This is a genomic window from Wenzhouxiangella sp. XN79A, assembly GCF_012272825.1.
Taxonomy (GTDB): Bacteria; Pseudomonadota; Gammaproteobacteria; order Xanthomonadales; family Wenzhouxiangellaceae.
Genome location: NZ_JAAWWS010000145.1, coordinates 56900 through 111259 on the forward strand (window position 1 = coordinate 56900; position 54360 = coordinate 111259).

Genomic DNA, 54360 nt, shown 5'->3' on the forward strand with positions numbered 1-54360 from the left:
CCGAAGCCCATGACCAGGATCGGCCGCGCTCGCCGTCCGTGCCGCCACTCAGGAAACTCAATCGGGAGCAACAACAATGAAAACCACGATCCTCTCCGCCATCGGGCTGCTCGCGCTGGCCGGGTCGGTGTCCGCCCAGACCGCGTTCCTGGCAACAGGCACCGGAATTTCGAACGGCACGCCCAGCGAGCCGCCGCCGCAGACGTTCTACGCGCTCGACGTTGCCACCTGCTCGGTCTCGACGGTGGGTACGATGGGCGACTCGATCACGGCGATGGACTTCGACAATGCCGGCAACCTGGTCGGCATCCGGGCCACCGATTTCACGCCGCCCTATACCCTGTATTCGATCGACACGGGCAGTGGCGCGCTGACCTCGATCATCGACCTCACCGACGGAGGGGGTGACCCGAACGTCGGCAACTTCCCCGACATGGCGTTCGACCCGACCACCGGCAACTGGTACGCGTGGACCGAGAGCGGCGATGACCTGACCCAGGTCGATCCGGGCACCGGCGTCGTGACCGTGCTGGGTGATGCCTATCCGGGGAACAATCCGTCGGCGGGCTCGGGCACGTCGGTCGACAGCAGCGGCACGATCTGGACCATTCCCTGCTCGGGCTGCGGTGACGGCGCTCGCGCCGGCAATGGGAACGGCGAGGAGCGCGGCGGGGTCATCGCCGACGCCCTGTACACCGTCGATCCGACCACCGGCCTGGCCAGCTTCGTCGTCCAGCTCACGGGGGAAGACACCAATTTCACGATCAACGGCATGGATTTCGCCAGCGACGGTACGCTCTACGCCATCGAAGGCGGTTTCTGCAACGATACCAACTGCGCGACCCGCCTGGTGTCCATCGACACCACCTCCGGCGCGATCACCGAAGTCTGCCCGCAGGCGGCGCTGCCGACCGGCGTGGATGCCGTGGCGATCGCCGGCCTGCCGGCCTCGGTGGCCGTCCCGCTGATGAACCACTGGATGTTCCTGGCCATCGCGCTGCTGCTGGGCAGCGTCGCCGCCGTCCAGGTGTGGCGACGCCAGGGCTGATCGATCGCGGGGCCGCTCCGACGGCCCTTCGTTCGGCTCGATGCATGGACAGCGACGGCCGCTCCGACCCGGGGCGGCCGTTTTTTCGTTCAGGGTGAAACCAACGGGTTGCGTACGCGATGCGCGGAATGAGCTGGATCGAGCGGTTGTTGCTGGGCGGAGCGGTCGGCCTTGGGCTGGTACTGCTCGTCGTCGGCCTGCGCGAGAACGCCGAGGAGATGCAGGCGGCGCCGACGACCGTGCCGAGGATCCCGATCGGCGCGGGAACGCCCTGGGACCCGGACCAGGCCGTCCGCTCGCCGCAGCATTGCACCACGGCGGAGCAGCGCTCCGGTGTGACCTGGGTGAGCGCGTCGGGGGAAACGGCCTGGGTCGGCTGGTCGTCGAGTCCGGAGCAACACGCCGTGCCTTCGGCCGTTCCGTTCGACGAACCCTGGTCGGTGCTGCGCGTTCACTTCTGCCGGAAGGCACCGATCGAACTCACGCGGTCCGAGGCAGAACCGCTGGTCATCGGGACGCGACTCGCGGCGTCCGGCCGGCGGATTCGCGCCGGCCTGTACGAGGCCGGAGAGCGAAGTCTCGGAACGCCCTACCGCATCGAACTGCTGACCGAACGATCGCCTGAATCCAATGGCCTGTCCGAAGAGGAACGACCCGAATGAAGTCCTTGATGCCCATCGTTGCCGTGGTTCTGTTGCTGGGCGCCGTGGCGGCCTTCGTCCAGGCCGTGCGGATCAGCGACGCACCGTCGCTTCCGGGTGAGCCCTGGACCCCGCCGGAACGCCCCGAAGTCGTCAACCGCTGCGCCGCCGAAGGGTTCGCGCAGATCCGATGGATAGGTGCCGATCCGGAATCGCGGCCGACCCGGGACCTGATCGAGCAATACAGCCAGGGCGTGGTGCCGGACGGCCGGCACGGGGGTGAGGCCGGCATCCAGCTCGGTGAGCTCCTGCCGGAGGCCGCCGCGGTGGAGCTCGTGCCCTGCGTCGGTGAACCGATACGATTCTCGCAGTCCGATCTTCGGACCGGGCAGGGCATCTGGCTGGTCCCGAACCAGCGGGGTGCGATGAAGGCGATCGATTTCCGGGTCGAACCGCGAGGGCAGTTGATCACCCGCGCGGTCCATTCGCTCGAGCCGATCGCCGACTGATCCGGCGGGTGCGGACGACGCCCGCGGCGGCGTCCGTTCCGGAGTCAGTCCGCGCGAATCACGCTGCCGCCGGTCCCGCCTTCCAGCGCGTCGAGCACGGCGCCGTCCTTCAGCCCGTTGATGAACCGGATCTCGCGGACCTGGGCGGCGCGCTGCATGTACTCCAGCACCACCCGCTCGACGATCAGTTCGTCCTGGCCCGAGGCCAGCAACTCGCCGGCGGTGATCTCCGGGACGAACTCCGCGTCGGGGTTCTTCTTCGGGTCGTCGGTGTACAGCCCGTCTTCGTCCTTGATGAACAGCACGCCGCGGGCGCCGAGGAACTCGCCCAGCAGGTAGACGCCGGCGTCGGTGCGGTGGGGCGGGATGCGACCGGTTTCCGGCGACTTCTCCCAGTATTCGAAGGTCGGCATGCCGGGCACGATCGGGATGCTGCCGGCGTTGAGGAACATCGGCAGCAGTTCGAAGTGATCGACGTAGCACATGATGCCGCCGTGTTCGGCCAGCAGCATGTGCAGCATCCGGGCATTCTGCACCGGGACGGCGGCGCCCAGCCGCGCCAGCACGGCCGTCGGCAGGTCGAGATCCAGGCCCAGCGAGTAGACGTGACGCGCACGCGTGCCGCCGCCGACGCCCAGGATGAAATTGATGCCGCGTCGGCGCGCCTCGATCAGCTGCTCGAGGATCGGCTGGACCGCGTCCCGGCCGCGGTCCATGATGCTCTGGCCACCGATCTTCAACACCCAGGTGTTCGGCAGCATCCGGACCGGCGGGAATTTCCGGCGAAGCGCCAGCGGATCGTCGATGGCCCCGGGGCCGGTCGGGGCCGGGGTCTCGGCCTGGCTCTTGAGCCACTGTACTCGCTCGGTCATGCCGCGCTCTCCTGGGTGTAGCGGTCGTTGTGAATCAGCGTGCCGACATCCTCGCCGGCCAGCGCGGCCCGCAGCTGGCCGGGCACCAGTCCGTTGATCACGCGCACGGCGTTGACGCTGCGCGCGCGATCCAGCGTGCGCAACAGTTCCCGTTCCACGGGCAGGCCGGGCAGCCCCCGCTCGAGCAGCTCGCGGGCGGAGATGCGCGGAATGGTCTCCAGCTCGGCGCCCGATGACACGTCGCCGTCGAGCACGCCATCGACATCGCGCACGTAGGTGACGCTGCGCGCGCCGAACACTTCGGCCATCAGGAACAGGCCGACGTCCGGGCCGTTCTCGGGCAGGACGCCCTCGCTCGGCGGCGGCTCCCAGCAATGGTACGGGGGCTGTCCGATCGTGACCGGGATCATGCCGTCATTGAGCTGCAGCTGGAGATTCTGGATTTCATCCTTGATGAACACGATGCCGCCGTTGGGCGCGAGCAGGAACTGCAGGATGTCCCGGTTCTGTTCCTCGGAGCCGCCGACGATCCGGGCCAGGCCCCCGTTGGGCAGCCCGAGGTCCAGGCCGATCTGCTGGGTGTGCCGTGCGCGGGTTCCGCCGCCGACGCCGACGATCATTCGGTGGTCGGCCTTGCACTCGACGATTTCATCGACCAGCGGAAGGATGGCCGCCGCCCCGCGGTCCATGATGCTGCGCCCGCCGACGGCGATCATGTTGACGTCGGGCACCATCCGGCGGACCTGGTCGGAGTGCGTTCTCCGGCCCAGTTTCTCGCTGACCAGGGATTCGCGCATCAGGCCGGTGTCGAGATGCAGCCGGCCGTCGTCGTGCGGGGACTGGCTCATTTGGGGGTTCCTCGGTGCGTGTCGATGGAAGGGTGTTCGATCCTCGACCAGCGACCGCTCAACCAGGGGGTAAGGCTGGCGCCGAGCGTCGCGAACACGGTCTGGGAGATCAGGAACGGCAAGTATATCGCGAATAGTCCGGGATGCCCCCCGGCCAGAAGGATCATCAGCAACCCGGCCGAGAACCGGAGAATTCCCAGCACCATTCCCGCCAGCGCAAAGACAGGCCAGCGCAGTCCGCCGCGCACCCGCCGAAGCAACGGCGCCATCAGGTCCGCCGCCACTCCCGGCAGCAGCCACTGGACGACCTCGAACACTCCGAATCGCCCCTGGCCGAAGAGAAAACTGAGCAGCCCGATGGCCAGGCCGCACTGCGTGGCACCGAATCGGGACCGCGTGGTGACCGCCACGAACAGGTACAGCGGCACGATCAGCAGGTTCTTGTGGCCCGGTGCGATCGGCAGACCGGGAAGCACCTGGAGAAACCGCACGCTCATGATGGCAAGCGCCGTCATCAGGATCAGCGATGCGTCGCGCACGGCCGGTGCGGGGAGATCGGGAGCGCGATCGGCGATCCATTGCTGGGCCCGTTCGAGGCTGTGGCGCAGAATCCCGACCACCGCGTCCAGCCGGCGCTGTCGAAAATCCGACCAGGTCAGGGACGCCGGACCGTCGGACGTCGCCGACGGTCCTTGCCCACCGCCGCCACTTTTGCCGGTTCCTTTCCCGCCCCCTTTTCCGCCTCCTTTCCCGCCCCCGGAGCCGGAGCCGGGCCCACCTTCGCTGCCGAGCAGATCGAACACGCCGTCCACGGCAAGTGCCGCCATCCGCGGCAGGCCGAACGATCGAATCGCCTCGGCAAAGGCGCCCGGCGGCGCCGAGAGCCGGACCAGCGTGCTGGCCACCACCACGATCAGGACCCGCAGTGACAGTGCAAGCGCCATCCAGAGGCCGTCGTGGTCGATCCATTCGCTCGGCGGCCCGTCGAACAGCGCCGACCATTCGGTCGCGTTGACCAGGAAGATGAACAGGAAGAACAAGCCCAGCCGGCGGATGATGCGGCCGAGCGGCCGCGCGTCGAGCTTCATTACCGCGTAGAGCAGGAGATGGGCGAGCGCGATGGCCGCGAGCAGATCCAGCCGTTCGAAGCGGAACATCGCGATCGACAGCACCAGCAGGTAGACCAACGCCAAACGGACCGCCGATGGCCGCAGCCGGAATGCGCTGGGTATACTCCCTCCCTGTTTCATCGGACGAAGAATGCTCATGTTGCGAGTGCCTGCGAGTATAGTCCTGGCCGCCGTCGGCCTGTTCGTCGTCGGTTGCAGTGGCGACCAGGAGGAGGCCGGGTCACCGCTGCGGCTCGCAGTGGCTTCGAACTTCGCCGAGCCCGCGCGTCGATTGGCCGAGGCGTTCGAGGCGCAGACCGGCACGACCGTCGAAATCAGCAACGGCTCGACGGGCAAGCTGTACCACCAGATCCGCTCCGGCGCGCCGTTTCACGTCTTTCTCGCCGCAGACCGTGAACGGCCGACCTTGCTGGCCGAGGCCGGGCTCGGTCGGGCCGACACCCTGTTCGAATACGCCGCCGGCATTCTGATGCTGTGGATTCCCGGCCTGGCGGCGGGTGAGGACTGCCTGGCGGCGCTTCCGGACCTGGAGGGCAGGATCAGCATGGCCAATGCCGAGATCGCGCCCTACGGACTGGCGGCCGAGCAGGCGTTGATGTCGCTCGGTCTGTGGTCCCGGATCGAGCCGCGCCGCGTGATCGGCGAGAACATCGGCCAGACCTTCCTGTTCGTTTCGACCGGCAACGCCGCTGCGGGTCTGATCGCCGGATCGCAGGCCGTTTCCGTCGATCGGGGCTGCCTGCAGGAGATCGATGCGGATCTGCACGAGCCGATTTCGCAGTACGCGGTGCAGGTCGCCGAACACCCCCAGGCGCCGGTATTCGTCGAGTTTCTGGCCTCGGAGTCATCACGGGATCTGATTCGCGGCTTCCGCTACCGGACCGGCCCTGCGCGCTGATGGACTTTCCCGGCCTGACGCCGCTCCTGGTCACCGCGCAGCTGTCGGCCGTGACCACGCTGGTGCTGATCCTGATCGGCACGCCGCTGGCGTGGTGGCTGTCGTTTTCCCGCAACCGCTTCCGGCCGGCCGTGGAAGCCGTGGTGGCCATGCCGCTGGTGCTTCCGCCGACCGTGCTGGGGTTCTACCTGTTGTTGGCCATGGCACCCGATACGGTGCTGGGCCGCGGCTGGTTCGCGCTGACCGGCACGACGCTGGCCTTCAGCTTCTCCGGGCTGGTCGTGGCTTCGGCGATCTATTCGCTTCCGTTCTACGTGCAGCCGCTGACCGCGGCGTTTTCCCGACTGGGTCGGGAGACGCTGGAAACCGCAGCCAACCTCGGCGCCTCGCCGACCGCGACCTTCCTGCGCGTCGTCCTGCCGCAGTGTCGACAGGGCTTCGTGGTCGCGAGCATTCTCGCGTTCGCGCACACCGTCGGCGAGTTCGGGGTGGTGCTGATGGTTGGCGGGAACATTCCGGGCGTGACCCGGGTGGCCTCGATCGCCGTGTACGATCACGTCGAGGCGCTGCAGTTGACCGAGGCGCACGTGCTGTCGGCCATCCTGCTGGTGTTCTCGTTCATCGTGCTGTTGATCGTCTACGTCTACCTGGGGCGCCGCCGGGCGATGCTTGCGTGATCGACTGGACCGTCGAAGTGGACTTTCCCGGGCTGGCCCTGCGTGCCGAAGGCATCGTGGGCGCCGGCGAGGTGCTCGGCATCCACGGCCCCTCGGGCAGCGGCAAGTCGACGCTGCTGCGGATCCTGGCCGGACTCGAGCCCGGCGCACGCGGCGAGATCCGGGTGCACGGCACGCCCTGGATGGGCCGCGACGGGCAGACCGTGCCGGCCTATCGCCGGCGATGCGCGCTGGTTGCCCAGCGGCCGATCTTCTTCGATCACCTCGATGTCCGGGACAACCTCGCCTTCGGACGGCGCCGGCGCGGCCTCCCCGACGATGCCCGGCTGTTCGACCTGCTGCTCGACGTGCTGCACCTCGATGATCTGCTGAGGACCGACGTGACGCGGCTGTCCGGCGGCGAGATGCAGCGGCTGGCCATTGCCAGGGCCTTGTACAGCGCGCCCGACATCCTGCTGCTCGACGAGCCGCTGACCGGGCTGGATGACGATCGCAAGCAGCGCATCGTCGACTGCCTGCTGCGTCTTCGCGGTGAACTGCGCACGCCGACCCTGTTCGTCAGCCATCACGTCCAGGAACACGCCTGGATGTCGGATCGGATGGTGTTCGTGGACCGGGGACGCTTTTCCGAGTCGTTCGACGTCGGCGCCGCCCTGCGCGAGCGTGGTTTGAACGTGCTCGACGGCCTGCTGGTCGACGACGACTCGGTGCGGCTGGATGTCGACGAGCGGATCCTGCGCGTGCGCGAGCGGCCGCCGGGCCTCGTACCGGGTGACCGGGTGCGGATCCTGTTGCCCGCCGAGCAGATTCTGCTTGCCGACCATTCGGTGACCGGACTGGCCGACCAGGCGCTCGAACTGACCTCGTCGCCGACCCGGTTGGGCGACCACCTCGAAGCGTCCGTCGGTCGGCTGACCCTGGTCCTTCCCGCCGGTTCGCGCGGCAGGACCGCGCACTTCAATCTACATCCGCACAACCTGCGCCGGCTCTGATCCCGGCGCGCTCAGCCTGCAACGCGATCGAGCAGCGCGGCCAGCCAGACCGCGCCGGTGAGCATCATCATCGTCATGACCATCGCCGAACCGGCATCCTTGGCCTTGGCCGACAGATCGTGTTCTTCCTCGCCGATCCGGTCGACCGCGGCCTCGATGGCCGAGTTGCCCAGCTCGGCGGCCAGTACCAGCACCCAGGCGCCGACGAGCAGCATGAACTCCAACGCGCTGTCGGCCAGCAGCCCGGCCAGCGGAACCAGCAGCACCAGCACGACGAGCTGGAACCGGAACGCGGCCTCGTCGCGGAATACCCGCCGATAACCCTTCAGCGAGTTCTGCGTGGCGTAGACCAGACGCTTGAACTCGTTGTTCGGCGTGTGCCGTTTCACGCCGCGATCCCGTAGGCGTCGAGCAGCGGCTCGAGCATTGCAGCGCGGCCGCGGAACGCCTGCCACGACTCGGCCATCGGCCGACTGCCGCCCACGGCCAGGATTTCCTCGCGCAGTCGCCGGCCGACCTCGACGTCGAGCAGGCCGCGTTCGCGGAACAGCTCGAAGGCGTCGCGGGCGAGCTGCTCGGCCCACAGATAGCTGTAGTAGCCGGCCGCGTAGCCGCCGTCGAACAGGTGGCTGAAGCTCATCAGGTAGCGGTTGAACTCGGGCAGCGGCGTCACGGCCACCTCGTCGTGGATCCGCCGCATGACCTCGACGGGCGCTTCGTCGGTATCTCGGTGCAGCGCCATGTCGGTCAGGGCGAACTCCAGCTGCCGGGTCAGTGCGATCGCACCGAGGAACTTGCGGTCGTCGTTCAGGGCCTCGACCCACGCGGCCGGCAGGGCCTCGCCGGTCTCGTGGTGACGGGCGAAGGTGTTCAGGAAGGCCGGCTCCCAGGTCCAGCCCTCGAGCAGCTGGCTCGGCAGCTCGACGGCGTCCCATTCCACGCCGGAGATGCCGGCCACCGGTGGCCAGTCGACCCTGGTCAGCAGGTGGTGCAGGCAGTGGCCGAACTCGTGGAACAGCGTCACGACGTCGTCGTGGCGCAGCAGGCTCGGATGGCCGCTTCGCGGCGCGGCGAAGTTGCAGGTGAGAAACGCGACCGGCGCGCGCGGTGTGCCCGACAGCGCGCTGCGCTGCCGGCAGACGTCCATCCACGCGCCCCCCTGCTTGCCGGAGCGGGCGTAGAGGTCGAGATACAGCCCGGCGTCGGGTTGGGCCCGATCGCCGTCCTGCCCGAGCCGCACGCGGTAGTAGCGGACATCGGCGTGCCAGGTCGGCACGTCGTCGTCGCGCTCGAAGCGGATGCCGAACAGCCGCTCGGCCAGCCCGAACAGGCCCGTCAGCGTGCGTTCGAGTTCGAAGTAGGGCTTGAGCTTTTCCTGGTTCAGGCCCAGCGTGGCCTCGCGCATCTTCTCCGAGTAGTACGCGATGTCCCAGGGCTCGAGCCGGTCGGGCCCGCCCTGCTCGACGGCGAACGCGGTCAGCTCTTCGAGCTGCTCGGCGGCCGTGGCGCGGGCGCGTTTCGCCAGCCCGCGCAGGAAGTTCTCGACGGTCTCGGCGTTCGGTGCCATGCGACGCTCCAGCTTTGCCGCCGCCGGGTCCGGGTAGCCGAGCAGCGCGGCCTGTTCGCGCCTGAGTGCCAGCATCTCGTCAACGATCGGTTCGTTGTCGTGCTGCCCGGCCTGCGGACCCTGGCTGGAGGCGCGGGTGGCGTGCGCGGTATAGAAGCGCTCGCGCAGCTTTCGATCGTCGGCGTAGGTGACGATGGCGTGGTAGCAGGGGTAGGACAGGTCGGCCAGCCAGCCGTCGCGATCGGCGGCCTCGGCGCGCGCGGCCAGCGTGTGCAGCGCCGAGTCGGGCAGGCCGGCCAGCGCGTCGGTGGTCTCGAAATGTTCGGTGTAGCCCTCGGTGGCATCGAGCACGTGGTTGCCGAAGGTGTTGCCGAGCGTCGAGAGCCTGAGGCTGATTTCGGTGAAGCGTTCGCGCGCGTCGTCGTCGAGATCGACGCCCGACTGGCGGAAATCGATCAGCTCCTCGGCCACCATGCGTCGGAACGCTTCGGGCCGGTCGTTGAAGTCATCGCTCGAGGCCACGGTGTTCCAGCACCCATACAGTGCGCGATTCTGCCCGCGCGCGGTATAGAACGCGGTGATCTTCTCGAGACAGGCCGTGAACGCCTCACGCCACTCCGGCGTATTGGTCACGGCGTGCAGGTGGCCGACCGTCGACCAGGCCAGCGCCAGCGCGTCGTCGGCGCGGACCTCGTCGGCCAGCGTCTCCGGCGTGGCATCGCGTTCGCCGCGTTCGATGGCGTCGAGCAGCGCCTGGTACTCGGCCAGCCGGCGCTCGACGGCCGGCAGCGCGTGCTCCGGGCGAACCGCGTCGAAGCGCGGCAGGCCCGGTTCGAGCAGGGGATTGGTCTCGGTCATAGCAGTTCGTCGAGCTGTGTGTCGATGGCCTCGATCGCCCGGGTCAGGCGATGCGGCTCGGGCAGCAGGGTGATCCGGAAATGGCGCGGGTCGGCGATGTTGAAGCTGGTGCCGGGCACGACCAGCACGTGGTGATGTTCGAGCAGTTCGGCGGCGAACGCGTGGTCGTCGAAGTCGCGGCCGGTCTTCACCGACGGAAACGCATACATCGCGCCTCGGGGGGGCACGAGTTCGAGATGGCGCGAGGCGGCCACCGCGTCGATGACGGCGCGCCGGGCCTCGTACAGCCGGCCGCCTTCGCCGGTCAGTTCGTGGATCGACTGGTAGCCGCCCAGCGCGGTCTGGACGGCCCACTGGGTCGGCACGTTCGAGGACAGCCGCAGTGCGGCCAGCTTCTCGACCGCCAGCCGGTAGGCCTCGGCGCGTTCGATGTCGCCGGTGAACACCATCCAGCCGACTCGCCAGCCGCAGGCGCGATAGACCTTCGACAGGCCGCCGAAGCTGACGCACAGCGTGTCGTCGACCAGCGTGGCCATCGGCGTGAATTCCGCGCCGTCGTAGGTGATCGCATCGTAGATCTCGTCGGCGAACAGCACCAGGTCGTGGCGTTCTGCAATGGCCGCCAGTTCGTTCAGCAGCGATTCCGGATAGACCGCGCCGGTCGGGTTGTTCGGGTTGATCACGACCAGCGCACGCGTGCGCTCGGTGATCTGCGCCTCGATCGCGGCCGGATCGGGCAGGAAGCCGTTGCCGGCGGTGCACTCGTAGTGCACGGCCCTGCCGCCGTTGAGTACCACCGCGGCCGTCCACAGCGGATAGTCCGGCGCCGGCACCAGCACCTCGTCGCCGGGCTCGAGCAAGGCACGCAGGGTCAGGTCGACCAGCTCGGAGACGCCGTTGCCGATGAAGACCTGGTGGAAGCGCGTATCGACCAGCCCGCGTTCCTGGAACTGGATCGCCACGGCCTCGCGGGCCGGGAAGATGCCGGTCTGCGGGCCGTAGGCGTCGCTGGACTTCAGGTTGCGCACGATCGCCTCGCGCATCGTCTCCGGTGCATGCAGCCCGAACGCGCCGGGGTTGCCGACGTTGAGGTGCAGGATCTCGTGACCCTGGGCCTCGAGCTCGTGCGCACGGCGGGCCAGCGGGCCGCGGATCTCGTAGCGCACGTCGGCGACGCGGCTGGCGGTCTGGATCGGTGTCTTCATGGCCGTAATGATAGCGCCGGCCCGACCGGTGCACCGGGACGCGGCGCCGAATCGCAGGGCCTGCTCGGCGATAATGAGCGGATGGACAAGAACTACGACGACAACCCCCACGCCTACGTGGCCGATTCGCCGATTCACGGCAAGGGCCTGTTCGCTCGCGTGGACATCGCCGCCGACGACTTCATCGGCACCTACGAAGGCCCCGACACGCTCGAGGACGGCATGCACGTGCTCTGGTTGTGGAACGAAGAGAACGAGCGCTGGGAAGGCATCGACGGCCGGAACGAAATGCGCTTCCTCAACCACGCCCGTCCGCCGAACGCCGAGTGGTACGACAACGACCTCTACGCGCTCCGGGATATCGAGGCGGGCGAGGAGATCACCTTCGATTACGGGGAGGATTGGGAATAGGCGGGCGGTTTCCGGTTTCCGGGTTTAGCAAGGACTTCGAAAAGCGTTTCTCGCAACGACGCAGAGGCGCAGAGAAAGGCAACAAGAGGTGTTCTTCTTGCTGATCCGCGTCCATCCGCGTCCATCTGCGGTCAACGCCTTCCGAATCCCGCTCGATCCAGCTGACGCGCCTGCGCTACCCTTTCGGCCCTTTTCAATGGTGACCGATCGCCGATGAACATCACGTCCTGGAACGTCAATTCGCTGAAGATCCGGCTCGAGCAGGTGCTGGAGTGGATGGAAGCCAACGGGCCCGATGTGCTGGGCCTGCAGGAAACCAAGCTGAAAGACGAGAACTTCCCGGCCGACGCGATCCGGGCGGCGGGGTACCAGGCGGCATTCTCGGGGCAGGCGACGTACAACGGCGTGGCCTTGCTGTCGAAGACGCCGGCCGAGGACCTGCGCACCGATATTCCCGGCTTCGACGATCCGCACAAGCGCACCATCGCCGGCACCTTCGACGGCGTGCGGGTGATCAACCTGTACGTGGTCAACGGCAAGGCCGTCGGCGACGAGAAGTACGAATGGAAGCTGAAGTGGCTGGACGCAGTGACCCGCTGGGTCGAGGCCGAACTGCAGCAGCACGACGAGCTGGTCGTGATCGGCGACTTCAACATCGCGCCCGACGACCGCGACGTCCACGACCCCGAGGAGTGGCACGAGAAGATCCTCTGCTCCACGCCCGAGCGCGAGGCGCTGAAGCGCATGCTCGACCTGGGTTTGACCGACAGCTACCGTCTGTTCGAACAGCCCGAGCGGGTCTACTCCTGGTACGACTACCGCCAGCTGGCGTTTCGTCGGAAACGCGGCCTGCGCATCGACCTGGCGCTGGTGTCCGACGCGCTGAAGGACAAGGTCGTCGCCAGCACCATCGACCTCGAGCCGCGCGCACTCGAGCGGCCGTCGGACCATGCGCCGGTGACCGTGGAGTTGGAGCGCTAATCGTCCTTCAGATGCGCTGCAGGCGGTGCGTGGGCCGATCGCCAGGCCGGCGCGAGGGCTGCGCTCAGCAGGACGACCAGCAGTGCGATGCTCGCGGTGCCGACCATCGCGAACGGCGACTGATCGCTGGGGAGAAGGCCCGGTTCCAGCAGTTCGACCGCGATCCAGGCTGTCGGCGCGGCCAGCACCAGGCCCGGAAGACCCAGTCGCACCGCACGTAGTATCGCCAGCCGGAACAGCGCTGAGGGAGAGGCCCCGATCGAGGCTCGGATCGCGAACTCCCGCCGGTGCGCATCGGCGAGAAACCGCTGGGTCCCGTAGAAGCCGATGGCGGCCAGCGCAATCGTGAGCAGGGCGGCGACGAGCGTGACGCGAAAGCGAGCCCGGTCCTCGGCCACGATGCGCAAGAACTGCGCGTCGAGCGCGTAGACGTCCTGGATCTCGAGCTCCAGCGCGCCGCTCTCGATCCGGTCCTGGATCGCTTCTCGTACACGAGCGGGCGACAAGGAAGTCTTCAGGATAATTCGATCGAGATTGGCGAACGGTGTGGCCTCGACGAACAGCAGAGGATCCTGATCGTCGTCCGGATGCGCCAGCACGACGTCTTCGATCACGGCCGACACGGTTCGCGCCGGCGGCTCGCCCGGGAACGCCGTGACTTCGAAGGTTTCTCCAACGACATCGGCACGACCGAACAGAAGCTGGGCCAGCCGCCGTTCGATCACGACGCTCGATGGATCACCGGGCTCGGGCCAGGCGCCGTGCAGAACGCGGAGTCCGAGAGTGCTGCCATAGCCGATATCCGACGATACCGATTGCACATCCACCGACTCACCGTCCACAGACCAGGCCTGGACACCCATGGTGATGCGGAACTTCCCGCCCGGCACCGGCAGTCCGAAGCCGATCTCCTCGAAGGCGGTGATCCCGTCCAGCGCGACCCGGACGCGATCGCGGCGGGACTGGTGCGCCTCCAGGCTGTTCTGGGCGAAATGCATACTCTGTGCAAAGACCGGGACGATCACGACCACCCGCTCACGGTCATAGCCGAGGTCGCGCTGTTCGAGCTCCCACGCATAGGCGGCAAGCCCCAGCGTGACGGCCGTCACAACGCCGGCGATCACGATCTGGAGTGTCGTGCCGGCGAACTGGAAGCCGCTGATCGGGTGGCCCAGTTTCCGGGTGCCCGAGTGGATGCCGGAGCGATTCATCACGGCGATCGGGGCCGCCGCCGAAATCGCGGCCATCGACAAGGCCACCACGGTCAGGATTCCCACGATGCCTGGATCGAGGATGGTGCCGATCCGCCAGTCGGCGTTCTGGAAAAACGGCAGGGTACGCAGCTGGCCATTCAGCGGGGCGGCCAGGATCAGGGCCAGGATCAGTGCGACCAGCAGGAACACTACCGATTCGACACACAGCTGCTGCGCCAGGCGCAGTTTCGTCGCGCCGAGCGCTTCCCGAATGGCCATCTCGCGAGTTCGCGCAGGGGCTCGGGCCAGCAGATAGAGCCCGGTGTTGATCGCCGCGACCAGGGCCACGAGCAGAGTCAGGGTCAACAGCAACTGCAGCTGACGGAGCTGCTCGTCTCGGGCCGGGGGGTTGAACGTGAAGCCGGGATCGACGCGCAGCCGGCCTTCGGCAGGCACGATGGCGTCGGCGCCGTCGCCGACCAGCCCCGCAATCAGTTCGCGTTCGACCGAGTCGAGCGAGCGCTCGCCCGTCGTGCGTCCGATGACTCGATACAAGGCGATTCGGTTGGCGATGTCGGGTACGCCCATGGTGGCGAACCTGGTGCTGACCAGCGGATCCGCCGGCAGCCACATGGCCGTCCCCTGGCCGAAGCTGGCTTCGACCTCCGGCGCCATCACGCCCACGATCCGCACCGCACCGACGCGTTCCCACGAGGACCCCGCCGGGCCGGGCTGCTCGATCTCGAGGCTCAGCGTCTGCCCCACCACATCGGTTCGACCGCCGAACTGGTGCTCCCAGAAGCGGTGGGAGAGAACAGCCACCGGAGTCGCGTCGACAGCATGATCGGCGGGCTCGAGACCTCGTCCGATCAGAACCCGGGGGCGAAGGCCGCCGAAGTACTCCGTCGTGACCCATTCCGATGAAACCTCTCCGTTTCGACCGTCCGTCGACCAACGAACGAGGTTCGAGGTGATTCCGACGGCGGACTCGAGGCCCGTCGATGCTTCCTGCACAAGATCGATCTGGGGTCTTGAGACGCCTTGCGGATGACCATCCAGGATGAACGAGATCGTAATCAACTGGTCCGGTTCGGCGAATCCCTTCGGCGGGGCCGGTCGAAGCGTGTCGTACAGTGTTAAGAACGAAGCCAGAAAGGCCAGCGCTGTGGCCAATGCGAGAATGATCAGCAGGCTCGCAACCGGGCTGGCCCGATGCACGCGCCAGGCCTGAACCAGGTCGTGCTGTAGCGACTGGATCATCGGTCCCCGAGCAGCCGTCCGTCCAGCATCTGGACCCGTCGATGGGCGCGGCGGGCGTAGTCCGGATTGTGCGTCACGGTCAGCAGGGTCACGCCGTTGTCGACCAGGGAGTCGAGCAGGTCCATGATCCGGTCGCTGTTCTCCTGGTCCAGGTTGCCGGTCGGCTCGTCGGCCAGGATGAGCGAGGGATCGCCGATCAAGGCACGAGCAATGGCTGCCCGCTGTTGCTGCCCGCCGGAGAGCTGGTTCGGCCGGTGGTCGGCGCGCTCCTGGAGTCCGACCTGATCGAGCAGCGAAGCGGCCTTGTCCAATTGCTGCTTGCGGGAAAAGCCACCACGATAGTGCAGGGGAAGCGCAACGTTCTCCAGAACCGTCATTTCCTGAATGAGATTGAAGCTCTGAAAAACAAAGCCGATTTCCCGATTGCGCAGTCGAGCACGCTCCCGGAGATCGATTTCGCCAACCGGAACACCGGCGAGGCGATACTCGCCGAGATCGAAGTCTTCCAGCAGCCCGATGACCGAAAGCAGCGTCGATTTCCCGCAGCCGGAGGGTCCTTCGATCGATACGTAGTCGCCGGCCCGGATTTCGAGATCGACTCCGGCCAGAGCGTGCGTTTCCAGCGTGTCGGTTCGATAGATCCGATGCACGCTCTTCATCGCGATGATCGTGGAGTCGCTCATGACAGTTCCGAGACTCGTTGACGCGTCACTGGAGGCGCAGTTCGTCATGGTCCAACCAATCGCTCATATCGGCGAGGATCACCCGGTCGCCTTCGGCCAGTCCGGCGAGAACTTCCACTTCCCGCGCCGATCGCCGGCCGAGCTGCAGCTGAGTTCTCATGGCCCGGTCTTCATCTTCGGTCAGACGGAACACGGTGAACCGCTCCGAGCCGTCTTCCAGCAGAGCCGGACGCGGAAGCTTCAGCGCGTTCTCGATCCGGTCGATCTCGATACGGGAGGCTACGCTCAGGTCCGGACGCAATCCCTCCGGCAGCGGCTTCTCAAGTGCGAGGTCGACATCCACCAGACGATTGCGAACACCCGGATCGATGCGTTCGACCCGCGCCTGAATCACGTTCCGGCCTACCTCGATGCGTGCGGATAGTCCGATATCGAGGCGGCCAGCATCCCGTTCGCTGACTCCCACTCTCGCAATCAGGTGGCTCGTGTCGACGATGCGCGCCAGAGCCGAGCCCGCGCCGAGACGCTCACCTTCTTCCGCGTCGATCTCCAGAACTGTGCCGACAACCCCTGCGCGGACCTCCAGACCCAGCTTCTGCCGCTCCAGTCGTGCGACGCGATCGCGCTGGGTCGCCAGGCGGGCGGCAGCGGCTTCCCGTTCGGCTTCCTGGACACTTGCATAGCGCTCGAGGCGGGCTTGCTTCGCCTCCAGCCGCTTCTGCAGTTGATCGGCCTTCAGGCGGGTCCGTTCGACCTCGAGCGTGGACTAGACCTGTCCTTCACCAAGGCGTTCCTGCGCATCCAGTTCCAGCTGGGTCGAGATGAACTCGGCGTTGGCGCTGGCGACTTCTGCCTCGAGATCGAGAAGACGATTTTCCGATTCGATGCGCTCGAGAGCGGTTTCCGCTTCGATCTCTTCGAGGCGCCATCGAGCCTCGGCCAGTTCCTCTTCCAGCGCCGGTGCCACGAGTGTCACCAGGACCGTATCAGCATCGACCCGGGCACCGGCCAGGACATGGACCTGTTCGACGACGCCCTCGGTCCGATTGGTGACCGCACGGATGTCCGGTGCGATCAGACGGCCCGCAGCGGTGACTTCGTCGACTAGGGGGCCGCGGACCACGTCACCGAACCAGACAGAGTCCGCTTCGATAGCGGCAGGTCGCTGCGCCAGGGACGCGGCATAGGTCAGCAGCAGTATGGCCAGCGCCAGGATCGCGATGATGCTCGTGGTTCGACGCGTCCATCGTTTTCGGGGATCGGTTCGCCGTATGTCCATGATCGAAGCCTTCGACGTTCGGGTCGGGGCTGACGGGTCAGCCGGTGCAATCGCTCTCGCGCGTCCTTGTCAAGGTCGAAGGGATGCACTGGACGGGCGGCTCCGACGCTGCTTGATCCGACTGCGGTGTCGACGCCGAGTTCAACGGACTCACATTTCGAAGGGGAGGATGTAGGTCGGCGGGGGGGCGGCCGGGTCCAGCGGCTCGTACAGATACTCTCCGATCGCATCGAGGACAGCGCGGTCGTACGCTTCCACGCCCGAAGATTCGATCACGCGTCCGGCCACGGTGCCGTCGTTCTTGATCAGCATTTCGAATCGAGTCTTCAGCCGCCGATCGGAATTCTCCGGGGCCATATCGATGAGTCGCATTGCCCGCATACGCTCGTCGGAGGGTCGGCGAACGACCTTCCAGTGTTGCTCGATCCGATCATGTGATTCGACAACGGCTGCAGATGCCCAGTCTTCGGGCGTTGCGGCACGGGCAGCGCCAGCAATCAGGATTGCAACCAGAAAGAATCTCATACGCGGATTCCCCCCTCGATCGCCAGGAAAATTGCGGTGCCGAATTGATTTTCGTTGCGAGGGACGAGCGAGCGACACCGCCAACATGGCCGATTGCCCGCCCCGTCTGCCAAGACTAGCGCAGGAAACGCAAGGCGGTCAATCGTGCTGCCGGAACGGTCGGACCATGCGCCGGTGATGATGGCGTTGGAGCGCTAGAGAATCGGCCGGTGCGCGCCGGGCGCGCATCGGGGGAGGGAGCTCAGCCGATCAGCGCCAGGCGTCAGCCCATCAGGGCGTTCACGCCGCCGGTCAGGTTGTAGACCTGTTCGAAGCCCTGCTTGCGGTAGTGCTCGGCGACGTCCATGCTCGACTGGCCGAGGTTGCAGATGAAGACCAGCGGCGTGGTGCGGTCGGCGTCCTTGAGCTCGGCCATCAGGCTGGCGTCGAGCGGGCGGGCGAAGTCCAGTGGGGTGCGATCTCGATCCGCTTCGCCGCGGACGTCGACGCAGACGATGCGCTCGCCGCCGTTGATCTTCTGCTGCAGCTCGTCCGGCGACAGCTCACGGACCGGCGGCGGTGCGCCGGGCAGGTCGAGCTTCAGGCCTTCGCCGTGCACACTGGAGACCCAGTCGATCTTCGCGCCCTTCGCGCGCTGGGCCGAGGCCAGGTCCATCAGCACGGTCAGCTCGCCGGCAGTGGCCTCGATCTCGGTGCCGCTCTTCGGTCCGACGTTGAACTGGGCATCCCAGTCCGCGCCGATCGAGAAGTGCAGGAACTGGCCGGGATAGCCGGCCAGGAACTCGCCGATCTTCGCGGCCGCTTCGGGCGTGATCTCGATCTCCGGCGGGGTGCGGTCGGGCGCTTCGAGGCCGAACAGGTCGTGCAGTTCACCGGCGTTGAACATTTCCATGACGATGTCGCAGCCGCCGACCAGCTCACCATCCACGTACAGCTGCGGGATCGTCGGCCAATTGCCGAACGCCTTGATGCCTTCGCGGATTTCCGGGTCCTCGAGCACGTTGAACGAGGCGTAGCCGTCCGGGAGCAGGCTGTCCAGCGCGCCGACGGTGCGCGCCGAGAAGCCGCACTGGGGCATCTTCGGGGTGCCTTTCATGAACAGCATCACCTTGTTGCCGGTGACCATGTCGTGGATGCGATCGCGGGTGGCGGAGTCGAGGCTCATGGCAATGTCCGTGGGTGCGTGATGCGGAACAGGGTGGGGCCGACGGCCTTCGGAATCAAGCGTCGGCGGCGGGGTCGAGCGATTGATTCAGCGTCTTCTTCAGTGCCGGAATGGCCTCGGCGACCAGCGGCAGTGCCCGCACACGGCGGCCGTCGACGACGGCATCGAAGCCGATCAGTCCGATGTCGGGATGCTGCAGGGTCTCTATGCCGGTCGCGGTTTCTTCGGATACCCCGATCGGACCGCGGTCGATCCGGATCCAGCGCTGCTCGGGATCGAGCTCGGCCGCCGGGTCGTCGACCGAGGCCCGCCACGGGACCAGGTGGGTTTCGAGCAAAGCGACGGTCTGACGGAACGCGCGCAGCCACAGCGCGTCGCCGTCGCTCGGCTCGTCGGCCGGCAGGCGGAACGGCAGCGTCCAGCCGCCGGCCTGGCCGTCCCAGCGCGCTTCGAGCCCGGCCGGCAGCGCGAGCACCGCGTCCTCGTCGGGCGCGACCAGGGTGTGTTCGATCGGCGGCCAGAACGGGTCCAGCCCGGCCCCGGCCAGCTGCATCTTGACCAGCGCGGCGAGGTCGGCCCAGGTCATCAGCTGGCCGTGGACCGGCTCCAGCCCGGTGGCCTGGGCCAGCGCGGCCAGCGACGGCGGGTGCAGCCCACCGGTGTCGAACAGCGCCTGCTCCAGATCGGCCGAAATGGCCTCGCCGCGATCGGCCGGGGCCAGCAGCAGCAGCGGCAGGACCAGGAACAGGCCGTCCGGCGGCTCGCGGACCGGGCGCAGGATGTCGTGCGAAAGTCGGCCGCCGGCCGCGCCCAGCGTGGTCAGGCCCGGTTCGTCGGCCGCACCCGCCACGGTCTGCATCGCGGTGTAGGGGGCGTGGCCCGGGCTGAGCACCTGGCCCGGTTCGAGCAGGGCCGGGCCGGTGATCAGGCGGGCCCCGGTGACCGACGGCACGCAGCGGGCCAGGTCGTCGCCGATCGCACCGCCGACCGTTTCGGCGTCGTCGCGTTCGAGCACGTAGCGCGCGCCCGGCGGCGGCGGGCGGAGCTCGATGCCGGCGACGAGTCGGATAGGATGCAGGGAATCGGCCATGGGGTTCGTGGTCGTCGAGATCGAATCGCTGAGGATGGCGCCCGCCCGATGAACGACGCAACGCAGGAACACGAGATGATAGCGCCGGCGCTGGAATGGCGCGTGCAGCGCTTCGACGAATTCGACCCGGCCACGCTCTACGCGCTGCTTGCCGCGCGCGTGGATGTGTTCGTTGTCGAGCAGGCCTGTCCGTATCCCGAGCTCGACGGCCGGGACGCCGACGCGCTGCACGTGAGCGCCTGGCAGGGCGATGTGCCGGCCGGCTACGCGCGGCTTGTGCCGCCCGGCGGACGGTTCGTCGAGCCATCGATCGGGCGCGTCCTGACGACCGCGGCATTCCGCGGGACGGGTCTGGGCCGGGTGCTGATGCAGCGCGCGATCGAGACGGTCGAGGCCGAGTGGCCGGGGCGGGCCATCCGCGTTTCGGCCCAGCAGCATCTCGAGCGCTTCTATGCCTCGCTGGGCTTCGTCGCCGACTCGGCGGTCTACGACGAGGACGGCATTCCGCACGTCGACATGCTGCGCGCGGCGCGGGCCTGAACGAAGCGCGCCCCGACAAGCGGGGCGCGTTCGAGAGCATGCAGCAGGACGGTGTTCAGAACAGGCCGAACGGCGATTTCCCGCCGCCGCCGCCCCCGCCGCCGCGACGGCGTCGGCGACGCATCCGCGACAGCAGCTCGCGCTCGCGCTGTTTCAGGAAATCGCCCCGGTTGAGTTCTTCGGCCGGTCTGCCCAGGCGCGCGGCTTCTGCATCCCGGTACTTGATGAAGTCCTGGTAGGCGTCGATCTCCGGCTTCAGCTCGCGGCACATCAGTTCGATCATGATCGCGTCGTCGAGGAAGCCGATGCCCGGCAGGTGATCCGGGATCAGGTCTTCGGGCTGGTTGAAGTAGGCCAGTGCGGCCAGCACGCGGCGGCGGCCGACCTCGCCCAGGCCCCAGCCCTCGTCGGCCAGCATATTGCTGAGCAGCTGGATCTGGCCGATCTTTTCGCGAATGAAATCGGAGGTCACTTTCTCGTTGACCTCGTCGAGCAGTTCGTGCGCGCCGGCGATGATCTGCTCCGGCGATTTCTTCTGCGAGGTCTCGACCGCCTTCCTGGCAAGGCCCCGGAAATGCTCGAGGTCGTGGTCGGACAGGTCGAGGACGATGCGAATGCTCATTGGCGAATCCTTGTTGAAGGCAAGTCGGTTTCCGCGGCTAGGATAGCCAATTCACCTGCCGGCTGCATCCGCCACAGGTCACGATGTCACGGGGTCCCCTAGCGGAATCGCCCCGGCCGGCCCGGGACCGGGTGCAGGAACCCGCTGCGCTGGATTCGCCCGTCGCGGCTTCCCTCCGATGTCCAGCGCCCGGACAACTCGTAGGCCAGCGGTTGCCGTTCGCCGCGCTGCAGCGCCTCGAAGGCCCCGAGCACCGCGTCGCTGGCCGCCAGGCGCAGCTCGACCGCTTCGCGGCTGCGCGGCCCGATGACGAGCGCCAGCGGCCACTCCTGCGGTTCGAGCGTCTGGCTGCCGAGGGTCACCTCCAGCGCCGCGCCGGTCAGCGCCAGCGGCACGTCGTTGCGGTTGACGACGAGCACGCGCAGCACCAGCGTGTCGCCGTCGATCCGGACGCCATCGAGATCCGAGCCCGGCGGCGCGGAGCGCACTTCGACCGGCCCGCAGCCGGCCAGCGTCAGCAGCAGGCCGACCGCCGCCAGCAGCGTTGCGAGCGCCGATCGTGCGGCGTGTGCCGGGGCGGGGCGGTCAGTCATCGAAGTGCTCGTCGATCTCCGGATCGTGCAGGTGGCAGCGCACGCGGTGCGACTCCCCCGCCGTGCCCAGTTCGATTTCGCGTGGCGCCATGCTACGACAGATCGGCCTTGCGTGCGGGCACCGGGTGTGGAATCGACAGCCGCTGGGCGGCTCGACCGGTGACGGGACCTCGCCGACCAGCGGCGCGCGGTGGCCGCGATGGCCGGATGCCGGCCGCGGCACCGCGTCGATCAGCGCCCGGGTGTAGGGATGGGCCGGCTGCGCATAGAGCCGGCGCGACGAGGCCTGCTCGACGATCTCGCCGAGGTACATCACCGCGACCCGGTCGCTGATGTGCTGGACCACCGCAAGGTCGTGGGCAATGAACAGGTAGGCCAGGCCCAGTTCCTGCTGCAGATCGGCCAGCAGGTTCAGGATCTGTGACTGGACCGAGACGTCCAGCGCCGACACGGCCTCGTCGGCAATGATCAGCTGCGGTTCGACGGCCAGCGCCCGAGCGATGCCGATCCGCTGCCGCTGGCCGCCGGAAAAGGCGTGCGGGTAGCGCGGCAGCGCCGACGGCCCGAGCCCGACCCGGGCCAGCAGCTCGCCGACCCGCCCCGCCCGCGACGCCGGCGTGCCGATTCGATGCCAGTCCAGCGGCTCGCGCAGGATCTGCTCCACGGTCCGGCGCGGCGGCAGCGATGCGTACGGGTCCTGGAAGATCATCTGCACGTGCTTGCGCTGCGCGGTCAGCGCCCGGCCGTCCAGGGCGGTCAGGGATTCACCGTTCAGCCGGACCTCGCCGGCGGTCGGCTCGACCAGCCGCAGCAGCGCGCGGCCGAGCGTCGACTTGCCGCAGCCGGATTCGCCGACCAGGCCCAGCGTTTCGCCGGCCGCGAGCTCGAACGACACGCCGTCGACCGCGCGCAGCCAGCGCGCCGGCGACCACGGCCAGCCGCCGCGCAGCCGGTAGTGCTTGACCAGGCCGCGGACCTCGAGCAGCGCTGTGGTCATCGGCCGTCTCCGGCCGGATGCAGGCAGGCGGCGACGCTTTCGCCGATCGGGCGCAGCGCCGGCGGCGCGGCGCGGCAGGCGGCGTCGGCGTAGGCACAGCGCGGCGCAAATCGACAGCCCGACGGCCAGCGTCCCGGCTCGGGCACGGTGCCGGGGATCGTCGGCAGGCGTTCGATCGGCACCTCGCGGATCCGCGGCACCGCGGCGACCAGGCCCTCGGTGTAGCGATGGCGCGGCTGGCGGAACACCGCGTCGACCGGCGCTTGTTCGACGATCCGGCCGCAGTACATCACCGCCACTCGATCGCAGACCTCGGCGATCACGCCCAGGTCATGGGTGACCAGGATCACCGCCGTGCCCAGCGCCTCGGTCAGCTCGCGGATCTCGGCCAGCACCTGGGCCTGGGTGGTCACGTCCAGCGCCGTGGTCGGTTCGTCGGCAATCAGCAGCCGCGGTCGGCAGGCCAGTGCCATCGCGATCATGATCCGCTGGCGCAGTCCGCCCGACAGCTCGTGCGGGTACTCGTCCATCCGCGCGGCCGCGCGCGGAATGCCCACGCGTTCCAGCATCTCCACGGCCCGCCGGCGCGCCTGCCGCCGATCCAGTGGCTCGTGCCGGCGCAGCACGTCGATGAGCTGCCGACCGACCGTGAACACCGGGTTCAGCGCGGTCATCGGCTCCTGGAAGATCATCGACATCGTCTTGCCGCGCAGGCTGCGCAGCGTCTTTTCCGGCGCGCCGACGCACTCGAAGCCCTCGAACCGCACCGACCCGTCCACGACCCGGCCCGGCGGACTCGGCACCAGGCCCATCAGGGCCAGCCCGGTGACCGACTTGCCGCAGCCCGACTCGCCGACCAGGCCCAGGGTCTCGCCGGCGGCGAGCTCGAAGGAGATGCCGTCGACGGCGCGCACCGGGCCGTGGCGGGCGTCGAAGTCGATGGTCAGATTCTCGACGTGCAGCAGCGGCGGGGTCATCGCTGCGCCCCTCGGTTCCGGTGGTCGGGTTCGGCCGCAACCGCAACCGCAACTGCAACTGCAAAAGGAGAAGCAAAAGCCAAAGCGTTTCGCCCGCCCGCTTCGCGGGCTGATGGCGAGGTACTTTTGGTGCGCCAAAAGTACCCAAAAGCGCTCATGCCGCAATGGCGCCCGAGCTGCGCTCGGGTTCCCTGCGATGCTCGCGCCGGGCGGGGTCCGTCGAACTCGCTGCGCGCCTGCGGCGCTCCGCTCAGACATTGCGACGGCCCTCTTTCCGCCCGGCGCTGCGCTTCTCGGCGCCATCGAGGCAGATTCACCCCGACGCCGCGGAACGGCAGTCGCCAACTCTGGCCTGATGGAGGCCCCTTACGGGCGAAGGGTGGTCCCTGCAGAAGCCGTTCGCGCGCAAGCGCCCTCCAACAAGCGGGACGGAGTGCGAGTTGGCATTTGACTTGCCCCGCCGTCAGCGCCGCCGAGAAGCGCAGGGGCGAGCGGATGACGCTGAAAAGATGTCTGAGCGGAGCGCCACAGGCGCGCAGCGAGTTCTTTTCAGCCCGCTCGCACCGAGCATCGCAGGGCACCCGGCCGCAGGCCGGGCGGCGATGTTCGCGCAGCCCTTTTGGGTACTTTTGGGGCCACAAAAGTACCTCGCCATCAGCCCGCGCAGCGGGCGGGCGAAACGCCTTTGATCTAGATGATCGGTAGCCGTTGTGGAAAAGATGCCGAACGGCGGCAAACGAAACTCGCCACGGCTGCCCCGCGCCGCCCGGCCGCGCGGATCCATGGCCGGCGCCCGGTCGGGAGCACCGAAGAATCCACCCCCGGGCCATCGGAACGAACACGCTGATCATCGTTTTACCGCCCGCTTCGGATCCAGCGCATCCTGCAACCCGTCGGCAAACAGGTTGAAGCCCATCACCAGCACGAACAGGAACCCCGAGGCGGCGATGAAGTTCATGTAGTGGCCGGCCAGCACTTCCTGGCTCGACTCGGCGATCATCAGGCCCCAGCTGACGCCGTCCTGGATGCCCAGGCCGAGGAAGCTGAGGATGACTTCGGACTTGATCGCGGCCACGAAGGTGATGGTGGCCTGGACCAGCAGCACCGGCACGGTGTTGGGCAGGATGTGGCGGAACAGGACGATCCGGTGGGGCAGGCCCAGCGCTCGGGCGGCTTCGACGAACTCGCGGTTCTTCAGGCGCAGCACTTCGCCGCGGACCAGGCGACCGGTGGTGGTCCAGAAGGTCGCGGTCATCGCGATGTGCATGGCCCAGGGGTTGCCCTTCAGCGCGAAGGCGACGGCGGCGACGAACAGGTAGAACGGGATGGCGTCCAGCGTGCCCTTCAGCCACAGGATGATCGAATCGATCCAGCTGCCGGCACTGTAGCCGGCCAGCCCGCCGAGCACGGCGCCGAGGACGGTCGAGGCCACGGCGACGAGGACGCCGACTTCGAACGCGGTGCGGGTCGAGGCCACGGCGCGCTGGAAGATGTCCTGGCCGAGCAGGTTGGTGCCCAGCCAGTGGTCGGCCGACGGCCCGGCCCAGCGCTGATCGCCGAGCTCGGACCAGCCGGTGGCCCAGAGCCCCAGCCAGGCGCCGAGCGCCATGATGAAACAGACCAGCACGGTCAACAGGCCGGTCACGGCCCAGCGGTCGGCCAGGAAGGCCGCGCGCGCGTCCTGCAGCGGCGTGCGGGCGTCGACGTCGGCCGTCAGTGGGGCGTCGGCGCCGGGATTCATGTCGGGCCTCGGCGTGCTCACGCGGCCTCCGCTCGGTCCAGCGACACGCGTGGATCGAGCCAGGTGTAGAGCACGTCGGCGGCGATGAGGATGACGACGAACAGCAGCGCGGTCAGTCCGACGACGGCCTTCAGCACCGGCTGGTCGCCGGAGGTGATCGCCTCGAAGGTGGCCTTGCCGATGCCGGGGATGCCGAAGTAGCTCTCGATCAGCAGGCTGCCGGAGACCACGACGAGCGGAATCGAGAACAGCACCCGGGTCACGATCGGGATCATCGCGTTCATCAGCACGTTCTTCATCATCACCGACAGCGGGCCGGCGCCGAAGGCGCGCGCGGTGCGGACGTGGTCGCGGCCCAGTTCCTCGACCAGCACGGCGCGGAAGAAGCGGGTGTTGTAGCCCAGTGCGACGAACACCGAGGCCAGCGTCGGTACGGTCACGTAGTAGAGATAACTCGGCAGGTCGTGGACGTTCCAGCCGCGCACCGGAAACCAGCCCAGGACCACGCCGAACAGGGCCTGGAAGGCCACGATGACGACCAGGAAGCTGATCGACATGCCGACCACCGAGAAGCCCATGATGAGCTTGTCGATCCAGCCGCCCCGGTGCCAGGCGGCGAGCAGGCCGAACGCGATGCCGAGCAGGTTGCCGAGCACGAAGCCGGGCGCCAGCAGCGCCAGCGACACCGGCAGCGTTCGGGCCAATAGCGAGGTGACCCGCTCACCGGAGCTGAACGAGTGACCGAAGTCCAGCGTGACGAGTTCGCGCAGGTAGTCGATGTAGCGCCACCAGAACGGCCGATCGTAGCCCAGCTGAGCGCGAACGCTCGCGATCTCTTCGGCGGTCGGGTTCTTCGACAGCAGCGTGTAGGTCAGGTCCGGGCCGTAGTAGACCATCAGCACGAAACTGATCAACGTGACGCCGAGCACCAGCGGAATGCCGCCGGCCAGTTTGCGCAGGACGAGCCGGAGGGTGTTCATTCAGGCATCGCCGGGTCGCGTCATCCGTCGGCCTGATCGGGCTCGACGAGGTCGACGAAGCGCATGAAGTAGCCGGCCAGGATCTCGCGGTCCGGCACCATGATGGCATCCTTGTGCCACAGGTGGATGCGGGTCCGGGACAGGCCGCTGATCGTGACGCAGTCGTCGATGACCATGCGGTTCATCTCGCGATACAGCGCGGTCCGCTCCGGGCCGGGCTGCATCGTGCGGCTGCGTTCGTAGAGCGCGTCGAACTCGGGGTTGCGGTAGTTGAAGTTGTTCGATCCCGGGGAGGCGTTCGGCCCGTAGAACAGCTGCAGGGTGTTCTGGGCATCGGGGTAGTCCAGCGTCCAGGCCAGATAGAACAGGTCGACGCGAAGGGTCTTCACCGCTTCGTAGTAGTCGCCGAAGGTGGCAAAGGTCTCGGGCACCAGCCGGTCGACCGGGTACCCGATGTCGCCGAGCTGGGCGCGCAGCTGCTCGAACATCTGCCGCTGCTGGACGGCCGACACGAAGCCGTAGGTCAGGGTCGGCAGCGAGGCCTCGTCCCACCCGTACTCGGCCAGCCGCTGGCGTGCCCCCTCGACATCGCGGGTGATCGAGGCCTCGGACAGCGTCGGATCGAATTCCGGCACCACCGGCGGAATCACGCCGGGAAACACCTCGGCCAGGCCGTAGTAGAACGTGTCGTTGCGGGCCTGCCAGTCGAAGGCGTCGCGAACCGCGCAGCGGAACGCTCGATTGGCCGCGTCCTGGTCGGGGTCGGGGTGGTGGCCGAAGCGCGGGTCGTCCATGTTGAACCCGCCGTAGACGAAGCCGGCCTCGAGACCGGCCATGCCGTGATACTTCGCCTCGATCTCGTCGGTGAACCGGATCGGCGAACGGCGGGCCAGCACCCGGTCGACCTGCTCGTTGGGCACCATCACGTTGTGGACCTCGTTGCCGCGGGCAAAGCTGGACCAGCGCGCGGCGTTTTCCTCGATGAAGTGGATTTCCAGACCATCGAGGAACGGATAGCGGCCGCCGTCCAGCGACTCCAGGCCGAGTCCGGCATGGCGCTCGGGGTCGAAGCCCTCGGCGGCCAGGTCCAGCGGGTCGCGGACGAAGTGGGGGTTGGCCTCGAAGGTGGCGCGGGCGGAATCGAACGAGGTCAGTCGGAACGGCCCCGACCCGACCGGGCGGATGGCGAACTCGCGGCCGTGGTGCTCGACGGCCTCGCGCGGCACCAGCGCCGAAAACGCGGTGGCGAAGGTATAGGTCAGCTGCGGGAACGGCTCGAGCAGGTGGACCTCGAGGGTATCGTCGTCGATCGGCTTCAGGCCCTCGACGGGGCGATCGTAGTCGGCGCCGGCCTCGGCCCACTCGGCCATGCCGACGATCCGGCCCTGCCACAGCCAGGCGCCCCGGGAGCGGGTTGCCGGGTCGAAATGGCGCTGGAGCGAATAGACCAGGTCGTGGACCGTGACCGCGCGGCCGATGCCGCCGGCAAAGGCCGGATCGTCGGTGAAGCGCGCGTCGTCGCGGATCCGGAAGGTGTAGACGAGGCCGTCGTCGGAGACCTCGGGCAGGCCGAGCGCCAGGTTCGGCGTCAGTTCGTAGGGCCGGGCCAGGTACTTGTAGCGGTACAGGGTGTCGAACACGTTGACCACCACCACCGAGCTGTAGATGGTCGCCGACTGGGCCGGATCGAGGCTGGTCGGCGTACCGTCGATCGAATGCCGGTAGACCTTGCCCTGCGGCGGCGGGCTGCCGCCGCAGGCCGACAGCAGCGCCGCGACGACAAGCGCGAGAACGAAGCCGGGGATCGGGCGAATGAGGGTCGAACGCATGTGCGAAGTTCCTGGGATCCAGGCCAGCCCCGAGGGTAGTCGATTCCGCCCCGTGTCAGGTCATCGCGCCGCGGGTTCAGCCCTTGCCCTTGGGGCCGAGGAACAACCAGAACAGGAAGCCGATCACCGGGAACACCAGCAGGATCAGGATCCACAGCACCCGGACGACCAGCCCGACGCGGGCCTGGGCGGTCCTGACGATGGCCCAGACGACGATGACCAGCCAGATCAGTCCGAGAAGTCCGATTTCGAGACCCATGGAACACTCCTTCGTGCGCGACGCCGGCCTGCATTATCACGTGAACGGTGCCGGCGAGTCGACCGTTCTCCGCTTCGGGTCAGCCCTCGGGCTGGAGGTGGATGCCGTCGTCGGCCTCGGCGATCGGTACGGCGCGCAGCCGGTCGCCCCGGCACGGGCCGCCGACGCACTTGCCGTCCAGCGGTTCGAACACCGCGCCGTGGGCGGCGCAGACCAGCCGGCCTTCGCCGTCGACGAGGAACCTGTCCGGCGCGTAGTTGAGGCTGCGTCCGGCGTGCGGGCAGACATTCAACCACGCCCGTGGCGTACCCTGTTGCCGGGTCAGGACCAGCCACAGCGGCTGGCCATCACGTTCGGCCTGCGCTTCCCGGAAGGCGCCCTCGGGCAGGTCTTCGGCATTCAGCAGGAACTGTCCGGTGCGTTCGGAGGTCATGGTAGGTATGACAAGGTACCGAGCCTCATTCTATCGCGTGCCCGAAAGCCCGCTGGCCCGGTTCGGGCTGGCGCTGCTGGGCGTGGCCCTGCTTGCGGTCAGTTTCTTCGTCGGCCTGGTGTTCCTGGCGGTGGCTGCCGGCCTGGCGATTCTCGGCAGCATCGCGCTGTCGATCCGCAGCTGGTGGCTGGGCCGCCGGGGCGGCACGCGTCCCGACGACGACCTGGTCGAAGTCGAATACCGGATCGTCGATCGCCAGCGCGACGATTGATTCGACCACCGCCTCGACCGCCGAGCCGATGTCCGGCCGCCGACGCCGGACCGCATCAGGTCATTGCCAGCAGCACCACCACGGCCAGCAGCACCGCCATCCAGATCGCGGTCTGGCCCATCGGGCTGCGGCTGGAGAAGTAGCGGTACGGCTTCTCGCGCATCAGGTCGTACAGCAGCCGACCGACCGTGCCGGCCAGGCCGGTAGTGAGGTTTCTGAGGCCGGTGATCGCTCGGTCGCTGCGCTCCATCACCCACGGCAGGCCCCGCCGCCACAGCCAGTCGACGTCGAGGCTGACGGTGTCGGTCCGCTTCATCAACGGCAGCAGGACGAAGAAGGCCAGGCCGGCGAACAGCAGCAGCTGCAGCTGGGTGATGACGTGATCGGCGGTGTACGGCACATAGTCGACCGGGTAGGGCAGCAGGCCGTAGAGCAGGTTCGGGAACACGCCCAGGCCGATGCAGGCGACAGCGAACAGGATCATCGCAAGCCGCATGTTCCACGGCGCTTCCTTCGGCCGCAGGCCGGAGTCCTTCTGGAAGAACACGAACCACGGGAACTTGATGCCGGCGTGCAGGAAGACCCCGGCCGACGCGGCAACCAGCAGGAACCAGACCAGCGCCAGCTGTTCGCCGGCCGCGCTCGAGGAAATCATCGACTTGGAGATGAAGCCCGAGGTGAACGGGAACGACGAGATCGCCAGCGCGCCGATGATGCCGCAGGTCGCGGTCAGCGGCATGGTGCGGAACAGCCCGCCCAGGTTCGAGCACTTGCTTTCGCCGGTCCGGTACAGCACCGCACCGGCGCTCATGAACAGCAGCGCCTTGTAGATGATGTGGGTGAAGGCGTGGGCGGCCGCGCCGTTCAGCGCCAGCTCGGTGCCGATGCCCACCCCGACGACCATGAAGCCGACCTGGTTGACGATCGAGTAGCTCAGGATGCGCCGCATGTCGTTTTCCAGCAGCGCGTAGATGATGCCGTAGAACACCATGTACAGGCCGATCCAGATCAGTAGCGGCTGGCCCGGGAACAGCAGGATCAGCGACAGCACCGCGGTCTTGGTCGTGAACGCCGACAGGAAGACCCCGCCCATCGGGCTGGATTCCGGGTAGGCGTCGGCCAGCCAGGCGCTGACCGGCGGCGCGGCGGCGTTGATCAGCACGCCGATGAAGATCATCCAGGTGTTGAAGTCGTCCAGGGTCAGCGCCCGGATCTCGATCGAGCCGGTCTGGATCATCAGGCCCTCGATCCCGATCTTCAGGATCAGCCCGCCGAGCAGGTGGATGATCGCGTAGCGGATGCCGGCCGCGCGGGCTCGCTCGGTGCCGCCGCACCAGACCACGACGGTCGAGAACAGCGCCATCAGCTCCCAGAACAGGAACATGACGATCAGGTCGCCGGCGAAGCTGACTCCGATCGCGCCGGCGGCGTACAGCAGGGCCGCGGAAAGCTCCCACCATTTCGATTGGCGGAACGCGAACAGCGCGCCGCCGAAGGCCATCAGCGCGAACACCGTCGCGAACAACCGCCGCAGGTTGCTGCCCTCGACCAGCTGGACCTCGTAGCCGAGGAAGGTCACCGTCTGCTGGACGCCGTCGCCGACCTGCCAGATGAAGTACAGCGTGACAAGCGGCGTGGCCAGGGCGATCAGCGGGCGCAGGGCCGGGCGGCTCAGCGCCAGCAGCACGGCTCCGAACATCATCAGGAACGCCGGCGGCAGGACGAACTCAAGCATCGTCGTGCGCCTCGCTCGGGTTCGGCGACAGTCGGGGCTCGACGTCGTAGTAGTCCACCGGCCGCTTCAGCACGAAGCCCAGCAGCTTGGCGAAGACGACCATGGCCACGCAGGTCAGGAAGCCGTAGATCGCGTTGAAACCGATCCACTCGTCGATTCCGAAGTAGCCGTGCACGTGGACGAAGACCTGGCCGATGACGGTCAGGGCCAGGATGGCACCGAACACCCACCACAGGATGCGGATCGTCTTCGGCCGTACCAGCCAGTGGTCGGCGTCGGCGGGTCGGCGCTCGCGCTGCTCGCTCATTTCGGCACCTCGAGAATGCGGGACTCGATGTCCACGACCGGGCCGTTGAAGACGAAGAACAGGATGGTCAGCGTCGCCGTCAGGGCCAGTGCGGCGACCATCGGCCACGGCGCCTCGCCATGGTCGCGCGCCGGCGCGGAGTCCTCGGCCCGGAAGAAGGCGCGGAACACGATCGGCAGGAAATACGCCGCGTTCAGCGCCGTCGATGCGCCCATGACCGCCAGCACGAAGAAGCTCTCGACCTGGAAGGCCCCGGCGATGATGTACCACTTCGATACGAAGCCGGCCGTCGGCGGCACGCCGATCATCGACAGCGCACCGACGGTGAAGGCCGCCATGGTCCACGGCATCCGCCAGCCGATCCCGCGCAGCTGGTCGATCCGGGTCTTGCTCGATGCGATGTAGATCGCGCCGGCACAGAAGAACAGCGTGATCTTGCCGAAGGCGTGCGCGACGATGTGGACGGCCGCGCCGATTTCGGCAAACGGCGCCAGTACCAGCGCGGCCAGCACGATGTAGCTCAGCTGGCTGATCGTCGAGTAGGCCAGCATCTTCTTGATCTCGACCTGCTTCAGCGCAACGATCGAGGCCGCGACGATGGTGAAGCCGGCCAGGTACATCAGGTACTTCTCCAGCGGCACGGCCGCCAGGAAATCCAGTCCGAAGATGTAGATCACGACCTTGGTGATCGTGAACACGCCGGCCTTGACCACGGCCACCGCGTGGAGCAGGGCCGAGACCGGCGTCGGTGCGACCATCGCGGCCGGCAGCCAGCGGTGCATCGGCATCACCGCCGCCTTGCCGGTGCCGAGCACGAACATCGTCAGCAGGACCGCCGCCGCGGTCGGTCCGATGTTGCCGAGCAGGATGCCGCCCTGGGTGAAGTCGGTGGTCCCGGCGACGACCCAGGTCCAGACGATCGCCGGCAGCAGGAAACCGATCGACGTGGTCAGCAGCACGCCCATGTAGGTGCGGCCGCCGGCCCGCGCGGCGTCGTTCTGCTTGTGGGTGACCAGCGGCCAGGTCGACAGCGTCAGTACTTCGTAGAAGATGAACAGCGTCAGCAGGTTGCCGGCAGTCGCCACGCCCATCGCGCCGGAGATGGCGACGGCGAAGAAGGCGAAGAACGGCGTCTGGCGCGGCTCGTTGGCACCGCGCATGTAGCCGATCGCATAGACCGAGGTCACGATCCACAACAGGCTGGCCAGCAGCGCGAAGACCAGGCCCAGCGGCTCGACGTCGAAGGCGATCTTCAGGCCCGGCAGCGGCTCGGCGACGGTCAGCGAGGCCCCGGCGCCGTTGACGACCGGGTCGATCAACTGGGTCGCGATGGCGAACAGGGTGACCGCGGTGGTCAGGGTGACGGCCTCGCGCAGGTTCGGCCAGCGGCCGACCAGCGCGATCAGCAGCGCGCCGATCAACGGCACCACGATCAGCAGGACGATGATCGACTCGGGGCTCACGGCGCGCCTCCGACCAGGATCTCGGCGCCGTGAGTGGCGACATCCAGGGTCAATCGGGTGTCGATGCCGAACCAGAAGTTGGCCGCGATCAGTACGTACATCGGGAGCAGCAGTCCGAGCGGGGCTTCACGGACCGGTTCGGCGCGCTCCGGCGCCGGTTTCAGGTAGGCGGCCTCGGCGACCCGGCCGATGTAGAGCACGGCCAGCAGCGAGCCGACCAGCACGACCACCACGGCCAGCCAGTTGCCCTGCAGGATCGCGGCCTGGATCAGTGCCCACTTGCTGATGAAGCCGGCGGTCAGCGGCACGCCGATCATCGACAGGCCGGCCAGCACGAAGGCCAGCATCGTCCACGGCATGCTGCGGGCGAGACCGGCGATGTCGCTCATCCGGTCCGTGCCGATCCGGTAGATGATCGCGCCGGCGGCCATGAACAGCGCGCCCTTCATCAGTGCATGGTTGAAGATGTGGACCAGGCCGGCGGCCAGGCCTTCGACGGAAACCAGGCTGATCGCCAGCGCGATGTAGCCGATCTGGGCCACGCTCGAGTAGGCCAGCATGCGCTTGAGATTCGGCTGGTCGATGGCCGAGATCGATGCGAACAGGATGCCGATGATGCCGAGCGTGAAGAACACGGTCTGGTAGGGCATGGTCAGCGCGAACTCGAGTCCGAACACCGTGAACACCATGCGCAGCAGGACGTAGACCGCGACCTTGGTTGCAGTGGCGGCCAGGAACACGGTCACCGCCGACGGCGCGTTGGTGTAGGCACCCGGCAGCCAGCGGTGCAGCGGGAACAGCGCCAGCTTCAGGCCCAGGCCGATGACGATGAAGGCGAACGCAGCGCGGATCGCGTTGGTCTCGGCGACCTCGGGCACGCGCTCGGCCAGGTCGGCCATGTTCAGCGTGCCGGTCATGATGTAGAGCAGGCCCACGCCGATCAGATAGAAGGTCGCGCCCAGCGTGCCCATGATCAGGTAGCGGAACGACGACAGCAGCGCGGCGCGCTTTCGGCCGTGGGCGATCAGCGCGTAGGTCGACAGCGAGGAGATCTCGAGGAACACGAACACGTTGAACGCGTCGCCGGTCAGCACGATGCCCATCAGGCCGGCCAGGGCCAGCAGGAACAGCGCGTAGAACGGGCCCTGGCGCTCCGGCACTTCGCGGTTCACGCTCAGTCGGGCCCACGGCAGGATGATCACGCCCATCCACGCGATCAGCAGCGCCAGCAAGGCATTGACGCTGTCGACCCGGTATTCGATGCCGATCGGCGGCGGCCAGTTGCCGAACGAGTAGCGCAGCGGCTCGTCCATCGCCGCCGGCAGCACGAAGGCGGTGATCACGGCCGAGGCAGCCACCGCCAGCAAGGCCAGCGACCACGGCAGGACGCGCCCCGGCAGCAGCGCGCAGACCGGTGCGGCAATCAGCGGCACGAGCACGCTGAACGGCAGCCATTCGAGCACGGTCATGCGGTCCCCTCGTCGTCCTCGTCGGCGTCCTCGACCTCGGTCAGCAGGTCGTCCTCGATGCTTCCGTAGGCTTCGTTGATCCGGACGGCCAGCGCCAGGCCCACCGCCGTGGTGGCGACGCCGACCACGATCGCGGTCAGGATCAGCACGTGCGGAAGCGGGTTGGAGTAGACCTCGACGCCGTCGCGCAGGATCGGCGTGGCGCCGCCGAGGATCTTGCCGGCCGAGATGAACAGGATGAAGGCCGAGGTCTGGAACAGGTTCAGCCCCATGATCTTCTTGGCCATGTTGCCGCGCGCGATCACGGCGTAGAAGCCGATCATCATCAGCACGACGACGACGTAGTAGTTGTAGTGGCCCAGCAGATCCATCAGTCGAGGCCCTCCCGGTGGTCGTCGCGGTCGAGCTCGGCGCGGCGCTTGACGAACATCGTGAAGATCAGCATGACCACCGTGGCCACGGTGATCCCGACCCCGAGCTCGACCAGGATGATGCCGGCCTGCTGCGCGCTCTGCGGGTCGTCGAGCAGCACCGAGAAGTCGAGGAAGCGGCCGCCGAGCGCGACGCCGAGCAGTCCGATGAACGCGTACAGCAGCGCGCCGCAGGCGCTGAGCACGAACATCGTGCGCTCGGGAATCACCGCCAGGCCGGCCTCGAGGCCGTAGATCAGTACGAACAGGATCCACGCCGAGGCAAAGATCACGCCGGCCTGGAAACCACCGCCCGGCGAGTACTCGCCGTGGAACTGCACATACAGCGCGAACAGCATGATCAGCGGGATCAGGAAGCGCGCGACGATGCGCAGGATGCCGTTGCTCCTCACTGGTCGTCCTCCCGGGAGCGGCGGCGTCGCCGCTTCGGTGGCACCGACAACAGCGCGAATACGCCCAGGCCCGCGGTGAAGATCACGATGACCTCACCGAAGGTATCGATCGAGCGGTAGCTGGCCAGCACCGCGGCGACCATGTTCGGGATGCCCATGTCGTTGTACGTCTCGTTGACGTAGTACGGCGCGACGTGGGTCTGGACCGGGTTGTCGGCGGCGCCGAAGTCCGGCAGATCGGACACCGCCCAGAACAGGCAGGCGCCGGTGACCGTGACCACGGCCAGGGCCGGCAGGTTCAGGGCCTTGACCGGGTGTTCGTAGCGCTTGGCCAGGGCCAGTACCGCCAGCACCAGAATGGTCGAGATACCGGCCCCGACCGCGGCCTCGGTCAGCGCGACGTCGCCGGCGTCGAGCACGACGAACAGCGCGGCCGACAGCAGCGAATAGATCGCGAACAGCATGGCGGCCGAGAACAGGTCGCGGGACGCGACCACCGCCACGGCGACCACGACCAGGAACGACAGCAGGGCGATGTCGATCAGGACTTCGATGACGGCTCTCCTGGCACGGGGTCGCCGGTAACCTCGGGCGGTGAACGGTCGACCATCGCGGCCCGCGCCAGGGCGTGACTCGCGGTGGGCGCGGTGAACAGCAGGAACAGCAGGATCAGCAGCAGCTTGATGCTGATCAGGGCCAGTCCGGCCTGGATCAGCAGGCCGACGATGATCAGCAGCGCGCACAGGGTATCGGTGATGCCGGCCGCGTGCAGGCGGCTGTAGAAGTCCGGGAAGCGGATCAGGCCGATCCCGCCGAGCACGCCGAACGCCCCGCCGGTCAGCAGGCAGGCGGCCGACAGCCAGAACAGCACGGTCTCAACCATCGGTGATGTCTCCTTCGCCGGCGGCACCGAGGTCGCGCATCCGGACCAGCTTGAGCACCGCGACCACGGCAATGAAGTTGATCAGGGCGTAGACCAGGGCGACGTCGATCAGGTCGTCATTGCCGCTGATCGCCGTGATCAGCGCGACGATCAGCACGGTCTTGGTGCCGAACACGTTGACCGCGACGATCCGGTCGTAGACGGTCGGGCCCTTGAGGGCGCGGACCAGCGCCAGCGCCATCGTGGCGAAGATCGCCAGCGCGGTCACCACCAGCACGGTGTTCAAGGCCGGTTCTCCAGCCACGCGATGCGCCGCTCCATTTCGCCGGATTCCAGGTCGCGGGCGGTGGACTCGAGCAGCGCATGGGCCTCGATGAAATCGGGCTCCAGCAGCAGTGTGACGGTGCCGGGCGTCAGGGTGATGGAGTTGGCGTAGGTCACCTTGGCCACCGGGGTGGCCAGTCGAACCGGCACCCGGACCACCTGCGGCCTGAGGTGACGGTCCGGCCACAGCGCGGCCCGGGCGACGGCGACATTGGCCTTGACGATCTCCCAGACCAGCCAGCCCCAGTAGATCGGCAGGCGCCAGGAATACAGCACGGGGTTGTGTTCGACGCCGACCACGTCCATCCTGCGCGACATCCAGACGACGAACAGCACCGAGGTCCCGCCGAGCAGGAACAGCAGCGGCTTGTACACGCCGGAAATGCCCAGCCAGAGCAGGGCCAGCAACAGGGCCAGGGAGACGAGGTATCGCATAACGGCGGAATACTACCAAACCGGGTGCGTAGACGGGTGGGATCGGACCGACGTGCACAGCTGTTGACACCGTGTGCAGGCCGGCAGGCTAGCATTCGGCCCGGAGCTGTTTTATATGTATGCGTGATGCACAACGGAAGTGACCTGATCGGCCTGAGCTATTGTTCGACCGCGGCGTTCAAGTGCGCCGAGCGGTCGCTGGGCGTGCACGCCGAGGTGCAGCGCATCCTGGTCGATTCGCGCCGGAACAATTGCCGCCACGGCATCAGCGGCGTTCTGCATTTCGCCGACGGACGCTTCTTCCAGTACCTGGAGGGGCCGGCCGACCGGGTCGACGCGCTGTATGCCCGGATCTGTCGCGACGCCCGCCACAGCGACGTTCGCCGTCTCACCCGCCGCCCGCTGCCGCGCCGTCGCTTCGACGGGCTGGCGATGAAGTTCGTGTCGCTGGAACGGCCGATCGAGCGGGTGCTCGAGCGCCACGGTCTGCAGCGCTTCGACCCCGACCGCTTCACGCCGGCGCTGATCGAGGACCTGGTCATGAGCTCGATCCCCGAACGCGAGTGCGCGCCCGAGGCTCGCCCCGAGACCCCACCCGGTCGGCCGGGCGGGTCGTTCTGGCAGCGGCTGCTGCGCCGCTGACCCGGCTCAGCCGCCCATCACCGGCACGCCGATCCAGGCCGGGTGCAGCCAGAACGCGAACGCCAGGTACAGCGCCAGTCCGCCGACCACCACGATCGCATCGTTGAATTTCGTCCGGGGCAGTGCCAGCGCACTGCCGCCGGCCGGGCGGTGGTTCATCGAGATGCGGTCGGCCACGGCCCAGGCCAGGAAGCCGCCGAACAGCAATACGTCGGCCAGGGTTCCGTTGACCAGCAGGTGCGACAGCGCCCAGGCCTTGACCGCGATCAGCATCGGATGCTTCAGCGCATCGCCGATCCGGCCCGGCAGGTAGGCCGCCAGCAGGCCCGGGAAGACGATCAGCATCAGCAGCATGTTCAGGTGGCGCAGCCACTCCGGCGGACTGTAGAGCACGGTCGGGGTCAGCCGCGCCTGGCCGTATCCGATCACGATCAGGACCAGTCCGATCGCGGCGACGATCGAATACAGCCCCTTGTACGGCCACTCGCCGAGGCGGGCGGCGAGGCGATCGCGGGTCGGGCGCGCGACGATCGAGATCGAGTGGATGCCGAGAAACAGGATCAGGCCGAGTACCAGCAGGGTCATGGGATGGTCCTTGTCGAAGGGAAGATGGCCATTACAGCACAGCGCGTTCGGCCGCGCGCGTCACAGGTAGGGCGAGAACAGCCAGCAGCAGGCGTCGCGCAGGCGGACCGGCAGGCTGCGACCGTCGACTTCCTCCAGCGTCACCGGCCGGCCGGCACGGCGGGCGGTTTCGAAATGCTCGCGCAGGCGACCGGCGAGTCGCTCGTCGAACAGCTCGACCTGCAGCTCGAAGTTCAGCCGCAGCGAGCGGCAATCCCAGTTGGTCGAGCCGATCTGGACGTAGGCATCGTCGATCAGCAGCAGCTTGGTGTGGGCGAACGGCGGGGCCTGGTAGACCACTTCGATGTTGTGGAACAGCAGCTCCCAGAGCATGTTGCGGTTCGCCCAGTGCACGAACGGCAGGTTGTTCTCCGCCGGCAGCACCAGCCGGACCTCGATGCCGCGCAGCGCGGCGGCCTGCAGCGCGGCGATCAGCTCGCGCGGCGGCAGGAAGTACGGCGTCATGATGTCGATCCGTCGACGCGCCGCGGCGATCGCCGAGGACAGCAGCAGGGTCAGCTGGTCGAGGTCCTCGTCGGGGCCGTCGGTAATGACCCGCGCGGCCCCGCTGCCCTGCTCCAGCGGACACAGCGCCGGGGGCCGGGACTCGTCGCGAGTGCAGAAGGTCCAGGTCCGCAGGAATTCGGCCTCGAGCTGCGCGGCCACCGGTCCGGCGATCCGGAACTGCAGGTCGGCCGCGCGCGCGAGCCGTCCGGCGTCGCTTACCCGGTGGCGCGCGCCGATGTTCATGCCGCCGGTGTAGGCCGTGTGCCCGTCGACGGCGAGGATCTTGTGGTGGTTGCGCAGATTCAGCGACAGCTGCGGCGGGATCAGCCGCGGCGGCAGGAAGCGAGCGAACGGAATGCCGGCCCGCTGGAGCGCCCGGCCGATCCGCGGCCGGCCGTAGAACTCGCCGACCCCGTCGACGATGACCCGGACGTCGACGCCGCGCTCGCGGGCCGCCGCCAGCCGGTCGACGAACGCCGCGCCGACCCCGTCGCCGTCGAAGATGTAGCTCGACAGGAACACCGAGCGCACCGCGCCATCGATGTCGTCGAGCATCCGCGGGTAGGCCTCGTCGCCGTTGACCAGGGGCTCGACGCGGTGTCCGAACACCAGGGGATGGCGACTGAGCTTCTCGCCGATCGTGGCCAGCTCGCGCAGCGGCTGGAGCAGCCGGTCGGAGGTGACCGCGTCGTGCCGGCTCGGCCGTCCGCGCTCGTGGCCGACCTTCAGCGCCGGCCATTCGAGCTTCGCTGCGCGCCGCCGGATCCGGTTGACGCCCAGCAGCAGGTACACGATCGGCCCGGCGATCGGCAGCAGCACGCACAGCGCGATCCAGCCGAAGGCGGCGCGCGCGTCGCGCTTGAACAGCAGCGCGTGCACGCCGGTGGCCGGCGCAAGAACGAGATGGAACAGGGCCGCCACCAGACCCGGGTCCAGCAATCGCTCGGGCTCGACCATGCAGGCTCCGCTCGGAATCCGGCACCCAGCATAGCGCCCCGGCAGCGCGCCCGGGATGCAATCACGTGCCGGATGCGGTAGACTACTTATCTTTCTATCCCGATCAAGAGATAACCACCCGATGAGCGAGTACCTCTTCACTTCCGAGTCCGTGTCCGAAGGGCATCCGGACAAGATGGCCGACCAGATTTCCGATGCCGTGCTCGACGCGATCCTGAGCGAGGACCCGAATGCGCGGGTGGCTTGTGAAACCTTCATCAAGACCGGTGCGGTGATCGTCGGCGGCGAAATCTCGACGACCGCATGGATCGATCTCGAGGACCTGATCCGGCAGGTGGTCGTCGATGTCGGCTACGACTCGTCCGAGGTCGGCTTCGACGGTGCGACCTGCTCGGTCATCAACATGATCGGCAAGCAGTCGCCGGACATCGCCCAGGGCGTCGACCGCGAAGCCCCGGAAGAACAGGGTGCCGGCGACCAGGGCCTGATGTTCGGCTACGCCTCCGACGAGACCGACGCGCTGATGCCGGCCCCGATCTACTACGCGCACCGGCTGGTCGAGCGCCAGACCGAACTGCGCAAGAGCGGCGACAACCCGCTGCCGTGGCTGCGTCCGGACGCCAAGAGCCAGGTCTCCCTGCGCTACCGCGACGGCAAGCCGGTCTCGATCGACGCGGTCGTGCTGTCGACCCAGCACGATGACGGCGTGTCGCTGGAGGAGATCCGCGCCGGTGTTCGCAAGCACATCATCGAGCCGGTGCTGCCCGCCGAGTGGCTGCACGACGGCACCCTGTTCCACATCAATCCGACCGGCAAGTTCGTCATCGGCGGACCGGTCGGCGACGCCGGCCTGACCGGGCGCAAGATCATCGTCGACACCTATGGCGGCATGGCCCGTCACGGCGGCGGGGCCTTCTCCGGCAAGGATCCGTCGAAGGTCGACCGCTCGGCGGCCTACGCCGCGCGCTACGTGGCCAAGAACATCGTGGCCGCCGGGCTGGCCGGCAAGTGCGAGATCCAGGTCAGTTACGCGATCGGGGTGGCCGAACCGACCTCGATCTCGGTGACCACCTTCGGCACCAGCGCGATTCCGGAAGAGAAGATCGAGGCGCTGGTGCGCGAACATTTCGACCTGCGCCCGTACGGCATCCTGCAGATGCTCGACCTGCTGCATCCGATGTATCGCCGGACCGCTACGCACGGTCACTTCGGTCGCCCGCCGGAGCAGGTCACGGCCAGCGTGAAGCGCAACGGCCAGCCGACCGAGGAAACGTTCACCGCCTTCAGCTGGGAGAAGACCGACCGGGCCGAAGCGCTGCGCGAAGCGGCCGGCCTGTAACGCGCCTGCCGAGTCACGGGAAGGAGTCGAGCGGCCGGCCGGGCCGGCCCGAACGCAGGATCCATCGAAAACTCACGACAGATCACATCAGAGGTTGTACCCAATGAGTGCCAAGCCAGAAGACGTTCGCAAGGGCGTGCTGTTCGATTCGGACATCGCCTCCACCGAGCACGATTACGTGGTCGCCGACCTTTCCCAGGCCGCGTTCGGCCGCAAGGAAATCACGATCGCCGAAACCGAAATGCCGGGCCTGATGCAGACCCGCGCCGAGTACGCGGCCGACAAGCCGCTGGCCGGTGCGCGCATCGCCGGGTCGCTGCACATGACGATCCAGACCGCGGTCCTGATCGAGACCCTGATCGACCTCGGCGCCGACGTCCGCTGGGCGTCTTGCAACATCTACTCGACGCAGGACCATGCCGCGGCGGCAATGGCCGAGCGCGGCGTGCCGGTGTTCGCCTTCAAGGGCGAAACGCTGGAAGAGTACTGGGAGATGACCCACCGGATCTTCCAGTGGCCGGACGGCGAGACCGCCAACATGATCCTCGACGACGGCGGTGACGCCACGCTGCTGCTCGAGCTCGGCGCCAAGGCCGAGGCCGACGCGTCGGTGCTCGACAACCCCGACGGCGAGGAAGAGACCGCGCTGTTCAATGCGATCCGCAAGCGCCTGGGCACCAACCCGGGCTGGTACACCGCGGCGCTCAACAGCATCAAGGGCGTGACCGAGGAAACCACCACCGGCGTCAACCGCCTGTACCGCATGCAGAAGGAAGGCATGCTGAAGTTTCCGGCGATCAACGTCAACGACTCGGTCACCAAGAGCAAGTTCGACAACCTGTACGGCTGTCGCGAGTCGCTGGTCGACGCGATCAAGCGCGCCACCGACGTGATGGTCGCCGGCAAGATCGCGATCGTCTGCGGCTACGGCGATGTCGGCAAGGGCTCGGCCCAGTCGCTGCGCGCCCTGTCGGCCAACGTCTGGGTGACCGAAATCGATCCGATCTGCGCGCTGCAGGCGGCGATGGAAGGTTACCGCGTCGTCAACCTCGAAGACGAGGGCGTGCTGGAACAGGCCGATATCGTGGTGACCGCGACCGGCAACTACAACGTCATCCGTCACGACCACATGGAGCGGATGAAGGACCAGGCCATCGTCTGCAACATCGGTCATTTCGACAACGAGATCGACGTGGCCGGTCTGCGCCAGTACGAGTGGGACAACATCAAGCCGCAGGTCGACCAGATCACCTTTCCGGACGGCAAGCGGATCACGCTGCTGGCCGAGGGTCGGCTGGTCAACCTGGGCTGCGCGACCGGTCATCCGAGCTTCGTGATGTCGAACTCCTTCACCAACCAGACGCTGGCCCAGATCGAGCTGTTCAAGTACCCGGAACGCTACGAGAACAAGGTCTACGTGCTGCCGAAGCACCTCGACGAAAAGGTGGCCAGGCTCCACCTCGAGCGGGTCGGCGCCCGGCTGACGGAACTGACCGACAAGCAGGCCGAGTACATCGGCGTGACGGTCGAAGGGCCGTTCAAGCCGGAGCACTACCGCTACTGATCGCGGATCGTTCGTCCCGGGGCCGGCCGCCGGCCCCGGGCATCCCTCGCACCGGTCCCGGTGCACGATGCAACGCTCGAGCAGGGAGCCCCCGATGACCCACGCAGCGCAGCTCAGCTTCGAATTCTTTCCGCCGAAGAACGACGACCAGCTCGCCACCTTCTGCCGCACGCGCGACCGACTGGCCGCGCTGAAGCCGGCCTACATGTCGGTGACCTTCGGTGCCGGCGGATCGACCCGGGCCCGGACCCGGGACACGGTGCTGAACATCCAGCGCGAGACGGCCATTCCGGCCGCGCCGCACATTTCCTGCATGTCGGAAGACACCGACGGGATTCGCGAACTGCTCGACGCCTACCGCGAGGCCGGCGTCGATCGGCTGGTGGTGCTGCGCGGCGATCGCCCGTCGGGCGGTGGCAGCGGCGTGTTCGAGCACGCCGTCGACCTGGTCCGGTTCGTTCGTGAGCACTACGGCCGCGCCTTCCACATCGAGGTGGCCTGCTATCCGGAAGCCCACCCGGAGTCGAAGACGCCGGCGACCGACCTGGCCCATTTCCGGGACAAGGTCGAGGCCGGCGCGGACGGCGCGATCACTCAGTATTTCTTCAGTTTCGGGGCCTGGGAGCGATTCATGGACGACTGCGCCCGACTCGGCATCGACGTGCCGATCACCCCGGGCATCATGCCGATCACCAACCATGCCCGGCTCAAGCGCTTCTCGAAGATGTGCGGCGCCGATCTCCCGAAGTGGATCGGCAAGCGGATCAAGGCCTGGGAAGAGGCCGACGACCTCGCCTCGCTGCGCGCCTTCGGCGAGGACGTGATCACCGACCTGTGCCGACGTCTGCTCGATGCCGGCGCGCCGGGCATCCACTTCTACACCCTCAACCGGGCCGCGCCGACCGAGCGCCTGTGCCGCAACCTGGGCTTCGAGGCGCCGACCGCCGAGGCGTCGATCGAGCGCGCGGTCTCCTGATTCCCGACGGCGCCCGAAGGCGCCGCCCCCCCCGCCTCAGTCGGCCGAGTCCGACCCTTCCAGCAGCCGGCACTGGCCGCTGCGGACCGCGGCGCCGAGCTCGTGGACCTGGATCGGCGCGCGGCCCTCGACCGGCCAGATGCCGTAGCTGCGATTGCGGCCGGCCTGCTTGGCCCGGTACAGCAGCTGGTCGGCGACCTGCAGGGCCGGCTCCCAGCGACTCTGGCCGGAGTGGCGGTTGAGGCCGGCCAGCGGCGCGTAGCCGATGCTCGCGGTCAACTCGACGATGCGCCCGGTGCGGTCGCGCAGGTCCAGTTTCGCGACCGCCCGGCGCAGCGTTTCGGCGATCCGGCGCGCCGATCCGGCATGGTCGACGGGACCGGCCAGGACGAACTCCTCGCCGCCCCAGCGCGCGGTGCGCACGCCGTGGTTGTCGCCGAAGCGCTGCAGCATCATGGCCAGTTCGACCAGCGCCTGGTCGCCGACATCGTGACCGTGGTTATCGTTGATCCGTTTGAAGTGATCGAGGTCGAGCAGCCAGATCACCGACCAGCCGGACTCGGTGCTCTCGGGCATCGTGTCCAGCCACTCGGTCGCCTGGCGCCGGTTGGCCAGGTCGGTCAGCGGGTCCGTGCGGCTGAGCCGGCGCAGCCGATGGGTGTGTCGGCGTTGACCGAAGAACGCGCCGAGCCCGACCAGCACGATCGCTGCGGCCACGCCGTAGAGCACCCACTGGCGAAGCTGCTGGCGGCGCAGCGCGAAATCCTGTTCCTGGCGCGCCTGCCGGAGTTCGGCCAGTTCGCGCGCCTGGCGTTCATTGCCGAAGCGGGCTTCCGCTTCCTCCAGCCGCGTCTCCAGGCGGTCGCGCCAGTAGTCGTCGCTGACTTCGCTATAGCGCTGCTGGATCCCGTAGGCCTGCGGATAGGCGCCCCGGGCGGCCAGCACGCGGGCCAGGATGGCCAGCGCTCCGCGGATGCTGGAGACGAATTCGGCCCGCTCGGCTTCGGCCAGCGCTGCGCGGGCGTGGGTCAGTGCCTGGTCGAGTTGGCCGCGCTCCAGCGCGATGCTGGCGCGCTCGGTCAGCATCGCGCTGTGTTCGGCCGGATTGTCGAGATCGGCGTGCAGGGCGGCCGAGCGCGCGATGTGGTCTTCGGCTGCGGCGAGCTCGCCGCGCGCGCGTTCGATCGAGCCGAGCGCCGAGTACAGCGAGGCCAGACGGATCTCCAGGCCCGGTGCCGAAAGCGGCTCGATCAATTCCAGCAGGGTCGCCCGGGCCTCGTCGAGGCGGTCGGCGCCGCGCAGGGTCAGGCCGAGGTTGTAGAGCACCGGCATCCTGCGCGGGTCGCCGGGGCGGGCGTCGAGTGCGCTCAGGGCGCGCTGGTAGTGTCCGATCGCGGTGTCGTGGTTGCGCGACTCCGAGTGGGCGATCGCGAGGTTGATCTGCAGGCTGATCCGTTCGTCGTCCAGGCCCGGCCCCTGGGCCAGCGCCAGGGCCTCGGACAGCACCTCGATCGAGGCCTGTGTGCGGTCGGCGCGCTGCAGCAATCCGGCCACCCGGCGCAGCAGCGGCACGCGGTCTTCCACCGCCTCGATCTGCTCGAGCTGGCTGCGCAGGGCGTCGGTGGTGGCCAGGGCCGCAGCGGTGTCGCCGGCCTGGGCTTCGGCCCAGCCGCGACAGCCCAGCGCGCGAGCACGCCGGACCGGGTCGTCGGCCAGCTCGTCGCGCGCCAGCAGCGAGCGGGCCAACGCCAGCGCTTCGTCCGGCTGGCCGTGTTCGATCCGCTGGCAGCGCTCCAGCGCCTCGTCGATGGTTTCGTCGGGCGCCTGTGCCCAGCTCGCGGACCCGGCCACGAGGACCGCGGCCATGGTCAGCGAACGGAAGGCCGGCTTCACCCGCCGCCTTCCTGCTGGACCCGCAGTTCCGGGTCCAGCTCCGAGGGCAGCTTCAGTTCGATCGGCCGGCAGCACACCGCGCAATCCTGCACCAGCCACTGGGCGGCGTCGCCGGGCTCCTGTTCCACGTGATTGGCCTCGCCGCACCACGGACAGTCGAAGCACAGCGAGTCGGTCAGCATGCTGCGCTCACTCGTCGCCGTAGATCGCGACGTCGAGCCTGCCGTCGACGCCGATCCGGGCCCGGTACATGCCCGGCGTGTTGAACGGCATCGCGATCCGGCCCCGCGCATCGAGTGCGATCACTCCACCGTCGCCACCGACCTCGGTCAGCAGCCCGTTGACGACGGCGTCTGCACTCTCGGCCAGGCCCTGGCCGGCCAGCGTCATGCCGGCGCAGATCCGGTAGGCAACGACATGGCGAATGAAGAACTCGCCGTGGCCGGTGGCCGATACCGCGCAGCTGGCGTTGTCGGCGTAGGTCCCGGCACCGATGATCGGTGAGTCGCCGACCCGGCCGAACCGCTTGTTGCTCATGCCGCCGGTCGACGTTCCGGCCGCCAGGTTGCCGTGCGCATCGAGGGCGACCGCGCCGACCGTCGAGTACCACGGCGCTTCGTCCTGCCGCGCGGCGCCGGCCTCGGCCGATCGCAGCCGCTCGAGCTGCTCGCTGCGGAACGGGGTGATGAACCAGTCGTCGTCCTTGAACTCCAGCCCGGCGCGCCGGGCCCAGTCTTCCGCCCCGCGACCGACCAGCATCACGTGCGGCGAGTCTTCGAGCACGGCCCGCGCGGCCAGGATCGGATGGCGGATGCCGCGCACGCCGGCCACCGCACCGGCCTCGAGGTCGTGGCCGGTCATCAGCGAGGCGTCCATCTCGACCCGCCCCTCGCTGGTCAGGACGGCGCCGCGTCCGGCGTTGAACTCCGGCGCATCCTCCAGCAGGGTGATCGCGGCGGTGACCGCGTCCAGCGCCGTGCCGCCTTCGCGCAGTACCGCATGACCGGCCCGGGCGGCCTCGGTCAGCGCGGCGCGGATCCGCGCTTCTCGCTCGGGCGTCATCGCTTCGCGCGAGATCGTTCCGGCGCCGCCGTGGATGGCAATGGCCACAGGACTCGCTGCGGGTGCATCGCCGGCCGGCGCCGCGTCGGCCGCTGCGCCGGATCCGGGGACCAGCATCGACATCAGCAGCGCAAGGGCCGGGGCGAGCAACGGCGCACACGGTCGGCGCGGCGGTCGGGGGGTGGTCAAGAATGCAGCGGGCATGGGCAGTCTCCTGAGCGCAACGAATTCGCGTGACGCAAGTGTAGAACACGGCCATCGCGGTCGTCCGGACTCCTCCGGGCCTGGCTCGACGACCAGCGGTCCGGGTCGTCAAGCGCTGCGCCGACACGATCGACAACGTTTCGTTCCGGCAACCGGCGTACACTTGCGCGCACATCGAAACAGGCGGATGCCCATGACGCCGACCATCACACTGTTCTACGCCGGGCTTTCGGCCCTGATTCTTCTCGGCCTGTCGGCGCGCGTTGTCGCGCTGCGCCGCAAGCACCAGGTCGGCATCGGGACCGGGGCGATCAACACCCTGGAGCGGGCGGTCCGCGCCCAGGCCAATTTCACCGAATACGTCCCGCTGGCGCTGCTGCTGATCGCGCTGCTCGAGCTCCAGGGCGTTGCCGGTGCGGTCGTGCACGCGCTCGGCGCGCTGCTGGTCATCGGGCGCGTGCTGCACGCGCTGGGACTGAACCGCTCGGCGGGCACCTCGATGGGCCGGCTGGTCGGCACGGTGCTGACCTGGCTGGTCCTGCTTGCCGGCGGGGCGGCCGCACTCGGCGTCGCGCTGATTCAGGGGCTGGGCTGAGCCAGGCCGGACCAGTACAGCGCGAACCAGATCTTGGGGTCGACCGCCGCGCCGGCCTCGACCCGATCGAGCAGCCAGTCGTGCACTTCAGCGCGCGGGATCCGGTGCACCGTGATGTCCTCGCTGGCGTCGCCGCCACCGTCGGAAACCCGCTCGAGCCCGGAGGCGCGGAAGAACACCGCGCACTCGTCGGTCATTCCTGCCGAGGTCGGGCAGCGCATCAGCAGTTCCAGCCGCCCGGCCCGGTAGCCGGTTTCTTCCTCGAGTTCGCGGGCCGCGGCCTCGCGTTCGGGCTCGTCGGCCTCGCCGGGCCGGTCGCCGACCAGCCCGGCCGGCAGTTCGAGACAGCGCTGGCGAACCGGTTCACGGTACTGCTCGACCAGCAGCAGTTCGTCGGCCTCGGTCCAGGCGATCAGGACCACGACCGTGGGGTGGACGCGCGTGGCAAACTCCCACCCTGAGCGCTCGCACAGGCGCAGGTAGCGGCCGGAATGAAGGGTTTCGGCGGTGTCGACCATCGGCGGGTTCTCGATCCATCGAGGGAACATTGTCGCACGCGCATGGTCGCAGCACCGTCCGCGCCGTGCATCGAGGCGGCGCATTCGAATTCATCGCAACGAGGACGACCGTTGAACCCACGAATCGCAATCCGCACCCCGCTGGCGCTGCTGGTGCTGGCCGCGCTGCTGCTGAACGCCGGCCCGGTTCCGGCCCAGCTGGCCCCGACCGCCACCCCGCCGACCGAGCTCAAGGACATGGGGCCGGGCGGCTCCCAGGTCGAGCTCGGCCGCTGGCTGACCCAGGCCGCTTCGGCCTACCAGGAAAACGACTACGATGCCTGGGTCCGGGCGCTGGAGCGGCTGCATTCGCTGCGTCCCTACAACGCCGACTTCATGCGCCAGCTCGTCGAGGGCTACGCCCGGATCGGTGATCGGTCCAAGGCCTTCAACATGATGCTCAGGATGCAGCAGCAGGGCCTGAGCGAGGACTGGAGCGCGGTCGACGGGCTGGATTCGATCCGGCCCTACCCGCTGTACGGACACCTGAGCCAGTTGATGGGCGAGGCCGGCCAGCCCTTCGGCAACGCCCGACTGGCCGTGGAGATTCCCGGCGAAATCGCGATGCCCGAAGCGCTGGCCTTCGATCCGGCCTCCGAACGGCTGTTCGTCGGCACGGTGCGCGATGGCGCGATCATGGTCCGCGGTCCGGACGACGAGGGGTTCGAGACCTTCGCCTCGCCGGACACCGTCGACGGACTGATGGCGGTGTTCGACCTGGTTGCCGACCCGGCACGCGGGCACCTGTGGGTGGCCACCGGCAGCACCAGCCAGTACCGCGGCGCGACCTCGGCCAATTTCGGCCGGACCTCGCTGATCCGGCTCGACCTGGCCAGCGGCGAGAAGCAGGCCGAGTTCCGGGTGCTGTCCGACGGCAAGCCGCACCTGCTCGGTGCCATGGCGCTGGCCGACGACGGCACGATCTACGCCGCCGACAACCTGACGCCGTTCGTCTATCGGCTGGCACCGGGCGAGACCCGGCCTTCGGTGTTTCTCGGCAATCCGGTGTTCACCGGCTTCCGCGGCATCGCGCTGTCGCCGGATGCCGCCAAGCTCTACGTCGCCGACTACGAGCTCGGCCTGTTCGTGTTCCAGACCGACGGCGAGCGCCGCGGCCTGCCGCTGCCGGCGCCGGACACCCTGAATCTCGGCGGCATCGACGGCCTGTACCGCTGGGACAACAGCCTGGTCGCGATCCAGAACGGGATTTCGCCGGAGCGGGTGCTGCGGCTGGACCTGGACGCCAGCGGCACGCGGGTCGAGAGCGTCGCACCGCTGGTCGTTGCCGATCCGCGTTTCGATATTCCGACCTTCGGAACGCTGGTCGGCGACGACCTGCTGATGCTGGCTTCCAGCCATTGGGACAAGGTCAGCGCCCAGGGTCAGCCGGTCGGTGGACCGCTGCCACCGGTCGCGGTGCTGCGCTCGGCGGTCAACGAGGCGCAGAACCTGGTCGTCGGCCAGGAGATGCTCGAGCAGATGAAACGGCAGTACGAAGCCCAACGGGCCCGCGAAGACGCCGCTGACGGCGAGGGCTGAGCGTCGTCAGCCGCCGCGCGAAAGGCGGTGCAGGCGCTGCCTGAGCGTCTGTCCGAAGCCGAGCCCGTCGAGCAGCGCGTCCAGCGCGTCGGGGTCGGGCCGAGTCCGCTCGACCGCCGGGTCGGCCTCGACCCGCTCGATGACCGCATCCAGGCCGGTCAGCTGCCGGGCCAGCCGAACCGTGTCCTGGTGCGTGCGCAGCCGCGGGATCAGCGACTTCGCACCGCGCAGGGTCAGGAACTGTAGCTCGTCGAGCCGTGCATACAGCGCCTCGAGGGTGCCGAAATGGCCGAGCAGGGCCGCGGCGGTCTTCGGGCCGATGCCCGGCACGCCGGGAATGTTGTCGACCGCATCACCGGTCAGGGCCAGGTAGTCGGCGATCTGATCGGGCCGGACGCCGAAGCGCTCGTGGACCCCGCCGGCATCCAGCCGGTTGCGCCTCGCGAAATCCCACCACGCGTCGTGCGGGCCGAGCACCAGCTGGGCCAGGTCCTTGTCGCCGGTGACCACGCAGATCGGGTGGCCGCGTTCGCGCCAGCAGCCGGCCAGCGTGGCGATCAGGTCATCGGCCTCGAAGCGATCGTCGACGTAGACCGGCAGACCCAGGCTGCGGGCCAGGTCCTTGCACCAGGCGAACTGCTGTTCCAGCTCCGGCGGCGCCGGATCGCGGTTGGCCTTGTAGTCCGGGTAGAGTTCGTTGCGGAACGACGAGGCCAGCGACTCGTCGAAGGCGACCGCGACGTGGCGCGAGCCGGTTTCCTCGAGAAACTCGCACAAGAAGCGGGCGAAGCCGTACACGGCATTGGTGGGCCGGCCCGACGGATCGCTGAACGCGTCGGGCATCGAGTACCAGGCGCGGAACACGTAGATGCTCGCGTCGACCAGGTGAACGGGGGGATTCGAAGCCGGCATGAGCGCATTATGCCCGCCCGGCCCCCGTTGCCGGCCGCTTCGCGCAGTCCCGGGTAGCCTGCCGACCGTGAACCGAAACCACGGATGAATGCAAACGGATGCCGATGAACTCGGATAAGCGCACATGCACAGGCGGGCCTGGAGCGGCCGCGCCCCGGCGAACCGATACCGGCCAGCCTTCGCCAGGCAGAGCCGGTCTTCCACGGTCGGGATTCCATCCTCGCGATCGGCTCGACTGCGGGCGGGCGGATTCCGCGCGAACGGGTCCGGCGAGTTCACTCGGCGCCACGCAGATGCAGACGATCCTGAAGCGGAGCAAGACAGATGAGCGATGAACCGACGAGCTCGTTTCCCGGCGACGGCGCCGCGCTGGTGCAGGGGGCCAGCCGCGGCATCGGCTCGGGATTCGTTCAGGCGCTGCTCGACGGCGGACGGTTCGAGCGGGTGATCGCGACCTGCCGGAACCCGGACGCGGCCGATGCGCTGAACGCGATCGACGATCCGCGCCTGAGCGTGATCGCGCTGGACGTTGCCGACGAGGCATCGATCCGGGCGGCTGCCGAGCGGGTCCGGGCGCTGGATCTGCCGCTGCGCCTGCTGCTGAACGTCGCCGGCGTGCTGCACGATTCGGTCGCTTCGCCGGAGAAGAAGCTCGAGGACCTGGACGCCGAGGCGCTGCACCACGTATTCGCCGTCAACGCGATCGGCCCGGCCCTGATGCTGAAGGTCTTCCGCCCGCTGCTGGCGCGGCGGGGACGGGTGGTGGTCGCGGCGCTGTCGGCACGGGTCGGTTCGATCGGCGACAACCGGCTCGGCGGCTGGTATGCCTATCGCGCCTCGAAGGCGGCGCTGAACCAGCTGCTGCGCACCGCGGCGATCGAGCTGGGCCGGCGCAACCGAAACGCGATCGTCGTGGCGCTGCATCCGGGCACCACCGATACCGGCCTGTCGAAGCCGTTCCAGGCCAGGGTGCCCGACGAGCAGCTGTTCCCGGTCGACCGGACCTGCCGCCAGTTGCTTGCGGTCATCGACCGGCTCGACGAGGGCGACAGCGGCGGGTTCAGGGCCTGGGACGGCTCGCGGATCGACTGGTAGGCCGTCGCTCAGCTCAGCGGATCGATCTCCGGCGGCGGCGCGGCGCGTTCGGCCGGGCAGAGGAACGGCTCGCCGTCGCGGCGGCCATGATAGAGATGGTCCTCACCGTCCACCGACAACCGGATCCAGACGCCGGGGACCAGCGCCTGGGTGTACATCATGCCCGGCTCCGGGCAGCCCATCGCCCCGTTGGGCCAGGTGACCGCGCGCCGCTCGAGCACCTCGACGCGGGCCTCGGCCACGCCGAGTCGCCGGGCCAGGTCGGCCCGCGCCAGGGCGGCGGCGCGTTCGATCGGGTTCGCCGGCGGCGTCGGGTCGGACGGCGTCTCGGTCATCGCCGGTTCGCGGCCGCCGCAGGCGGCAAGCACGGCGGCGGCCAACAGGACCGCGATGAGCGCGGCCCGAGCCGGCAGGCCGGGGCAGGGTCGGGGTCGGGGTCGGTCCATGGGCGTCTCCGGATCGGCGGCATCAGAACGGTTTGTACACGGCCAGTGCCACGATCGTAACGTAGACGCCGAGCGCAAGCAGGTAGACCAGCACCGCGCGTTCGCGTCGTTCGATCCGGAAGGCCGCGATCCCCAGCCCGATGTAGACCACCAGCAGGATCAGCTTCAGGCCCAGCCAGCCGGCCTCGGGCAGCGAATGGCGGAAGTGCAGCCAGAGCCCCACACCGGAGGCCAGCAGCAGCGTGTCGACCAGGTGCGGCCCGACCCGGACCGCCGGATGATTCAGCGGCCGGTCCAGCACGCGGCGGACGAAGCCGCGCAGCGCGAAGCCCAGCCCGCTGAACGCGGCCAGCAGGACATGGAGGGACTGGAGCAGCTCGATGGGGCGCACGGGATCGATCCGGACGGCGGGGCGTCGATTCTACCCCGACGATTCCAGCTCAAGGACTCCGGCCGCATGCACCGGGTACGCTGCGCAGCCCCGCGCGGTACGACAGTCTGGGACAATCGGAGCCCGGCCCCCCGTCTCCGTTCCGTCATGGCGAGTCAAGCACAGGTCCCCGAACCGTCGATCGATCCGCTGCTCGACGCGCAGGTCGAGGAGATTCTCGAACGCGTCGGCCGGCGCCTGGTGGTCGGTCTGCCGCTCGGCCTCGGCAAGCCGAACCGGCTGGTCAACGCGATCTATCGCCGGGCCTGTGCCGATGCCTCGATCGACCTCGAGTTCGTCACGGCCCTGTCGCTGGACCCGCCGCGGCCCGGGCACTGGCTCGAGGCGCGCTTGATGGCGCCGATCCTCGAGCGGCTGTTCGGCACCGACTACCCGCGGCTGGCCTATCTGGCCGACGCGCGCGCCGACCGCCTGCCGGGCAATGTCCGGGTCACCGAGTTCTACTTCCAGTCGGGCGCGGCGCTGGCCAGGCCGGCCCTGCAGCGCCACTACATTTCGTCGAACTACACCCACGTGGCGCGCGATCTGGTCGACCGCGGCGTGAACGTCGTGCTGCAGCTGGTCGCCCGGGCCCCCGACGGACGATTGAGCCTGGCCTGCAACCCGGACGTGACGCTGGACCTGATGACGCGACTGGCCAACCGCCCCGACCACCGGGTGTTCGCGATCGGCCAGGTCCACCCCGAGCTGCCGTTCCTGCCCGGCGATGCGGTGGTCGATGCCGACTTCTTCGACCGCCTGATCGAGCACGATCCCGATCAGCGCCTGTTCGCGCTGCCGCGCGGCCCGGTCTCGATCCAGGACCACGCGGTCGGCTTCCACGCCTCGCGGCTGATCGCCGACGGCGGCACGCTGCAGATCGGCATCGGCAGCCTGTCCGATGCCCTGGTTCACTGGTTGATCCTGCGCCACCGGCGCAATGCCGACTACCGGTCGCTGGTCGATGCCGCGCCGAAGTCGGGCTCGGCCGCGCTGGGCGACGACGCTCCGTTCGAGGCCGGGCTGTACGGCGCCAGCGAGATGTTCATGGACGGGTTCATGCACCTCTATCGCGCCGGAATCCTGAAGCGCGAGGTGTTCGACGACCTGACCGTGATGCGCCGTGCGAATGCCGGCATGGCCGTCGAGGGCGCGGGCCGCGGCGCGTTGATGGACGGCGGCTTCTACCTGGGCAGCCGCGCGTTCTACGATTTCCTGGCCGGTCTCGACGATGCCGAACGCGAGCGCTTCCGGATGCATGGTGTGAGCCGCATCAACCAGCTCTACGGCGGCCGCGAGGCCCTGGAGCTCGAGCAGCGCCGGCACGCCCGGTTCGTCAACACCTGCATGATGATGACCGCGACCGGCGCTGCGGTCTCCGACGGGCTGGCCGACTACCAGGTGGTGTCGGGCGTGGGCGGTCAGTACAACTTCGTCGCCATGGCCCATGCGATGGACGACGGCCGCTCGGCGCTGATGCTGCGCGCGACCCGCGAGCGCAAGGGGCAGACCACCTCGAACATCGTCTGGCAGTACCCTCACCAGACCATTCCGCGCCATCTGCGCGATCTGGTCGTCACCGAATACGGGATCGCCGACCTGCGCGGCCGCACGGACGAGGAGTGCATCCAGGCGATGCTCTCGATCACCGATGCCCGCTTCCAGGACGAACTGGCCGACCAGGCGCGGCGGGCCGGCAAGCTCGATCCCGCCTGGCGGATTCCGGAGGCCTGGCGCGCCAACCTGCCGGAGGCCCTGGAACGCCGGTTCGGCACCGCCCGGGGGGCGGTGCCCAGCTACCCGTTCGGCAGCGATTTCACCGAGGTCGAACAACGCCTGATCCCCGCGCTGCAGTGGGTCAAGGCCCGGTCGCGTTCGAAGTGGCGGGTGCTGGTCGAGGCTCTGCGCGGTGGCCGGGGCGACCACTCGGCCGAGCTGGCCCGGCTCGGCCTGGACACGCCCGAGTCGATCGGCGAGCGGGTGACGGCGCGAGTGGTGGCGCGCGCGCTGGACGAAACCGCCGACGCGGTGCGCTGATCCGGGTCAGTCGTCCCCGGCCGGCCCGTCCTCTTCCGGGTTGCTGTCGGCGGCGCGTGCAGCGTCATCGTCGGGCGCGAAATACAGCACGGTCCAGCCGGCCGAAGGCTCGAAGGCCTGTTCGTCGGAATACAGCCGGAGCTGACCGTCGGGCCCCAGCGCGCCGAGCAGCAGCCAGTCGTCGACCGGTTCGCCCATCCGGTCGACGAAATCATCGAGACCGTACTCATCGGTCAGTCGGGTGGTCTGGATCGTCCAGCCGGCGTCCAGGCGATCGACCAGCGTCTCGAAGCGCGCCTCGCCGTCGAACGCGATCTGGCCGCGCTGCTCGACGTTGAGCTGGCGCGATTCGTGGTCACCGTCTTCATGGGTCGCCAGCTGGAAGGTGCGGTGGCGGCCGAACTCGTGGCCCAGCGCCTTGCAGACCAGCGCGTTGTAGAAGTCGTTGTCGGTCGCGCACAACAGGTG

Annotated in this window: 59 protein-coding genes (1 of these 59 running past the window's edge); 18 read left to right on the forward strand and 41 right to left on the reverse strand. The window is 68.3% G+C overall.

What is annotated here, in order from left to right:
* Positions 1-76 precede the first annotated feature (76 nt).
* From HFP89_RS06975 to HFP89_RS06985, 3 genes are all read left to right on the forward strand, one after another.
* Positions 77-1048, forward strand: a complete 972-nt coding sequence (locus tag HFP89_RS06975) for a hypothetical protein (RefSeq protein WP_168716927.1) — start codon at positions 77-79, stop codon at positions 1046-1048.
* 128 nt (positions 1049-1176) lie between these two features.
* Positions 1177-1710: a hypothetical protein gene (locus tag HFP89_RS06980; RefSeq protein WP_168716928.1), complete on the forward strand. Its 534-nt coding sequence runs from the start codon at positions 1177-1179 to the stop codon at positions 1708-1710.
* On the forward strand, positions 1707-2198 hold the full coding sequence (locus HFP89_RS06985) for a hypothetical protein (RefSeq protein WP_168716929.1): 492 nt from the start codon (positions 1707-1709) through the stop codon (positions 2196-2198). The genes HFP89_RS06980 and HFP89_RS06985 overlap by 4 nt, the downstream gene beginning before the upstream one ends.
* 44 nt (positions 2199-2242) lie before the next feature.
* Here HFP89_RS06985 and HFP89_RS06990 read toward each other — a convergent pair whose 3' ends face one another.
* Genes HFP89_RS06990 through HFP89_RS07000 form a run of 3 tightly spaced genes read right to left on the reverse strand, consistent with a single transcriptional unit; the run spans position 2243 to position 5186 of the window.
* Entirely contained in the window at positions 2243-3070 is an 828-nt protein-coding gene (locus tag HFP89_RS06990) for a uridine kinase (RefSeq protein ID WP_168716930.1), read from the reverse strand.
* Positions 3067-3918 carry a uridine kinase gene (locus HFP89_RS06995; RefSeq protein ID WP_168716931.1) on the reverse strand — a complete coding sequence of 284 codons (852 nt, stop codon included), beginning with the start codon at positions 3916-3918 and terminating at the stop codon, positions 3067-3069. The genes HFP89_RS06990 and HFP89_RS06995 overlap by 4 nt, the downstream gene beginning before the upstream one ends.
* Positions 3915-5186 carry a CbiQ family ECF transporter T component gene (locus HFP89_RS07000; protein WP_206212252.1) on the reverse strand — a complete coding sequence of 424 codons (1272 nt, stop codon included), beginning with the start codon at positions 5184-5186 and terminating at the stop codon, positions 3915-3917. The genes HFP89_RS06995 and HFP89_RS07000 overlap by 4 nt, the downstream gene beginning before the upstream one ends.
* Between HFP89_RS07000 and modA the strand changes: the two genes are divergently transcribed.
* From modA to HFP89_RS07015, 3 genes are read left to right on the forward strand one after another with little or no spacing between them, the layout of a single operon-like run.
* Positions 5185-5946 carry a molybdate ABC transporter substrate-binding protein gene (gene modA / locus HFP89_RS07005; protein WP_168716932.1) on the forward strand — a complete coding sequence of 254 codons (762 nt, stop codon included), beginning with the start codon at positions 5185-5187 and terminating at the stop codon, positions 5944-5946. The two genes, HFP89_RS07000 and modA, sit on opposite strands and share 2 nt — an antisense overlap.
* Entirely contained in the window at positions 5946-6623 is a 678-nt protein-coding gene (modB, locus tag HFP89_RS07010) for a molybdate ABC transporter permease subunit (RefSeq protein WP_168716933.1), read from the forward strand. The genes modA and modB overlap by 1 nt, the downstream gene beginning before the upstream one ends.
* Positions 6620-7615: an ATP-binding cassette domain-containing protein gene (locus HFP89_RS07015; protein ID WP_168716934.1), complete on the forward strand. Its 996-nt coding sequence runs from the start codon at positions 6620-6622 to the stop codon at positions 7613-7615. Before modB ends, HFP89_RS07015 begins: the two co-directional genes overlap by 4 nt.
* A gap of 11 nt (positions 7616-7626) precedes the next feature.
* Here HFP89_RS07015 and HFP89_RS07020 read toward each other — a convergent pair whose 3' ends face one another.
* Genes HFP89_RS07020 through HFP89_RS07030 form a run of 3 tightly spaced genes read right to left on the reverse strand, consistent with a single transcriptional unit; the run spans position 7627 to position 11245 of the window.
* Positions 7627-8004, reverse strand: a complete 378-nt coding sequence (locus tag HFP89_RS07020) for a diacylglycerol kinase (protein ID WP_168716935.1) — start codon at positions 8002-8004, stop codon at positions 7627-7629.
* Positions 8001-10040, reverse strand: a complete 2040-nt coding sequence (locus HFP89_RS07025) for a M3 family metallopeptidase (RefSeq protein WP_168716936.1) — start codon at positions 10038-10040, stop codon at positions 8001-8003. Before HFP89_RS07025 ends, HFP89_RS07020 begins: the two co-directional genes overlap by 4 nt.
* Complete coding sequence (locus HFP89_RS07030; protein WP_168716937.1) at positions 10037-11245, reverse strand: aminotransferase class I/II-fold pyridoxal phosphate-dependent enzyme; 1209 nt, start codon at positions 11243-11245, stop codon at positions 10037-10039. Before HFP89_RS07030 ends, HFP89_RS07025 begins: the two co-directional genes overlap by 4 nt.
* 81 nt (positions 11246-11326) lie before the next feature.
* Here HFP89_RS07030 and HFP89_RS07035 point away from each other — a divergent pair, with 81 nt between their 5' ends.
* Positions 11327-11656 carry an SET domain-containing protein gene (locus tag HFP89_RS07035; RefSeq protein ID WP_168716938.1) on the forward strand — a complete coding sequence of 110 codons (330 nt, stop codon included), beginning with the start codon at positions 11327-11329 and terminating at the stop codon, positions 11654-11656.
* Positions 11657-11869: 213 nt separating this feature from the next.
* Positions 11870-12637 (forward strand): exodeoxyribonuclease III, encoded by a 768-nt coding sequence (gene xth / locus HFP89_RS07040; protein WP_168716939.1) that lies wholly within the window; start codon positions 11870-11872, stop codon positions 12635-12637.
* On the opposite strand, the gene HFP89_RS07045 is transcribed toward xth, so the two are convergent.
* From HFP89_RS07045 to HFP89_RS07070, 6 genes are all read right to left on the reverse strand, one after another.
* Positions 12634-15048, reverse strand: coding sequence for an ABC transporter permease (locus HFP89_RS07045; protein ID WP_168716940.1), 2415 nt, complete (start codon positions 15046-15048; stop codon positions 12634-12636). The two genes, xth and HFP89_RS07045, sit on opposite strands and share 4 nt — an antisense overlap.
* A gap of 38 nt (positions 15049-15086) precedes the next feature.
* Positions 15087-15773, reverse strand: coding sequence for an ABC transporter ATP-binding protein (locus tag HFP89_RS07050; RefSeq protein WP_168716941.1), 687 nt, complete (start codon positions 15771-15773; stop codon positions 15087-15089).
* A 25-nt stretch (positions 15774-15798) separates the two neighbouring features.
* Positions 15799-16512, reverse strand: coding sequence for an HlyD family efflux transporter periplasmic adaptor subunit (locus tag HFP89_RS07055; protein ID WP_168717116.1), 714 nt, complete (start codon positions 16510-16512; stop codon positions 15799-15801).
* A 690-nt stretch (positions 16513-17202) separates the two neighbouring features.
* On the reverse strand, positions 17203-17577 hold the full coding sequence (locus tag HFP89_RS07060) for a TonB C-terminal domain-containing protein (RefSeq protein ID WP_168716942.1): 375 nt from the start codon (positions 17575-17577) through the stop codon (positions 17203-17205).
* Positions 17578-17839: 262 nt separating this feature from the next.
* Entirely contained in the window at positions 17840-18742 is a 903-nt protein-coding gene (gene grxD / locus HFP89_RS16295; protein ID WP_168716943.1) for a Grx4 family monothiol glutaredoxin, read from the reverse strand.
* A gap of 55 nt (positions 18743-18797) precedes the next feature.
* Complete coding sequence (locus HFP89_RS07070) at positions 18798-19832, reverse strand: hypothetical protein (protein WP_168716944.1); 1035 nt, start codon at positions 19830-19832, stop codon at positions 18798-18800.
* Positions 19833-19880: 48 nt separating this feature from the next.
* On the opposite strand from HFP89_RS07070, the gene HFP89_RS07075 reads away from it, so the two are divergent.
* Positions 19881-20372 carry a GNAT family N-acetyltransferase gene (locus HFP89_RS07075; RefSeq protein WP_206212253.1) on the forward strand — a complete coding sequence of 164 codons (492 nt, stop codon included), beginning with the start codon at positions 19881-19883 and terminating at the stop codon, positions 20370-20372.
* A gap of 55 nt (positions 20373-20427) precedes the next feature.
* On the opposite strand, the gene HFP89_RS07080 is transcribed toward HFP89_RS07075, so the two are convergent.
* The 9 genes from HFP89_RS07080 to HFP89_RS07120 form a co-directional block, all read right to left on the reverse strand.
* Positions 20428-20994, reverse strand: a complete 567-nt coding sequence (locus HFP89_RS07080) for a YkvA family protein (RefSeq protein WP_168716945.1) — start codon at positions 20992-20994, stop codon at positions 20428-20430.
* Between the two features lie 98 nt (positions 20995-21092).
* Complete coding sequence (locus HFP89_RS07085) at positions 21093-21587, reverse strand: LEA type 2 family protein (RefSeq protein ID WP_168716946.1); 495 nt, start codon at positions 21585-21587, stop codon at positions 21093-21095.
* A complete protein-coding gene (locus HFP89_RS07090) occupies positions 21580-22584 on the reverse strand; it encodes an oligopeptide/dipeptide ABC transporter ATP-binding protein (protein WP_168716947.1) in 1005 nt (334 codons plus the stop codon). The genes HFP89_RS07085 and HFP89_RS07090 overlap by 8 nt, the downstream gene beginning before the upstream one ends.
* Positions 22581-23561 carry an ABC transporter ATP-binding protein gene (locus HFP89_RS07095; protein ID WP_168716948.1) on the reverse strand — a complete coding sequence of 327 codons (981 nt, stop codon included), beginning with the start codon at positions 23559-23561 and terminating at the stop codon, positions 22581-22583. Before HFP89_RS07095 ends, HFP89_RS07090 begins: the two co-directional genes overlap by 4 nt.
* A gap of 847 nt (positions 23562-24408) precedes the next feature.
* Positions 24409-25323, reverse strand: coding sequence for an ABC transporter permease (locus tag HFP89_RS07100; RefSeq protein ID WP_168716949.1), 915 nt, complete (start codon positions 25321-25323; stop codon positions 24409-24411).
* The gene (locus HFP89_RS07105) at positions 25320-26282 is read right to left on the reverse strand and encodes an ABC transporter permease (RefSeq protein WP_168716950.1); all 963 of its coding nucleotides are present in this window, start codon (positions 26280-26282) and stop codon (positions 25320-25322) included. Before HFP89_RS07105 ends, HFP89_RS07100 begins: the two co-directional genes overlap by 4 nt.
* A gap of 20 nt (positions 26283-26302) precedes the next feature.
* Positions 26303-28111, reverse strand: a complete 1809-nt coding sequence (locus tag HFP89_RS07110; RefSeq protein WP_168716951.1) for an ABC transporter substrate-binding protein — start codon at positions 28109-28111, stop codon at positions 26303-26305.
* Between the two features lie 76 nt (positions 28112-28187).
* Entirely contained in the window at positions 28188-28370 is a 183-nt protein-coding gene (locus tag HFP89_RS07115) for a PLDc N-terminal domain-containing protein (RefSeq protein WP_168716952.1), read from the reverse strand.
* A gap of 79 nt (positions 28371-28449) precedes the next feature.
* Positions 28450-28803: a Rieske (2Fe-2S) protein gene (locus HFP89_RS07120; RefSeq protein ID WP_168716953.1), complete on the reverse strand. Its 354-nt coding sequence runs from the start codon at positions 28801-28803 to the stop codon at positions 28450-28452.
* Positions 28804-28840: 37 nt separating this feature from the next.
* Here HFP89_RS07120 and HFP89_RS07125 point away from each other — a divergent pair, with 37 nt between their 5' ends.
* Positions 28841-29074: a hypothetical protein gene (locus HFP89_RS07125; protein ID WP_168716954.1), complete on the forward strand. Its 234-nt coding sequence runs from the start codon at positions 28841-28843 to the stop codon at positions 29072-29074.
* 55 nt (positions 29075-29129) lie between these two features.
* Here HFP89_RS07125 and HFP89_RS07130 read toward each other — a convergent pair whose 3' ends face one another.
* The 10 genes from HFP89_RS07130 to HFP89_RS07175 are packed head-to-tail and all read right to left on the reverse strand — an operon-like array spanning position 29130 to position 36513.
* Positions 29130-30809, reverse strand: coding sequence for a Na(+)/H(+) antiporter subunit D (locus tag HFP89_RS07130; RefSeq protein ID WP_168716955.1), 1680 nt, complete (start codon positions 30807-30809; stop codon positions 29130-29132).
* Positions 30802-31116, reverse strand: coding sequence for a hypothetical protein (locus tag HFP89_RS07135; RefSeq protein ID WP_168716956.1), 315 nt, complete (start codon positions 31114-31116; stop codon positions 30802-30804). Before HFP89_RS07135 ends, HFP89_RS07130 begins: the two co-directional genes overlap by 8 nt.
* Positions 31113-32579: a monovalent cation/H+ antiporter subunit D family protein gene (locus HFP89_RS07140; protein ID WP_168716957.1), complete on the reverse strand. Its 1467-nt coding sequence runs from the start codon at positions 32577-32579 to the stop codon at positions 31113-31115. Before HFP89_RS07140 ends, HFP89_RS07135 begins: the two co-directional genes overlap by 4 nt.
* Entirely contained in the window at positions 32576-34048 is a 1473-nt protein-coding gene (locus HFP89_RS07145; RefSeq protein ID WP_168716958.1) for a monovalent cation/H+ antiporter subunit D family protein, read from the reverse strand. Before HFP89_RS07145 ends, HFP89_RS07140 begins: the two co-directional genes overlap by 4 nt.
* A complete protein-coding gene (locus HFP89_RS07150) occupies positions 34045-34419 on the reverse strand; it encodes a cation:proton antiporter subunit C (protein WP_206212254.1) in 375 nt (124 codons plus the stop codon). Before HFP89_RS07150 ends, HFP89_RS07145 begins: the two co-directional genes overlap by 4 nt.
* A complete protein-coding gene (locus HFP89_RS07155; protein WP_168716959.1) occupies positions 34419-34871 on the reverse strand; it encodes a Na(+)/H(+) antiporter subunit B in 453 nt (150 codons plus the stop codon). Before HFP89_RS07155 ends, HFP89_RS07150 begins: the two co-directional genes overlap by 1 nt.
* Positions 34868-35383: a DUF4040 domain-containing protein gene (locus HFP89_RS07160; protein ID WP_346775201.1), complete on the reverse strand. Its 516-nt coding sequence runs from the start codon at positions 35381-35383 to the stop codon at positions 34868-34870. The genes HFP89_RS07155 and HFP89_RS07160 overlap by 4 nt, the downstream gene beginning before the upstream one ends.
* A 29-nt stretch (positions 35384-35412) precedes the next feature.
* Positions 35413-35754, reverse strand: coding sequence for a monovalent cation/H(+) antiporter subunit G (mnhG, locus tag HFP89_RS07165; protein ID WP_168716960.1), 342 nt, complete (start codon positions 35752-35754; stop codon positions 35413-35415).
* Entirely contained in the window at positions 35747-36031 is a 285-nt protein-coding gene (locus tag HFP89_RS07170; protein WP_346775211.1) for a monovalent cation/H+ antiporter complex subunit F, read from the reverse strand. Before HFP89_RS07170 ends, mnhG begins: the two co-directional genes overlap by 8 nt.
* Before the next feature lie 5 nt (positions 36032-36036).
* Complete coding sequence (locus HFP89_RS07175; protein ID WP_168716961.1) at positions 36037-36513, reverse strand: Na+/H+ antiporter subunit E; 477 nt, start codon at positions 36511-36513, stop codon at positions 36037-36039.
* Between the two features lie 126 nt (positions 36514-36639).
* Here HFP89_RS07175 and HFP89_RS07180 point away from each other — a divergent pair, with 126 nt between their 5' ends.
* Positions 36640-37155 (forward strand): BLUF domain-containing protein, encoded by a 516-nt coding sequence (locus HFP89_RS07180; protein ID WP_168716962.1) that lies wholly within the window; start codon positions 36640-36642, stop codon positions 37153-37155.
* A gap of 6 nt (positions 37156-37161) precedes the next feature.
* Here HFP89_RS07180 and HFP89_RS07185 read toward each other — a convergent pair whose 3' ends face one another.
* Both HFP89_RS07185 and HFP89_RS07190 read right to left on the reverse strand, forming a co-directional pair.
* Positions 37162-37740: an NnrU family protein gene (locus tag HFP89_RS07185; RefSeq protein WP_168716963.1), complete on the reverse strand. Its 579-nt coding sequence runs from the start codon at positions 37738-37740 to the stop codon at positions 37162-37164.
* A 60-nt stretch (positions 37741-37800) separates the two neighbouring features.
* The gene (locus tag HFP89_RS07190; protein WP_168716964.1) at positions 37801-39243 is read right to left on the reverse strand and encodes a phospholipase D-like domain-containing protein; all 1443 of its coding nucleotides are present in this window, start codon (positions 39241-39243) and stop codon (positions 37801-37803) included.
* A 121-nt stretch (positions 39244-39364) separates the two neighbouring features.
* Here HFP89_RS07190 and metK point away from each other — a divergent pair, with 121 nt between their 5' ends.
* From metK to metF, 3 genes are all read left to right on the forward strand, one after another.
* On the forward strand, positions 39365-40582 hold the full coding sequence (gene metK, locus HFP89_RS07195; RefSeq protein ID WP_168716965.1) for a methionine adenosyltransferase: 1218 nt from the start codon (positions 39365-39367) through the stop codon (positions 40580-40582).
* 94 nt (positions 40583-40676) lie between these two features.
* On the forward strand, positions 40677-42146 hold the full coding sequence (gene ahcY / locus HFP89_RS07200; protein ID WP_346775203.1) for an adenosylhomocysteinase: 1470 nt from the start codon (positions 40677-40679) through the stop codon (positions 42144-42146).
* Positions 42147-42240: 94 nt separating this feature from the next.
* Positions 42241-43122: a methylenetetrahydrofolate reductase [NAD(P)H] gene (gene metF, locus HFP89_RS07205; protein ID WP_168716967.1), complete on the forward strand. Its 882-nt coding sequence runs from the start codon at positions 42241-42243 to the stop codon at positions 43120-43122.
* Between the two features lie 36 nt (positions 43123-43158).
* On the opposite strand, the gene HFP89_RS07210 is transcribed toward metF, so the two are convergent.
* Genes HFP89_RS07210 through HFP89_RS07220 form a run of 3 tightly spaced genes read right to left on the reverse strand, consistent with a single transcriptional unit; the run spans position 43159 to position 46281 of the window.
* Positions 43159-45015, reverse strand: coding sequence for a diguanylate cyclase (locus HFP89_RS07210; protein WP_168716968.1), 1857 nt, complete (start codon positions 45013-45015; stop codon positions 43159-43161).
* On the reverse strand, positions 45012-45197 hold the full coding sequence (locus HFP89_RS07215; RefSeq protein WP_168716969.1) for a CPXCG motif-containing cysteine-rich protein: 186 nt from the start codon (positions 45195-45197) through the stop codon (positions 45012-45014). Before HFP89_RS07215 ends, HFP89_RS07210 begins: the two co-directional genes overlap by 4 nt.
* A 7-nt stretch (positions 45198-45204) precedes the next feature.
* Entirely contained in the window at positions 45205-46281 is a 1077-nt protein-coding gene (locus HFP89_RS07220; protein WP_240956165.1) for an isoaspartyl peptidase/L-asparaginase, read from the reverse strand.
* Positions 46282-46474: 193 nt separating this feature from the next.
* Here HFP89_RS07220 and HFP89_RS07225 point away from each other — a divergent pair, with 193 nt between their 5' ends.
* A complete protein-coding gene (locus tag HFP89_RS07225; protein ID WP_168716970.1) occupies positions 46475-46876 on the forward strand; it encodes an MAPEG family protein in 402 nt (133 codons plus the stop codon).
* Here the strand turns inward: HFP89_RS07225 and HFP89_RS07230 are convergent.
* Entirely contained in the window at positions 46861-47394 is a 534-nt protein-coding gene (locus tag HFP89_RS07230) for an NUDIX hydrolase (RefSeq protein WP_168716971.1), read from the reverse strand. The two genes, HFP89_RS07225 and HFP89_RS07230, sit on opposite strands and share 16 nt — an antisense overlap.
* Positions 47395-47505: 111 nt before the next feature.
* Between HFP89_RS07230 and HFP89_RS07235 the strand changes: the two genes are divergently transcribed.
* Positions 47506-48972 carry a hypothetical protein gene (locus HFP89_RS07235; RefSeq protein ID WP_168716972.1) on the forward strand — a complete coding sequence of 489 codons (1467 nt, stop codon included), beginning with the start codon at positions 47506-47508 and terminating at the stop codon, positions 48970-48972.
* Between the two features lie 6 nt (positions 48973-48978).
* Here the strand turns inward: HFP89_RS07235 and HFP89_RS07240 are convergent, their stop codons facing one another.
* On the reverse strand, positions 48979-49884 hold the full coding sequence (locus HFP89_RS07240; protein ID WP_168716973.1) for a 5'-3' exonuclease H3TH domain-containing protein: 906 nt from the start codon (positions 49882-49884) through the stop codon (positions 48979-48981).
* 324 nt (positions 49885-50208) lie between these two features.
* On the opposite strand from HFP89_RS07240, the gene HFP89_RS07245 reads away from it, so the two are divergent.
* Positions 50209-50979 carry an SDR family oxidoreductase gene (locus HFP89_RS07245; RefSeq protein WP_168716974.1) on the forward strand — a complete coding sequence of 257 codons (771 nt, stop codon included), beginning with the start codon at positions 50209-50211 and terminating at the stop codon, positions 50977-50979.
* Positions 50980-50987: 8 nt separating this feature from the next.
* On the opposite strand, the gene HFP89_RS07250 is transcribed toward HFP89_RS07245, so the two are convergent.
* Together HFP89_RS07250 and HFP89_RS07255 are read right to left on the reverse strand one after the other, a co-directional pair.
* Entirely contained in the window at positions 50988-51425 is a 438-nt protein-coding gene (locus HFP89_RS07250; protein WP_168716975.1) for a hypothetical protein, read from the reverse strand.
* A 22-nt stretch (positions 51426-51447) separates the two neighbouring features.
* The gene (locus HFP89_RS07255; RefSeq protein WP_168716976.1) at positions 51448-51816 is read right to left on the reverse strand and encodes a SirB2 family protein; all 369 of its coding nucleotides are present in this window, start codon (positions 51814-51816) and stop codon (positions 51448-51450) included.
* A gap of 147 nt (positions 51817-51963) precedes the next feature.
* On the opposite strand from HFP89_RS07255, the gene HFP89_RS07260 reads away from it, so the two are divergent.
* The gene (locus HFP89_RS07260; RefSeq protein ID WP_168716977.1) at positions 51964-53892 is read left to right on the forward strand and encodes an acetyl-CoA hydrolase/transferase C-terminal domain-containing protein; all 1929 of its coding nucleotides are present in this window, start codon (positions 51964-51966) and stop codon (positions 53890-53892) included.
* Between the two features lie 6 nt (positions 53893-53898).
* Here HFP89_RS07260 and HFP89_RS07265 read toward each other — a convergent pair whose 3' ends face one another.
* Positions 53899-54360 carry the 3' portion of a sodium:proton antiporter gene (locus HFP89_RS07265; RefSeq protein ID WP_168716978.1) on the reverse strand. The gene runs 1380 nt beyond the window's last position, so the window shows 462 of its 1842 coding nt (coding positions 1381-1842); the start codon falls outside the window, past its right edge — the gene reads right to left on this strand; it ends in the stop codon at positions 53899-53901.

What these genes read in the sequence shown, in the direction of transcription:
- HFP89_RS06975 (WP_168716927.1), top strand. Translation starts at nt 77, where the DNA reads ATGAAAACCACGATCCTCTCCGCCATCGGGCTGCTCGCGCTGGCCGGG.
- HFP89_RS06980 (WP_168716928.1), top strand. Translation starts at nt 1,177, where the DNA reads ATGAGCTGGATCGAGCGGTTGTTGCTGGGCGGAGCGGTCGGCCTTGGG.
- HFP89_RS06985 (WP_168716929.1), top strand. Translation starts at nt 1,707, where the DNA reads ATGAAGTCCTTGATGCCCATCGTTGCCGTGGTTCTGTTGCTGGGCGCC.
- HFP89_RS06990 (WP_168716930.1), bottom strand. Translation starts at nt 3,070, where the DNA reads ATGACCGAGCGAGTACAGTGGCTCAAGAGCCAGGCCGAGACCCCGGCC.
- HFP89_RS06995 (WP_168716931.1), bottom strand. Translation starts at nt 3,918, where the DNA reads ATGAGCCAGTCCCCGCACGACGACGGCCGGCTGCATCTCGACACCGGC.
- modA (WP_168716932.1), top strand. Translation starts at nt 5,185, where the DNA reads ATGTTGCGAGTGCCTGCGAGTATAGTCCTGGCCGCCGTCGGCCTGTTC.
- HFP89_RS07000 (WP_206212252.1), bottom strand. Translation starts at nt 5,186, where the DNA reads ATGAGCATTCTTCGTCCGATGAAACAGGGAGGGAGTATACCCAGCGCA.
- modB (WP_168716933.1), top strand. Translation starts at nt 5,946, where the DNA reads ATGGACTTTCCCGGCCTGACGCCGCTCCTGGTCACCGCGCAGCTGTCG.
- HFP89_RS07025 (WP_168716936.1), bottom strand. Translation starts at nt 10,040, where the DNA reads ATGACCGAGACCAATCCCCTGCTCGAACCGGGCCTGCCGCGCTTCGAC.
- HFP89_RS07030 (WP_168716937.1), bottom strand. Translation starts at nt 11,245, where the DNA reads ATGAAGACACCGATCCAGACCGCCAGCCGCGTCGCCGACGTGCGCTAC.
- HFP89_RS07035 (WP_168716938.1), top strand. Translation starts at nt 11,327, where the DNA reads ATGGACAAGAACTACGACGACAACCCCCACGCCTACGTGGCCGATTCG.
- xth (WP_168716939.1), top strand. Translation starts at nt 11,870, where the DNA reads ATGAACATCACGTCCTGGAACGTCAATTCGCTGAAGATCCGGCTCGAG.
- HFP89_RS07050 (WP_168716941.1), bottom strand. Translation starts at nt 15,773, where the DNA reads ATGAGCGACTCCACGATCATCGCGATGAAGAGCGTGCATCGGATCTAT.
- HFP89_RS07060 (WP_168716942.1), bottom strand. Translation starts at nt 17,577, where the DNA reads ATGAGATTCTTTCTGGTTGCAATCCTGATTGCTGGCGCTGCCCGTGCC.
- grxD (WP_168716943.1), bottom strand. Translation starts at nt 18,742, where the DNA reads ATGAGCCTCGACTCCGCCACCCGCGATCGCATCCACGACATGGTCACC.
- HFP89_RS07070 (WP_168716944.1), bottom strand. Translation starts at nt 19,832, where the DNA reads ATGGCCGATTCCCTGCATCCTATCCGACTCGTCGCCGGCATCGAGCTC.
- HFP89_RS07075 (WP_206212253.1), top strand. Translation starts at nt 19,881, where the DNA reads ATGAACGACGCAACGCAGGAACACGAGATGATAGCGCCGGCGCTGGAA.
- HFP89_RS07080 (WP_168716945.1), bottom strand. Translation starts at nt 20,994, where the DNA reads ATGAGCATTCGCATCGTCCTCGACCTGTCCGACCACGACCTCGAGCAT.
- HFP89_RS07085 (WP_168716946.1), bottom strand. Translation starts at nt 21,587, where the DNA reads ATGACTGACCGCCCCGCCCCGGCACACGCCGCACGATCGGCGCTCGCA.
- HFP89_RS07090 (WP_168716947.1), bottom strand. Translation starts at nt 22,584, where the DNA reads ATGACCACAGCGCTGCTCGAGGTCCGCGGCCTGGTCAAGCACTACCGG.
- HFP89_RS07095 (WP_168716948.1), bottom strand. Translation starts at nt 23,561, where the DNA reads ATGACCCCGCCGCTGCTGCACGTCGAGAATCTGACCATCGACTTCGAC.
- HFP89_RS07105 (WP_168716950.1), bottom strand. Translation starts at nt 26,282, where the DNA reads ATGAACACCCTCCGGCTCGTCCTGCGCAAACTGGCCGGCGGCATTCCG.
- HFP89_RS07110 (WP_168716951.1), bottom strand. Translation starts at nt 28,111, where the DNA reads ATGCGTTCGACCCTCATTCGCCCGATCCCCGGCTTCGTTCTCGCGCTT.
- HFP89_RS07115 (WP_168716952.1), bottom strand. Translation starts at nt 28,370, where the DNA reads ATGGGTCTCGAAATCGGACTTCTCGGACTGATCTGGCTGGTCATCGTC.
- HFP89_RS07120 (WP_168716953.1), bottom strand. Translation starts at nt 28,803, where the DNA reads ATGACCTCCGAACGCACCGGACAGTTCCTGCTGAATGCCGAAGACCTG.
- HFP89_RS07130 (WP_168716955.1), bottom strand. Translation starts at nt 30,809, where the DNA reads ATGCTTGAGTTCGTCCTGCCGCCGGCGTTCCTGATGATGTTCGGAGCC.
- HFP89_RS07135 (WP_168716956.1), bottom strand. Translation starts at nt 31,116, where the DNA reads ATGAGCGAGCAGCGCGAGCGCCGACCCGCCGACGCCGACCACTGGCTG.
- HFP89_RS07145 (WP_168716958.1), bottom strand. Translation starts at nt 34,048, where the DNA reads ATGACCGTGCTCGAATGGCTGCCGTTCAGCGTGCTCGTGCCGCTGATT.
- HFP89_RS07150 (WP_206212254.1), bottom strand. Translation starts at nt 34,419, where the DNA reads ATGGATCTGCTGGGCCACTACAACTACTACGTCGTCGTCGTGCTGATG.
- mnhG (WP_168716960.1), bottom strand. Translation starts at nt 35,754, where the DNA reads ATGGTTGAGACCGTGCTGTTCTGGCTGTCGGCCGCCTGCCTGCTGACC.
- HFP89_RS07175 (WP_168716961.1), bottom strand. Translation starts at nt 36,513, where the DNA reads ATGCGATACCTCGTCTCCCTGGCCCTGTTGCTGGCCCTGCTCTGGCTG.
- HFP89_RS07180 (WP_168716962.1), top strand. Translation starts at nt 36,640, where the DNA reads ATGCACAACGGAAGTGACCTGATCGGCCTGAGCTATTGTTCGACCGCG.
- HFP89_RS07185 (WP_168716963.1), bottom strand. Translation starts at nt 37,740, where the DNA reads ATGACCCTGCTGGTACTCGGCCTGATCCTGTTTCTCGGCATCCACTCG.
- HFP89_RS07190 (WP_168716964.1), bottom strand. Translation starts at nt 39,243, where the DNA reads ATGGTCGAGCCCGAGCGATTGCTGGACCCGGGTCTGGTGGCGGCCCTG.
- metK (WP_168716965.1), top strand. Translation starts at nt 39,365, where the DNA reads ATGAGCGAGTACCTCTTCACTTCCGAGTCCGTGTCCGAAGGGCATCCG.
- metF (WP_168716967.1), top strand. Translation starts at nt 42,241, where the DNA reads ATGACCCACGCAGCGCAGCTCAGCTTCGAATTCTTTCCGCCGAAGAAC.
- HFP89_RS07215 (WP_168716969.1), bottom strand. Translation starts at nt 45,197, where the DNA reads ATGCTGACCGACTCGCTGTGCTTCGACTGTCCGTGGTGCGGCGAGGCC.
- HFP89_RS07220 (WP_240956165.1), bottom strand. Translation starts at nt 46,281, where the DNA reads ATGCCCGCTGCATTCTTGACCACCCCCCGACCGCCGCGCCGACCGTGT.
- HFP89_RS07225 (WP_168716970.1), top strand. Translation starts at nt 46,475, where the DNA reads ATGACGCCGACCATCACACTGTTCTACGCCGGGCTTTCGGCCCTGATT.
- HFP89_RS07230 (WP_168716971.1), bottom strand. Translation starts at nt 47,394, where the DNA reads ATGGTCGACACCGCCGAAACCCTTCATTCCGGCCGCTACCTGCGCCTG.
- HFP89_RS07240 (WP_168716973.1), bottom strand. Translation starts at nt 49,884, where the DNA reads ATGCCGGCTTCGAATCCCCCCGTTCACCTGGTCGACGCGAGCATCTAC.
- HFP89_RS07245 (WP_168716974.1), top strand. Translation starts at nt 50,209, where the DNA reads ATGAGCGATGAACCGACGAGCTCGTTTCCCGGCGACGGCGCCGCGCTG.
- HFP89_RS07250 (WP_168716975.1), bottom strand. Translation starts at nt 51,425, where the DNA reads ATGGACCGACCCCGACCCCGACCCTGCCCCGGCCTGCCGGCTCGGGCC.
- HFP89_RS07260 (WP_168716977.1), top strand. Translation starts at nt 51,964, where the DNA reads ATGGCGAGTCAAGCACAGGTCCCCGAACCGTCGATCGATCCGCTGCTC.